The sequence below is a fragment of the Aedoeadaptatus acetigenes genome (assembly GCF_025566985.1).
Classification (GTDB): Bacteria; Bacillota; Clostridia; order Tissierellales; family Peptoniphilaceae; genus Aedoeadaptatus; species Aedoeadaptatus acetigenes.
Genome location: NZ_JAOQJD010000014.1, coordinates 1 through 56,821, shown reverse-complemented (window position 1 = coordinate 56,821; position 56,821 = coordinate 1). Strand labels below are relative to the sequence as shown.

The 56,821-nt window shown below is 50.0% G+C and carries 57 protein-coding genes and 1 pseudogene (1 of these 58 cut by a window edge); 6 read left to right on the top strand and 52 right to left on the bottom strand.

Annotated features, from left to right (window positions below; translation table 11 throughout):
* From rpoD to hrcA, 26 genes are all read right to left on the bottom strand, one after another.
* On the bottom strand, positions 1-269 hold the 5' end (the start) of the coding sequence (gene rpoD / locus OCV31_RS08250) for an RNA polymerase sigma factor RpoD (RefSeq protein ID WP_148474234.1). The gene continues 832 nt to the left of window position 1, outside the view; only the first 269 of its 1,101 coding nucleotides appear in the window; the start codon lies at positions 267-269; its stop codon lies off the left edge, out of view.
* A gap of 8 nt (positions 270-277) precedes the next feature.
* Positions 278-2,050, bottom strand: a complete 1,773-nt coding sequence (gene dnaG, locus OCV31_RS08245) for a DNA primase (protein ID WP_148474217.1) — start codon at positions 2,048-2,050, stop codon at positions 278-280.
* 15 nt (positions 2,051-2,065) lie between these two features.
* A complete protein-coding gene (locus OCV31_RS08240; RefSeq protein ID WP_148474215.1) occupies positions 2,066-3,091 on the bottom strand; it encodes a deoxyguanosinetriphosphate triphosphohydrolase in 1,026 nt (341 codons plus the stop codon).
* Positions 3,092-3,099: 8 nt separating this feature from the next.
* Positions 3,100-3,933: a pyruvate, water dikinase regulatory protein gene (locus OCV31_RS08235; protein ID WP_108831934.1), complete on the bottom strand. Its 834-nt coding sequence runs from the start codon at positions 3,931-3,933 to the stop codon at positions 3,100-3,102.
* Positions 3,923-4,546, bottom strand: coding sequence for a helix-turn-helix transcriptional regulator (locus OCV31_RS08230; RefSeq protein WP_267303902.1), 624 nt, complete (start codon positions 4,544-4,546; stop codon positions 3,923-3,925). The genes OCV31_RS08235 and OCV31_RS08230 overlap by 11 nt, the downstream gene beginning before the upstream one ends.
* A gap of 7 nt (positions 4,547-4,553) precedes the next feature.
* Positions 4,554-6,647: a glycine--tRNA ligase subunit beta gene (glyS, locus tag OCV31_RS08225; protein ID WP_148474213.1), complete on the bottom strand. Its 2,094-nt coding sequence runs from the start codon at positions 6,645-6,647 to the stop codon at positions 4,554-4,556.
* Entirely contained in the window at positions 6,640-7,527 is an 888-nt protein-coding gene (gene glyQ, locus OCV31_RS08220) for a glycine--tRNA ligase subunit alpha (protein WP_148474211.1), read from the bottom strand. The genes glyS and glyQ overlap by 8 nt, the downstream gene beginning before the upstream one ends.
* A gap of 13 nt (positions 7,528-7,540) precedes the next feature.
* Positions 7,541-8,251 (bottom strand): DNA repair protein RecO, encoded by a 711-nt coding sequence (gene recO, locus OCV31_RS08215; RefSeq protein WP_148474209.1) that lies wholly within the window; start codon positions 8,249-8,251, stop codon positions 7,541-7,543.
* Positions 8,232-9,128, bottom strand: coding sequence for a GTPase Era (gene era, locus OCV31_RS08210; RefSeq protein ID WP_267303901.1), 897 nt, complete (start codon positions 9,126-9,128; stop codon positions 8,232-8,234). Before era ends, recO begins: the two co-directional genes overlap by 20 nt.
* Positions 9,121-9,537, bottom strand: coding sequence for a cytidine deaminase (locus OCV31_RS08205; RefSeq protein ID WP_148474204.1), 417 nt, complete (start codon positions 9,535-9,537; stop codon positions 9,121-9,123). The genes era and OCV31_RS08205 overlap by 8 nt, the downstream gene beginning before the upstream one ends.
* A gap of 1 nt (position 9,538) precedes the next feature.
* Complete coding sequence (locus OCV31_RS08200; RefSeq protein WP_148474202.1) at positions 9,539-10,243, bottom strand: diacylglycerol kinase; 705 nt, start codon at positions 10,241-10,243, stop codon at positions 9,539-9,541.
* Complete coding sequence (gene ybeY, locus OCV31_RS08195; RefSeq protein WP_148474200.1) at positions 10,230-10,694, bottom strand: rRNA maturation RNase YbeY; 465 nt, start codon at positions 10,692-10,694, stop codon at positions 10,230-10,232. The genes OCV31_RS08200 and ybeY overlap by 14 nt, the downstream gene beginning before the upstream one ends.
* Positions 10,681-11,718: a PhoH family protein gene (locus OCV31_RS08190; RefSeq protein WP_394800652.1), complete on the bottom strand. Its 1,038-nt coding sequence runs from the start codon at positions 11,716-11,718 to the stop codon at positions 10,681-10,683. Before OCV31_RS08190 ends, ybeY begins: the two co-directional genes overlap by 14 nt.
* An 11-nt stretch (positions 11,719-11,729) precedes the next feature.
* Positions 11,730-12,245, bottom strand: a complete 516-nt coding sequence (locus OCV31_RS08185) for a hypothetical protein (RefSeq protein ID WP_148474198.1) — start codon at positions 12,243-12,245, stop codon at positions 11,730-11,732.
* Positions 12,242-13,234 carry a flotillin-like protein FloA gene (gene floA / locus OCV31_RS08180; RefSeq protein ID WP_148474196.1) on the bottom strand — a complete coding sequence of 331 codons (993 nt, stop codon included), beginning with the start codon at positions 13,232-13,234 and terminating at the stop codon, positions 12,242-12,244. Before floA ends, OCV31_RS08185 begins: the two co-directional genes overlap by 4 nt.
* A gap of 80 nt (positions 13,235-13,314) precedes the next feature.
* Entirely contained in the window at positions 13,315-13,992 is a 678-nt protein-coding gene (locus tag OCV31_RS08175) for an NfeD family protein (RefSeq protein WP_148474194.1), read from the bottom strand.
* Between the two features lie 79 nt (positions 13,993-14,071).
* On the bottom strand, positions 14,072-14,515 hold the full coding sequence (locus tag OCV31_RS08170; RefSeq protein ID WP_148474192.1) for a GatB/YqeY domain-containing protein: 444 nt from the start codon (positions 14,513-14,515) through the stop codon (positions 14,072-14,074).
* A 16-nt stretch (positions 14,516-14,531) separates the two neighbouring features.
* Entirely contained in the window at positions 14,532-14,711 is a 180-nt protein-coding gene (gene rpsU / locus OCV31_RS08165) for a 30S ribosomal protein S21 (RefSeq protein WP_068367335.1), read from the bottom strand.
* 112 nt (positions 14,712-14,823) lie between these two features.
* The gene (locus tag OCV31_RS08160) at positions 14,824-15,162 is read right to left on the bottom strand and encodes a histidine triad nucleotide-binding protein (protein WP_108831946.1); all 339 of its coding nucleotides are present in this window, start codon (positions 15,160-15,162) and stop codon (positions 14,824-14,826) included.
* Positions 15,143-16,465, bottom strand: coding sequence for a tRNA (N(6)-L-threonylcarbamoyladenosine(37)-C(2))-methylthiotransferase MtaB (mtaB, locus tag OCV31_RS08155; RefSeq protein ID WP_148474190.1), 1,323 nt, complete (start codon positions 16,463-16,465; stop codon positions 15,143-15,145). The genes OCV31_RS08160 and mtaB overlap by 20 nt, the downstream gene beginning before the upstream one ends.
* Positions 16,452-17,186 carry an RsmE family RNA methyltransferase gene (locus OCV31_RS08150; protein WP_148474187.1) on the bottom strand — a complete coding sequence of 245 codons (735 nt, stop codon included), beginning with the start codon at positions 17,184-17,186 and terminating at the stop codon, positions 16,452-16,454. Before OCV31_RS08150 ends, mtaB begins: the two co-directional genes overlap by 14 nt.
* Positions 17,183-18,097, bottom strand: coding sequence for a 50S ribosomal protein L11 methyltransferase (prmA, locus tag OCV31_RS08145; RefSeq protein ID WP_148474185.1), 915 nt, complete (start codon positions 18,095-18,097; stop codon positions 17,183-17,185). Before prmA ends, OCV31_RS08150 begins: the two co-directional genes overlap by 4 nt.
* A complete protein-coding gene (gene dnaJ / locus OCV31_RS08140) occupies positions 18,094-19,218 on the bottom strand; it encodes a molecular chaperone DnaJ (RefSeq protein ID WP_148474183.1) in 1,125 nt (374 codons plus the stop codon). The genes prmA and dnaJ overlap by 4 nt, the downstream gene beginning before the upstream one ends.
* A 113-nt stretch (positions 19,219-19,331) precedes the next feature.
* The gene (gene dnaK, locus OCV31_RS08135; RefSeq protein WP_148474181.1) at positions 19,332-21,161 is read right to left on the bottom strand and encodes a molecular chaperone DnaK; all 1,830 of its coding nucleotides are present in this window, start codon (positions 21,159-21,161) and stop codon (positions 19,332-19,334) included.
* Positions 21,162-21,215: 54 nt separating this feature from the next.
* Positions 21,216-21,764, bottom strand: a complete 549-nt coding sequence (gene grpE, locus OCV31_RS08130; RefSeq protein ID WP_148474179.1) for a nucleotide exchange factor GrpE — start codon at positions 21,762-21,764, stop codon at positions 21,216-21,218.
* 3 nt (positions 21,765-21,767) lie between these two features.
* Positions 21,768-22,796 carry a heat-inducible transcriptional repressor HrcA gene (hrcA, locus tag OCV31_RS08125; RefSeq protein WP_267303900.1) on the bottom strand — a complete coding sequence of 343 codons (1,029 nt, stop codon included), beginning with the start codon at positions 22,794-22,796 and terminating at the stop codon, positions 21,768-21,770.
* Between the two features lie 307 nt (positions 22,797-23,103).
* On the opposite strand from hrcA, the gene OCV31_RS08120 reads away from it, so the two are divergent.
* Positions 23,104-23,529 (top strand): hypothetical protein, encoded by a 426-nt coding sequence (locus OCV31_RS08120; protein WP_267303899.1) that lies wholly within the window; start codon positions 23,104-23,106, stop codon positions 23,527-23,529.
* 6 nt (positions 23,530-23,535) lie between these two features.
* Here the strand turns inward: OCV31_RS08120 and OCV31_RS08115 are convergent, their stop codons facing one another.
* The 11 genes from OCV31_RS08115 to lepB all read right to left on the bottom strand — a co-directional run bounded on the left by OCV31_RS08115 (position 23,536) and on the right by lepB (position 35,119).
* On the bottom strand, positions 23,536-24,984 hold the full coding sequence (locus tag OCV31_RS08115; RefSeq protein WP_148474174.1) for an ABC transporter ATP-binding protein: 1,449 nt from the start codon (positions 24,982-24,984) through the stop codon (positions 23,536-23,538).
* Entirely contained in the window at positions 24,972-25,670 is a 699-nt protein-coding gene (locus tag OCV31_RS08110) for an energy-coupling factor transporter transmembrane component T family protein (protein ID WP_148474171.1), read from the bottom strand. The genes OCV31_RS08115 and OCV31_RS08110 overlap by 13 nt, the downstream gene beginning before the upstream one ends.
* A complete protein-coding gene (locus tag OCV31_RS08105; protein WP_019134606.1) occupies positions 25,670-26,251 on the bottom strand; it encodes an MptD family putative ECF transporter S component in 582 nt (193 codons plus the stop codon). The genes OCV31_RS08110 and OCV31_RS08105 overlap by 1 nt, the downstream gene beginning before the upstream one ends.
* 21 nt (positions 26,252-26,272) lie before the next feature.
* Positions 26,273-28,003, bottom strand: coding sequence for an ABC transporter ATP-binding protein (locus OCV31_RS08100; protein ID WP_148474169.1), 1,731 nt, complete (start codon positions 28,001-28,003; stop codon positions 26,273-26,275).
* 1 nt (position 28,004) lies between these two features.
* Positions 28,005-29,750 (bottom strand): ABC transporter ATP-binding protein, encoded by a 1,746-nt coding sequence (locus OCV31_RS08095; RefSeq protein ID WP_148474167.1) that lies wholly within the window; start codon positions 29,748-29,750, stop codon positions 28,005-28,007.
* Positions 29,751-29,824: 74 nt separating this feature from the next.
* Positions 29,825-30,463, bottom strand: a complete 639-nt coding sequence (locus OCV31_RS08090) for a TetR/AcrR family transcriptional regulator (protein WP_148474165.1) — start codon at positions 30,461-30,463, stop codon at positions 29,825-29,827.
* Positions 30,464-30,837: 374 nt separating this feature from the next.
* Positions 30,838-31,200, bottom strand: a complete 363-nt coding sequence (locus tag OCV31_RS08085; protein ID WP_148474163.1) for a hypothetical protein — start codon at positions 31,198-31,200, stop codon at positions 30,838-30,840.
* Complete coding sequence (locus tag OCV31_RS09815; protein ID WP_431833758.1) at positions 31,187-31,390, bottom strand: CD1845 family protein; 204 nt, start codon at positions 31,388-31,390, stop codon at positions 31,187-31,189. The genes OCV31_RS08085 and OCV31_RS09815 overlap by 14 nt, the downstream gene beginning before the upstream one ends.
* A gap of 228 nt (positions 31,391-31,618) precedes the next feature.
* On the bottom strand, positions 31,619-32,746 hold the full coding sequence (hemW, locus tag OCV31_RS08075; protein ID WP_148474161.1) for a radical SAM family heme chaperone HemW: 1,128 nt from the start codon (positions 32,744-32,746) through the stop codon (positions 31,619-31,621).
* A gap of 39 nt (positions 32,747-32,785) precedes the next feature.
* A complete protein-coding gene (gene lepA / locus OCV31_RS08070) occupies positions 32,786-34,594 on the bottom strand; it encodes a translation elongation factor 4 (RefSeq protein WP_148474159.1) in 1,809 nt (602 codons plus the stop codon).
* A gap of 21 nt (positions 34,595-34,615) precedes the next feature.
* The gene (gene lepB, locus OCV31_RS08065; RefSeq protein ID WP_148474227.1) at positions 34,616-35,119 is read right to left on the bottom strand and encodes a signal peptidase I; all 504 of its coding nucleotides are present in this window, start codon (positions 35,117-35,119) and stop codon (positions 34,616-34,618) included.
* Between the two features lie 204 nt (positions 35,120-35,323).
* Here lepB and rpsT point away from each other — a divergent pair, with 204 nt between their 5' ends.
* Positions 35,324-35,587: a 30S ribosomal protein S20 gene (gene rpsT / locus OCV31_RS08060; protein ID WP_108831955.1), complete on the top strand. Its 264-nt coding sequence runs from the start codon at positions 35,324-35,326 to the stop codon at positions 35,585-35,587.
* A gap of 46 nt (positions 35,588-35,633) precedes the next feature.
* On the opposite strand, the gene holA is transcribed toward rpsT, so the two are convergent.
* On the bottom strand, positions 35,634-36,617 hold the full coding sequence (holA, locus tag OCV31_RS08055) for a DNA polymerase III subunit delta (protein WP_148474157.1): 984 nt from the start codon (positions 36,615-36,617) through the stop codon (positions 35,634-35,636).
* Positions 36,536-38,911, bottom strand: coding sequence for a DNA internalization-related competence protein ComEC/Rec2 (locus OCV31_RS08050; protein ID WP_148474155.1), 2,376 nt, complete (start codon positions 38,909-38,911; stop codon positions 36,536-36,538). The genes holA and OCV31_RS08050 overlap by 82 nt, the downstream gene beginning before the upstream one ends.
* Positions 38,912-38,984: 73 nt before the next feature.
* Between OCV31_RS08050 and OCV31_RS08045 the strand changes: the two genes are divergently transcribed.
* Positions 38,985-40,106 (top strand): alanyl-tRNA editing protein, encoded by a 1,122-nt coding sequence (locus tag OCV31_RS08045; protein WP_148474153.1) that lies wholly within the window; start codon positions 38,985-38,987, stop codon positions 40,104-40,106.
* Positions 40,107-40,141: 35 nt separating this feature from the next.
* Here the strand turns inward: OCV31_RS08045 and thrB are convergent, their stop codons facing one another.
* Both thrB and thrC read right to left on the bottom strand, forming a co-directional pair.
* The gene (thrB, locus tag OCV31_RS08040; RefSeq protein WP_148474151.1) at positions 40,142-41,005 is read right to left on the bottom strand and encodes a homoserine kinase; all 864 of its coding nucleotides are present in this window, start codon (positions 41,003-41,005) and stop codon (positions 40,142-40,144) included.
* Complete coding sequence (thrC, locus tag OCV31_RS08035) at positions 40,998-42,434, bottom strand: threonine synthase (RefSeq protein ID WP_148474149.1); 1,437 nt, start codon at positions 42,432-42,434, stop codon at positions 40,998-41,000. Before thrC ends, thrB begins: the two co-directional genes overlap by 8 nt.
* 160 nt (positions 42,435-42,594) lie before the next feature.
* Here thrC and OCV31_RS09720 point away from each other — a divergent pair, with 160 nt between their 5' ends.
* Together OCV31_RS09720 and gltA are read left to right on the top strand one after the other, a co-directional pair.
* Positions 42,595-43,446, top strand: coding sequence for a sulfide/dihydroorotate dehydrogenase-like FAD/NAD-binding protein (locus OCV31_RS09720; RefSeq protein WP_108832224.1), 852 nt, complete (start codon positions 42,595-42,597; stop codon positions 43,444-43,446).
* Positions 43,446-44,825 carry an NADPH-dependent glutamate synthase gene (gene gltA, locus OCV31_RS09715; protein ID WP_148474147.1) on the top strand — a complete coding sequence of 460 codons (1,380 nt, stop codon included), beginning with the start codon at positions 43,446-43,448 and terminating at the stop codon, positions 44,823-44,825. The genes OCV31_RS09720 and gltA overlap by 1 nt, the downstream gene beginning before the upstream one ends.
* 86 nt (positions 44,826-44,911) lie before the next feature.
* Here gltA and OCV31_RS08025 read toward each other — a convergent pair whose 3' ends face one another.
* Positions 44,912-46,036 carry a tetratricopeptide repeat protein gene (locus tag OCV31_RS08025; RefSeq protein ID WP_267303898.1) on the bottom strand — a complete coding sequence of 375 codons (1,125 nt, stop codon included), beginning with the start codon at positions 46,034-46,036 and terminating at the stop codon, positions 44,912-44,914.
* A gap of 44 nt (positions 46,037-46,080) precedes the next feature.
* Between OCV31_RS08025 and OCV31_RS08020 the strand changes: the two genes are divergently transcribed.
* The gene (locus OCV31_RS08020) at positions 46,081-46,866 is read left to right on the top strand and encodes a zinc dependent phospholipase C family protein (protein ID WP_148474145.1); all 786 of its coding nucleotides are present in this window, start codon (positions 46,081-46,083) and stop codon (positions 46,864-46,866) included.
* Positions 46,867-46,895: 29 nt separating this feature from the next.
* On the opposite strand, the gene OCV31_RS08015 is transcribed toward OCV31_RS08020, so the two are convergent.
* From OCV31_RS08015 to OCV31_RS07970, 10 genes and pseudogenes are all read right to left on the bottom strand, one after another.
* The gene (locus OCV31_RS08015) at positions 46,896-47,183 is read right to left on the bottom strand and encodes a hypothetical protein (protein WP_148474143.1); all 288 of its coding nucleotides are present in this window, start codon (positions 47,181-47,183) and stop codon (positions 46,896-46,898) included.
* Entirely contained in the window at positions 47,170-47,343 is a 174-nt protein-coding gene (locus OCV31_RS08010) for a hypothetical protein (protein WP_267303897.1), read from the bottom strand. The genes OCV31_RS08015 and OCV31_RS08010 overlap by 14 nt, the downstream gene beginning before the upstream one ends.
* A 213-nt stretch (positions 47,344-47,556) precedes the next feature.
* Positions 47,557-48,414: an ABC transporter ATP-binding protein gene (locus OCV31_RS08005; RefSeq protein WP_148474141.1), complete on the bottom strand. Its 858-nt coding sequence runs from the start codon at positions 48,412-48,414 to the stop codon at positions 47,557-47,559.
* 18 nt (positions 48,415-48,432) lie between these two features.
* Positions 48,433-49,524: a hypothetical protein gene (locus OCV31_RS08000; RefSeq protein ID WP_148474139.1), complete on the bottom strand. Its 1,092-nt coding sequence runs from the start codon at positions 49,522-49,524 to the stop codon at positions 48,433-48,435.
* A complete protein-coding gene (locus OCV31_RS07995) occupies positions 49,521-50,744 on the bottom strand; it encodes a hypothetical protein (RefSeq protein ID WP_148474138.1) in 1,224 nt (407 codons plus the stop codon). The genes OCV31_RS08000 and OCV31_RS07995 overlap by 4 nt, the downstream gene beginning before the upstream one ends.
* Before the next feature lie 74 nt (positions 50,745-50,818).
* On the bottom strand, positions 50,819-51,460 hold the full coding sequence (locus OCV31_RS07990; protein ID WP_148474135.1) for a hypothetical protein: 642 nt from the start codon (positions 51,458-51,460) through the stop codon (positions 50,819-50,821).
* A gap of 104 nt (positions 51,461-51,564) precedes the next feature.
* Complete coding sequence (locus OCV31_RS07985) at positions 51,565-52,167, bottom strand: response regulator transcription factor (protein ID WP_148474133.1); 603 nt, start codon at positions 52,165-52,167, stop codon at positions 51,565-51,567.
* Entirely contained in the window at positions 52,139-52,879 is a 741-nt protein-coding gene (locus tag OCV31_RS07980) for a sensor histidine kinase (RefSeq protein ID WP_267303896.1), read from the bottom strand. The genes OCV31_RS07985 and OCV31_RS07980 overlap by 29 nt, the downstream gene beginning before the upstream one ends.
* A gap of 1,084 nt (positions 52,880-53,963) precedes the next feature.
* A complete protein-coding gene (gene fusA / locus OCV31_RS07975; protein WP_148474129.1) occupies positions 53,964-56,021 on the bottom strand; it encodes an elongation factor G in 2,058 nt (685 codons plus the stop codon).
* A gap of 285 nt (positions 56,022-56,306) precedes the next feature.
* Positions 56,307-56,821: pseudogene (locus tag OCV31_RS07970) on the bottom strand (transposase); the annotation flags it as partial.

Here is a 56,821-nt window from a genome sequence, read left to right as displayed (position 1 = left end):
CCTTTGACTTCCGTGGGTTCTTTCTTCTTTTTCGTCGCCTTATGCTTTTTTTCCTCGTCGTCTTTTAAAATTTCCACGTCGAGATCTTCAAACTCCGCATAGATGTCGTCCATTTCATCGCTGGATAAATCCACGTCATCGAGCGCATCGATGACTTCTTTTGCCGTTAAACTGCCGTGCTTGACGCCTTTTTTAAATAACTTTTCAATGGCCGGATCTTTTTCCAAAATGTGTTCGTCAAATTGGTGGAGTTGATCCTTGTGATCCATACTGTTCGTCATCTATGATTCGTCCCCTTTTCTACTTCCTGTAAACGTCGGTTTATTTCGTTGAGTTCATATAATTTCTCGGGCAGACTTTGATTCTCGTCCGCCTCATGGGCCTGTTCCATATGTTCTATATCGTGTAGTAATTTCTGACTGCGAAGCCTGAGCCCTTCGGCATAAATGCGGTCGATCAGCTCGCCGACGATGGCTTCACCCTGTATTAGATCCATACCCTTTGTGAGGCGATAAAAACGGTCTTTCATCTCCGGATAGGCATCGAAAAATTGCCCCTTGCGCTCCTTCTGCGGAAGGTCCTCTTTGTAGAGATCCGCCATGGTGGTAAACATGAGGCCCCAGCTTTCTCCTGCCACAAATTTCCACTGATCCTTCGCTTCGATAATGGCGAAAAAATCTTTGTCTTCCAGGCCGTACTGCAAGAGACTGAGCCACAAGCTTTCCATGGGATCCGACTGAGGCGTTGTCGCCGCTTTCTTTGGCCGATTCAGATTGCCCCGGCGGATTTCTCCTTCGAAGGATTCGGGGCGTACGCCATAGGTCTCGGCGAATTTCTTCGCGAAGACGTCCCGCTCCACCGGGCTTTTCACCTTCGACAAAATGGCCGTGACGCCTTTTAAAAATTCCGAGAGGGAAGCGGCGTCTTCAAGTTGAAAATTTTTTTCCAGATTTTGTACCTGAAACTCGATGGAGGAAAGGCCCCGGTTCAGCTTGCCTTCAAAGGCGATTTTTCCGTAGTCCCGAATGTATTCGTCGGGATCTTTTCCCCCTTCCAGCACGACGATGCGCGGGCGAATGTCTTCCGCAGCCAAGATGTCGATGGCCCTGTTCGTGGCCTGAAGCCCGGCATTGTCGCCGTCGTAGCAGATAAAGACCTGTTTGCCGTAGCGCTTAATCACCCGGGCCTGCTCTCGGGTGAGGGAAGTGCCCAAACTCGCCACGGCGTAGCCGATCCCCGCCGCGTGAAGGGAGATCACGTCCATATAGCCTTCCACCAAAAGAATCCGTGAGCGATCCGATACTTTCATGACGCGATTTAATCCGTAGAGCTCCCGGCTCTTTTTGTAGAGCAGGGTGTCCGAGGAGTTTAAGTATTTCGGCAAGCTGTCGTCGAGAACCCGGCCGCCGAAGCCCACGACGCGGGATTTTCTGTCGATAATGGGAAAGATCAGGCGGTTTCTGAAGCGATCGTAGTAATGGTTTTTCTCCTCATTGTAGGAGAGAAGGTTCGCGTCGAAGAGCTCTTTTTCCTCGTAGCCCTTCTCCTTCATGTGGCCCAAGAGTTGATCGCCGCCGGCAGGGGCGAAACCCAGGCCGAAGGCCATGATCATGTCTCTTGCGATGCCGCGGTTTTTTAAATAGTTCAGGCTGTGGGGATTGCGGCTCAAAATTTCCATGTAGTAAAGGGCCGCCTCCCGGTTCATGGCCACCATGCGGGCCCGCTTTTTTTCCGCCTCCGTGTCTCTGAAGGAAGGCTTTAAGTCGATGTGAAGGTCTTCCGCCAATTTCTCCACGGCTTCGATAAAGCCCAGGCCCTCTTTTTCCATGAGAAATTTGATTATATCGCCGCCGGCGCCGCAACCGAAACAGTGGTAGTAGCCCTTATCCGGCTGCACAGAAAAAGAAGGGGTCTTTTCCGTATGAAAAGGACAAAGACCCATGTAATTTCTTCCTTTTTTCTCAAGTTTTGTGTATCGACCGATCCACTCGACAATATCGCTCTCTTCTTTTACCCGCTGAATAATTTCATCGTCGATGATCGAAGCCATATTGCCACCTGCTTTCTACAAACTGTGCCAATCCTTGGGCACGTAAAGTTCCTTCCACACATTAATGGCGAAGCGATCGGTCATGCCGGCGATGTAGTCGGTGACCATATCCGCTCGGCTCATGCCGTGGGCCTTGGAGAAAGCCACATGGGCTTCGGGAATCGCCTCGACCTGTTCCATGAAATAGGCGTAGAGATCCCGAATAAGCCGCTCCACCTTCCCGTCTTCGCTCTTCACCGTGGGATTGAAATACACCCGCTGAAACATAAAGTTGCGCAGATCCGACATGGCTGCGTAAATGGCGGGATCCATGGTGATTTCATCCGTCCCTTCACTTGCCTCGATGACGCTCTTTACCATGCAGGTAATGCGATCGGAATGGCTCGCCCCCAACGTGTCGACGATGTCTTTCGGGATGGCATCCATGGAGAGAACGCCGGCGCGAATGGAATCGTCGATGTCGTGATTTAAATAGGCGATGCGGTCGGCAAATTTAATGATCTGCCCTTCCAAGGTGTGGGCCGGATTCACGGCCTGCTCTTTGGAATGGTGCAAGATCCCGTCCCGCACTTCCCAGGTGAGATTCAGCCCCGGCCGATCCCCTTTCGATTCCAAGAGATCCACCACACGCAAACTGTGGGCGGCGTGATCGAAGCCACCCGGGTGCAATTGCTTCAACACCGCTTCTCCGGAGTGGCCGAAGGGGGTGTGGCCCAAGTCGTGGCCCAAGGCGATGGCCTCCACCAGATCTTCGTTCAGTCGAAGGCCCCGGGCCATGGTGCGGGCGATCTGCGCCACTTCCAAGGTGTGGGTGAGGCGAGTGCGGTAATGGTCTCCCTCCGGTGCGATAAAGACGTGGGTCTTGTGTTTCAGGCGGCGAAAGGCCTTGGAGTGAATGATCCTGTCTCTATCTCGTTGAAAACAGGTGCGCATGTCGCACTCGGGCTCCGGCATTCTGCGGCCCTTGGAACGGGCGGCGTGTGCGGCCCGTTCGTCTAAAATCGCCTCTTCAACTTTTTCCCATCGCTCTCGCTGAAGCATAGGCCCTCCTAAAATCGGGAAATCATGTAATCGTTAATGATTTCCGCCGTCTCTTCAATGGCTTTGTTGGACACGTCGATAATGGTGCAGCCGATGTCTTTCATGATCTGCACGGAGTAATCCACTTCTTCTTTGATGCGGTCCACATTGGCATACTTCGCCGAGGAATTTAATCCAAGCGCCCGGAGCCGCTCTTCCCGGATGGTGTAGAGTTTTTCCGAATTGGCGATGAGGCCGAAGAGCCTGCGCTTGTCTTTTTCGTAGACTTCCTTGGGCACGGGCACTTCCGGCACCAAGGGCACATTGGCCACTTTGTAAAGCTTGTTGGCCAAGTACATGGACAGGGGCGTCTTGGAGGTGCGGCTCACGCCGACGAGGACGATGTCCGCCTTCACCACGCCGCGGGGATCCTTGCCGTCGTCGTATTGCACGGCAAATTCGATGGACTCCACTTTTTTAAAGTAGTTTTCGTCCAAGCGACGGATCAAGCCCGGCTGACGCATGGGCTCATAGCCCAAAAGAGTTTCCAGCTTGTCCATGGGCGGGCCCATCACGTCCACCATGGCCAGGTTTAATTCCTTTTCTTTTCTCTTAATGTAGGCGCGGGTTTCCGTGTCCACATTCGTGTAGACAACCAGTGCCCGCTTTTGGGCCGCAGCTTCTTCGAGCAAGGGCTTTACCTGTTCCACGCTGTTGGTATAGGGGTAGCGCTTAATGGCGAAATCCTTCGTGTCGAATTGTTTTACCGAGGCCTTGGCGATTAACTCGCCGGTTTCACCGATGCTGTCACTAATGACGTAGACCATCAGTTTCGAGTCGTCGCGTACGGAATCAAGATTCATCGTCTCCCCCTAATTCTACAACTAAGCGGTTAATATTCGTCTTCGTCAAGCGGCCCACAACTTTCAGCTGCTCCTCCCCTACCACCACGGGCAGGGCGTCGATCTCCCATTGATCGATGGCTTGGGCGGCTGTGTAAACGGAATCCTTCGGCCCAATGGAAATAATATTGGGCATGCGGGTCATGATCATGGAAAGGGGCGTCTTTTCAAGATCCACTTGGCCGATGGCCGAGCGGAGCAGGTCTTTTCGGGACACGCATCCCACGAGAAAACCCTGGCGGGTAATGAAGATGGTACCGATGTTTTCGAGAAAAACGGCGCAGATGCCGTCGTAGACGCTGGCCTTTTCGTCGAGAACCGCGGGCACGCTCATGATCTCTTCCACGTGAATGCCGTCTAAAATTTTGCGCATTTCAAGATTCGTGGGATCGCCCTTGTAGTAGTAGCCCACCTTGGGCCTGGCGTCCAGATAGCCGAGCATGGTGAGCACGCTTAAATCGTTGCGTATGGTGCCCCTGGCCAGGTCCAAAATTCCCGCGATGTCGTCGCCGGTAATGGGCCCTTCTTCTCGAACGATTTGAATGATTTGCTCTTGCCGTTTACTCAGTTTCACCGGGCACCTACCCTTCGACGATTTGGTTTCCGTTAAACTCCCGTTGTACCAAGGCGTCGATTCGTTGAATCAAAGCCAGGCGATTGTTTCTGAGGCCTTCGTCTTCCGCCATGATCATGACGCGGTCGAAGTACAGGTGAATGGCGTCGGTTAAGGAATCCAACAGCGCCAAATACCTTGCGTCGTCCCGTTTTCTGTATGCTTCGTCGAGTTCCGCTTCCACTGCCAGGACCTTGTCGTAAAGGGCCCGCTCTTCTTCCGTTAAAATGGCTTCGTCGATCGTTTTATCCTTCGGTTCGTTTTTCGAGGCGATGTTTTCCACCCGGGTTACGGCTTCCAGGAAGGATTTCCGGTCGCCGCCTGTGAAGAAGTTTTGCATGGCTTGTGCCTTTTCAAAGACGCGCAGGCTGTCTTCGCCGTCGATGTCATTTAATGCCTGAATAATGTCGTAGCGAATGCCGTCGGCGTCCAACATGGTGTCGATGCGGCCACGGAAGAATTTCAGAATTTGCTTGCGCACTTCTTCTTTGTCGAAGACCAGCCCCATGGAATCCACGAAGGAGAACAGGGAGGCGTCGATGCAGTCGCTCAGGCTTAATTCCCAGTGTTTTTCGTTGATCATGCGCAAGATACCGATGGCCTTTCTGCGAAGGGCAAAGGGGTCTTGGCTTCCGGTGGGCACTTCGCCGATGGCAAAGAGGCCGCAGATCGTGTCGAATTTGTCCGCCAAAGACACGATGGTGCCGGTGGTAGATTCCGGAAGATCCGCGCCGCTGGCTACGGGCATGTATTGTTCGCGAATGGCGTCGGATACGACAGATTCTTCGCCGTCGAGCTTGGCGTAAATGCTTCCGATAATGCCTTCAAGCTCCGTAAATTCCTGAACCATATTGGTCATGAGGTCGGCCTTGGAAAGGTAGCAGGCGCGCTTGGCCGATTCCACGGTCTTGTCGCCGACGGCTAAAATTTCGCCGATTCGGGCCACGAGATCGGAAATGCGTCCTGTCTTGTCCGCCATGGTTCCCAATTTTTCCTGGAAGACGATGCCGCCCAATTGGCTTACATAATCTTCCAAAGGCTTTTCTCTGTCGTTGTCGAAGAAGAAGCGGGCGTCTTCCAATCGAGCTTCCAATACTTTTTCGTTGCCTTCGGCTACGACATCGGCGTATTCTTCGTTGCCGTTACGAATGGTGATGAAGTAGGGAAGCAAATCCCCTTCCGGGCTGTAAACCGGCGTGTAGCGCAGGTGTTCCCGCATGGGTGTCGTAATGACCACGTCGGGAAGGGAGAGGAATTTTTCCTGTACATTGCCCAAAACCGCCGTGGGGTATTCCACGATAAAGGTGAGTTCTTCCAAAAGATCGTCGTCTCTTCGGATTTCGCCGCCGTTGGATTTGGCCATGTGGTTGATTTGATAGAGAATGGATTCTTTTCGCTTGTCCTGATCCAGGATGACGAAATTTTTCTCCAAGGCTTCTTCGTACTCGCGTACGTCCTTGATTTCGATGTGGCTGCTGCCCAAGAAGCGGTGGCCGCGGGTCACATTGGACAGGGTGATGCCTTCTAAATCAAAGGGTACGACGCGGTCGTTCATCATGGAGAGAATCCAGCGAATGGGTCGTGCGAAGCGCAGGTTTTTTCCGCCCCAGCGCATGTTTTTCGGGAAGGGAATGTGGTGAATGGCATTGGGAATAATTTCCGCCAAAATCACTTCCGCCGGCTCGCCGGCTTTGTGAATGTGGGCGTAGATGTATTCGTTGCCCTTCAGTTCGCGGACTTCGAGATCCGCTTCCGTGACGTTTTGGCTGCGCATAAAGCCTTCCAGGGGCTTGTTGACGGAGCCGTCTTCTTTGTAGGCGATTTTCTTTGCCGGGCCCTTGACCCAATCTTCGATATCGCCTTGGGTGTCATCGATGCCGTGAATCATGAGGCTCAAGCGGCGGGGCGTAGCGTAGGCGTCGATGTGATCGAAACCTAAGTTTGCTTCATTCAGCGCCGTTTCCACTAAATCCTTAAAGGCGTTTAAGGCATTTCGAATGTAGGAAGAAGGCAACTCCTCCACGCCTACTTCGATTAAATAGATATTGTCTTGATTACTCATGATCGTCCTCCCCGTTCTTAATAAGTGGGTAGCCCATGGCTTCTCTTTGTTGAATATATTTTTGCGCCGACAGGCGAGCCAAGTTCCGAACCCTGGAAATATACGACGCCCGTTGGGAAACGGAAATGGCGCCTCGAGCATCCAGTAGGTTAAAGGTATGTGAACACTTCAATACGAAGTCGTAGCCCGGCAGGACCAGATCCAGATCCAGGACGCGGCTCGCTTCTTTTTCGTACATATCGAATAATTGCTTGAGCAGGTCGATGTCGGCGATTTCAAAACTGTATTTGGAGTGTTCGTACTCGGCTTTTTTAAAGATGTCGCCGTATTTAATGTGGCCGTTCCAGTCGATGTCGTAGACCGTGTCCACATCTTGCAGATACATGGCGATCCGTTCCAAACCGTAGGTGAGCTCGGCACTTTCCAAATCGCAGTTAATGCCGCCCACTTGTTGGAAGTAGGTAAACTGGGTGATTTCCATGCCGTCGAGCCAAACTTCCCAGCCCAGGCCCCAGGCGCCCAGTGTCGGGGATTCCCAGTTGTCTTCCACGAAGCGAATGTCGTGTTTTAAGGGATCGATGCCCAAAACTTCCAGGCTCTTTAAGTAAAGTTCCTGCACATCTTCCGGCGAGGGTTTTAAAATAACCTGCAGTTGATGGTGTTGGTAGAGGCGGTTCGGGTTGTCGCCGTAACGACCGTCCGCCGGCCGCCTGGAGGGCTCGACGTAAACCGTGCGCCAGGGTTCGGGACCCAAGGTGCGCATAAAGGTATGGGGGCTCATGGTGCCGGCCCCTTTTTCCGTGTCGTAGGCTTCCAGTACCGTGCAGCCTTGATCGTTCCAGTACTCTTGTAGTTTCTGTATCATTCCTTGAAAATGCATTTCTTCCTCCCCTCTACATCCTCAACTGTAGAGATTGTATGTTGTCCAGTTGTAAATTGACCACGGTGTAGACTTTCAGCAATCGATAAATTTTTTCCAAGGTGGTTTTATCCACATCTTCCAAATTTATCTTATCTAAAGAAGTATATAGCAAATGGCGCAAAGTGTAAATATCCCGCCCGTCCAAAGGCTCTCCCCCGGCGGCCCCCTCGGCCTCGACGGCGCCTGCGTTGGAGAGAAAAACGTAGCTTCCTTCGTCGGATTCGGGCAACATGGGCCGGTAGCCCATAAAGCTTAAATACTTGATCAAGAAGCCGAGAAACACCGCAAGAGGCGCCTCCGTTAAGGAAAGTTCGTGAAGGGCTTTTCGTATTAAGGAAAAGATTCGCGCCGTTCCCTCATCTTCCATGCTGCTTTTGTCCACGATCTCCACCAGGGCGGAGGCGTAGATCATGTTGTCGTAATTGTTTCTCAGGCCCATATTGGCCTGGAGGATTTTTCCGCTGTTTAAGTAGTAAAAGCTCTTGCCCGCACTGAGGCGATAGAGACCGAAGGTGAAGGGCTCGCTTAATGCCACGGTGGCGGAGCGGCGGGATTTGGCCCCCTTCACCAAGACGGAAAGCTTCCCCGCCCGCTCCGTGTAGAGGCGAATGATCTTGTCGCTTTCGCCGTAGGCCGTGGCGGCGAGGACCACGCCCTGACACTCAATCCGCTTTGTAGCCAAAAGCCTTGACCTTCTCGTCTTTTTCCCGCCAGTTTTTGCTCACCTTTACCCAGAGGCGCAGGTTCACGTGTTCGCCTAAGAAGGCTTCGATTTCTTTTCGCGCCTCCGTGCCGATGCGCTTCAGCATTTGACCGTTTTTGCCGATAATAATACCCTTGTGGGAATCCCGCTCCACGTAAATGGTGGCCTGAATGTCCATGTGGTCTTTTCCTTCCACTTCTTTCATGGAGTCCACGGACACGGCCAAACCGTGGGGCACTTCGTCTCGTAGATAGAAGAGGCCTTTTTCCCGAATCAATTCGGCGACGATAAATTTCTCCGGCTGATCGGTGATCATGTCTTCGGGGAAATATTGGGGGCCTTCCGGCAAATGCTCGAAGATCACGTCCACCAGATGATCCACGTTTTCGTCGTTTAAGGCGGAGACGGGGACGATGTCTTCGAAGCGGTTCATGGCGGCAAATTTCGCGATAATGGGAAGCACTTCGTCTCTCGGCGCCACATCCACTTTGTTAATGACTAAAATCGCCGGAATGTCCCGCCCTTCTTTTTCCATGGCATCGAGAATCATTTGATCCTTCGGGCCCAGGTAGTCGCTCATGTCCACCACCATGAGAATCACGTCCACCCCTTCCATGGAGGAGACGCTGGTCTTTAACATGTAGTCGCCTAATTTGTTTTTCGGCGATTGAATCCCCGGCGTGTCGAGAAAAATAATTTGGCCCCGATCGTCGGTGTGGATCATGGTGATTTTATTTCTCGTGGTTTGGGCCTTGTTTGAAGTGATGGACAGTTTTTCCTTAAGTATTCTGTTTAACAGCGTGCTTTTTCCCACATTGGGGCGTCCCACGACGCTGACAAATCCTGATTTATGCATCGACATCTCCTTTTACATTTTCCGGCCCGAAGCTGTGGGGCAAGAGCTCGTCCAGTGTGTGAACGTGGTAGTTTTCTTCGTCTTTCGCCACGACGACTGTGGCATTTTTTCCGAATTCTCGGAGCACCTGGCGGCACACGCCGCAGGGATAGCCCATGTCCTCGCCCGCCACCACGGCGATGATTTCCACCTGCTTTGCCCCTTCGCTGATTGCTTTAAAGACGGCCACCCGCTCGGCGCAGACCGTGGGGGTAAAGGAGGCGTTTTCGATATTGCAGCCGGTATAGATCTTGCCGTCATCGGCGAGAAGGGCTGCGCCCACGGCGTAGTTCGAGTAGGGCACGTAGGCGGATTTCTGCGCCGCCTTTGCCGCGGCGATTAGTTTTTGAATTATTTCTTTTCGGTTCATTTTATCCCATCCAAACAAAAATAATAACGGCGACGGCGATGCCTAAGACGGCACCCGCCACGGTTTCCATGGGCTTATGTATTTCCCCTTCGATGCGGCTTTCCGCCACGAGAAAGGCCAGGCCGAAGGCGAGAGCCGCGATAAATCCGTTCATGGAAATAAAGGTAATGGAGGCCGCCATGCAAAAGGCCAGGGCGGAATGGCCGCTGACGGCGCCGCCTTGAAAGTAGCTTCCCCCGTGTTCCCGCTTGTAAAGCTTCGCGCCCACGGTCAAGATCAAGACGATAATAATGGCCACGAAGGTCAGGTGGGGCCCGGAGTTTTTAATTCGAACCAAGACCACATCGGTAAAGGAAATGATCCGGTCGAAAAAGAGCAAGTAGCCCGTCACCGCCGCATTGATCCCTGCGAGCAAGACGGCGCCGGCGCTGATGTCTTTGACGAGTTTCGCCATGGGGTGGTATTCCTGGGTCACCATGTCCACGGTGCGCTCGATGGCCGTGTTGAAAAGCTCCGAGACGATGACGAAGGTGACGGCGAAGAGCAGGGCGATAAATTCGATGCGGGACAGATTAAACAAAAGGCTGAAGGCGATAACCCCCAGCGCCGCCGCGTAATGAAATTTCATGTTTCGCTCCGAATGAATGGAGCTGATGATGCCCTGTACGGCAAAGTTAAATGATTTGATAAAGTTACCGCGCTTCATTTTCTTCCCCTTCGAATGCCGCGAGGAGCGCCTCTTCCCTGGCGCGCATGGCCGCCTTTTCCTCGGCCTCCTCGTGATCGTAGCCTACTAAGTGGAGCAGGCTGTGTACCGTAAGGTAGGTGAGCTCCCGGCGGTAGCCGTGGCCGAATTCCTCGGCCTGCTCCTTCACCTTGGCGGTGTTGATTATTACATCGCCCAGGTTCCTAAAGTCGCCGTAGACCTCGTCCATGGGAAAACTCAACACATCTGTCACCTTGTCCACGCCGCGAAAATCTCGATTTAGGGCGCGGATCTCCTCGTCTTCCACGAAGCTCACGGAGACTTCCACCTGTGCCTCTTCGGCGATTTTCGGAACGACGAAAGAAATAAGGGATTGAATTAAAGCCCTGTCTTCTTCCGACAAGGCGATGGTCTCTTGCCGATCGTCCATATAGAGGCTAAGTTCGGTCATGGCCCTTCCCCTTTTGGTCCTTGTTGTCTTTACCGTCTTTGCTTTTCGATTCTTCAGCCTGTTTTTCCTTTTCCCGATCGAAGCGGTCGTAGGCGTCGATGATCCGTTGCACCAAGGGATGGCGCACGATGTCGTTTCGGCCCAGGCGAATGATCTCGATGCCCTTGACGCCGTCCAAGATTTTAAGCACGCTCTTCAGGCCCGATTGCTTGCCCCGAGGCAAGTCGATTTGGGTCACGTCCCCGGTGATAATGGCCTTGGAGCCGTAGCCCAGCCTGGTCAGAAACATTTTCATCTGCTCGTTGGTGGAGTTTTGCGCCTCGTCTAATATGACGTAGGCATTGTCCAAGGTGCGCCCGCGCATGTAGGCCAAGGGCGCCACTTCGATAAGGCCTTTTTCCAAATACTTTTGAAAGGCGTCTTGGCCCAGAATTTCGAAAAGGGCGTCGTAGAGGGGGCGAAGGTAGGGATCCACTTTCATCTGCAAATCCCCGGGCAAAAAGCCCAAGCTTTCGCCGGCCTCCACGGCGGGGCGCGTGAGGATGATGCGGTTGACTTCTTTTTCCTTAAAGGCCTTCACCGCGTTGGCCATGGCGATGTAGGTCTTTCCCGTGCCGGCGGGACCGATGCCGAAGACCACGTCGTGACTTCTGATGGCATCTAAGTAACGCTTCTGCCCCAAGGTTTTCGGGCGAATGGGCCGGCCCATTTCCGTGTAGACGATGACGTCGTCCAGGAGGGAGGTGAAGCTGTCTTCGATGCCCGCCTGTACCAGGTCGATGCTGTATGCCACGTCTTTTTTGTCCACGCGCTTTTGCTTGTGGATGGCTTCGATTAAATTTTCAAGGACGATGCCCGCCTGTTTCACCGGGCCCTCTTCCCCTTTTACCGTGAGGCCGTCGTCTTCCTGGCGAATGGTCACGGAAAAAGCCTCCTCGATCATTTTCGTATGTTCGTCTAAATGACCGAATAATTCCTTTAACACCTTGGGTTCACTGATGCCGATAGCTAATTGATCTTGCAAAAACGTCTCCTTTACTTACGTTTACACTTGGGTTTGTTGAATACTTCGCTGTAAATAAACGGCCGGTAGGCCTCGTCGAATTTTTCGATGGCGGCAAATGGCGAGGGCTTTGCGGCCTCCGGCTCTGCCGCTTGGGGCGCGACGGGAGCCTCTTCTTTGGCACGATCGGCGGCAAGGGCCGCTTCCGTGGCCTGCTTTAATGCCGCGTCATCCATTTGCCGTTTCTTTTTCAGCCGCTCTTTTTCCCGAGCGCGGGTTTCTTTTTTCGCTGCCTTTGCCTCGGGTTGTTGAAAACTTTTTATGGCCCGCTGCACCTCGATGGGCAGATCCTTGTAATCCGCCTCCCGGCCATTACCTCTTCCCGTTTTTTCCTTTGTTCCCTGAAATTGTTTTATGGCCTGCTGCATCTCATCGGGCAGCCCCACGCCATGGGATTTCTTCTTCGCCTCCGTGCCGCTGCTTTCTTCCATACGGCTTTTAATCAGACCGAAGAGCGCGATGAGGAGAATGGGAAGGAGGCTGTTCATTCACTTGCCTCGTCGATTTTCTTTTTGTCTCCGCCGGCGATGGCTTCCCGCATGGCCGTGTCGCTCTTTAGGTTTTCAAGCTCGTAGTAACCGCCCACGGAAAGATTTCCGGACTTCAATGCTTCCGCTAAAGCCCTGGGCACTTCCGATTGAGCTTCCACGACGCGGGCGCGCATGGCTTCCACTTCGGCGCGCATTTCCTGTTCCCTGGCGATGGCCATGGAGCGGCGTTCCGATGCCTTCGCTTCGGCGATGCGCTTGTCCGCTTCCGCTTGGTCCGTTTGCAGACGGGCACCGATGTTTCGCGCCACGTCCACGTCGGCGATGTCGATGGATAAAATTTCGTAGGCCGTGCCCGAATCCAATCCCTTTTCGAGGACCACGCGAGAAATATTATCCGGGTTTTCCAACACTTCCTTGTAGGTTCTCGACGAGCCCACGGTGGTGACGATGCCTTCGCCGACCCGGGCGATAATGGTTTCTTCACCGGCCCCGCCGACGAGGCGGTCGATATTGGCCCGCACGGTCACTTTGGCGATGACCAAGACTTCGATGCCGTCTTGGGCCACGGCGGAAATCTTCGGCGTCTCGATCACTTTCGGATTGACGCTCACTTGCACCGCTTCCAAAACGTCTCTGCCCGCCAAGTCGATGGCGGCGGCCTCTTCAAAATTCAATTCTATGTCGGCCCGTTGGGCGGCGATGAGCGCATCAACAACGGCGTCCACATTGCCCCCGGCCAGGTAGTGACCTTCGACAGAGCCGATGTTTAAGCCCATGCCGGCTTTCGTGGCCTTGATCATAGGGTTTACGATTCGACGGGGTTTTACGCGGCGCAGGCGCATGCCGATGAGGTCGCTCATCCGCACTTTTACGCCGGAGAAAAAGGCCGTCACCCACAAACCGATGGGCACCATGGTGAGTACGACGAGTAAAAAGACGACGATGACAAAGGCGATGATTGCGCCGAAAATAGTACCGAGTCCCATTGGAATCCCTCCTCTGATAAATCAATTATTTCTGCTGCGTTTTTCTTATAAGTACATTCATCGAAAGAGGCGGAGCGAAATCAGTCCACCTCTCTCACGGAAATGGTGCGCCCGCGAACGGACACAATCTCGATTTTGCGGTGGCCTTCGATTAAGGGGCCGGTGGAGCGCACGGTGACTTCCTCGCCGTTAAATTCCCCGATCCCTTCCGGGCGCAACTGCGTTCTTGAAAGGCCCACGTCCCCCACTTTCCACGGCATGAGCTTTTCCCTTTTAGGTGTATCTTGCCCCATGAGGCGCTTCACCATGGGCAGGCTCTCGCCTTTTTCCCACAGCCCCCGGGCCATTAAGAGCACGACGACGGCGGAAAGGAAAAAAGTGAGCATGGCCTGCACGCCGTTGTCCATGGCCAGAGCGAGGGAGATAAAAAACAAAGCGATGCCGCTGATGCCGGCGATGCCGAATCCCGGCACGATGGCCTCCACGAGGACGAGAACGCCGCTCGCCAAAAACAAAAGCAGGGTGATAACCGACGCCGCGCCGCCGAAGATTCCCGTGATGAAGTAGATCAGCATGGCGGCCGCGCCGAAGATCCAACTTTTTGAAAATTCTTTGGAAAAAAGGGCGTAGGTAAAACTCGCCAGGCCCACGATGACCAAGGCCGATCTGAGCCAGGGCAGAAGGTCGGCGCCGGGGCCCGCCGCGTAAACCGGCGTCGCCGCGAAAAGAGAAACAAGCGACGTTAAAAAAAGTTTCATGCCCACACCTCCCCATATATTTATACCCGAGGAAATTATGCGTAATCGAAAGTAACCCGGAGAGGCTCTCCGGGTTACTTTAATTTAAAATGCGATTGACGATTGCGTTAACCGCCTTGCCGTCGGCGCGACCTTGCACTTTCGGCATAATGTTTTTCATGAGAAGACCCATTTGTTTTTTCTCCGTGATGTTGTTTTCTTCCATCACTTGGCGAATCAACTTCTCGAGCTCTTCTTCCGATAATTGTTCGGGCATGTATTTCATGAGAACGTCGATTTCCGCCTTCGTGCTTTCGACCAAATCGTCGCGGCCGGCTTTTTCGAATTCTTCGATGCTTCCCCGGCGTTCCTTGATTTCCTTGGACAGCACTTTGAGTACGCCTTCGTCGTCCAGTTCGACGCGTTCGTCCACTTCTTTTTGTTTAATCGCGGCGCGCACCATGGTGATCGTATCTTTCGCTCTCTTATCCTTCGTCTTCATTGCAGTTTTTAAATCCTGCATTAAGGTTTCTTTTAAAGACAAAATAACACCTTCTCAATTAGTATTTACGTTTTTTTCTGCGTGCTTCCTCAGATTTTTTCTTACGCTTTACACTGGGTTTTTCGTAGTGTTCGCGTTTGCGAACTTCTTTCAAAACACCACTGGAAGCACATTGTCTTTTAAATCTTTTTAAGGCAGATTCTAAAGACTCGTTTTCTCCAACGCGGATTTCCGACATGATTTCCCCTCCCCTCTTTTTGAAAAGAGTGAATAGCCTTTTCGGCTAAATTCTTAACTATTATACACGTTTCGAAAGGGGAATTCAACAAATCCTAAGGTTTTTCAATGATTTAACCCGGTGGCCATTGCAGGCTTCTTCCGCCTAAAACGTGGAAGTGCATGTGTTTTACCGACTGGCCGCCGTCTTCGCCGATATTGTGTACGACGCGGTAGCCGTTTTCGAGGCCTTCTTCCCTTGCCAAGTCGCGAATCTTTTTAAACACGTAGCCGATGAGTTCGCTGTCTTCGTCTTCCATGGCATCGAGGGAGTCGATGTGTTTTTTCGGAATCACCAAGAAGTGTACCGGCGCCTGAGGTTCAATGTCTTTAAAGACGTAGACCTTGTCATCTTCGTACAAGCATTGGGAAGGAATTTCGCCTTCGATGATCTTACAAAATAGACAATCCATTCGCATGCTCCTTTCTGATTCGGCCGGTGATTTCACCGCCTCTTTCTCCCTCAATTGTAACATATTCAAGAGTGTTTCTCAGATCTTCTTTTCCCTCTACGGACAGGTAAATGTAGTTGGGAGTGTAGCCGTAATTTTTGTCGTCTTTTTTCTCTTCAAAGAGCACGGGATAGGTCTTGCCGATTCTGTCTTTTACGAAATCCGCGGCCAGTTTGTCTCCGAGAGCGATCATGCGGGCGGCCCGCTCTTTTTTCACCGGGCCGGGGATTTGATCTTTCCTGCGGGCGGCCGGCGTGTTTTTCCTGATGCTGTAAGGAAAGACGTGGAGACGGGAAAAGCCCATTTCCTCGACGAAATCCAAGCTCTCCTCGAAATCTTCTTCACTTTCGCCGGGAAAGCCTACAATGACATCGGTGGTGAGCCCGGCATCGGGAAACACGCGCCGTATGCGCCGCACCGTGTCCCGATATTCTTCCGGGGTGTAGTTGCGATTCATCTCCCGCAGAGTTTTTTCTGCGCCGCTTTGCAGAGACAGGTGGAAATGAGGCATAAAGCGCTTCAGCTTGGCCACGCGGTTCAAAAAGTCGTCGGTCATGGTCATGGGCTCGATGGAGGAGAGGCGAATCCGCTCGATCCCTTCCACTTCATCCATGGCCTCGATGAGATCCACAAGGGTCACGTCTTCGGAAAGATCTTTTCCGTAGCTGCCCACGTGGATCCCCGTCAGGACGATTTCTTTAAAGCCGCTTGCGGCCAAGCGCTTCGCTTCTATCAATGCGTCGTCCATGTCCCGAGAGCGGATAAAGCCCCGGGCGTAGGGAATAATGCAGTAGGCGCAGTACTGATTGCAGCCGTCCTGCACTTTCATATAAGCCCGTGTGTGATCTTCGATTTCTTTAATTTCTAAATGCTCGAAGTCCTCCCCTTGCTCGTGGGCCTCGACGTGGACGATTTGATCCGCTCCCTGAAAGAGCGCCTCCACGTAGCCGGGCAGGGCGGCGCGATCTTTCGTGCCCAGCACCAAATCCACGCCGTCGATCTTCGCCACTTCCTCGGCGGAAACCTGGGCGTAGCAGCCGATGACCACCACTTTGCAGTTGGGGTTTTCCCGCTTGTGGCGGCGAATAATCTGGCGGCTCTTTCGGTCGCTTTCGTTGGTCACCGTGCAGGTATTGATGATCGCGAGATCCACGTCCATGGATGCGTCGTGACCGTAGCCCTCTCTTTCCAGCATTTCTTCCACGGCTTCCGTTTCATATTGATTGACTTTGCAGCCCAGTGTATAGGTTTTAAATCGCCGCATGAGGCCCCCTTTCTATTTTCCGCTTGATGACATAAGATGCCACGATTCCCGCCGTTTCCGTGCGCAGGATCCGCTCGCCCATGGTAATAAATTGGGCCTTCGCATTATGCAAGAGGGCCACTTCCCTGTCGGAAAAGCCCCCCTCCGGCCCGATGATGACATAGATTTTTTTCGCCGAGTCGAGAGACGCGTCTTCGATTTCCACGGCCGCCTCGCCTTCGTAGCAGACGAGGAGCAAATTCTCGGGACCGGCCGCGGCGATGAGCCCGTCCACGGTGAGCAAATCGCCGACAAGGGGCACACGGCGTCGATTGGATTGCTTCGCCGCTTCTTCGGCAATTTTTTCGAAGCGGGCCTTCTTCCCATCATACTTCTTCGTGAGATTGGAAACGGAGCGATCCATTTGCAGGGGAATAAAACCGTCGATGCCGCATTCCGTGGCGTGTTTCAACACGGTCTCCGTCTTCTGATTTTTTCCCACGCCCTGAGCCAGGAAAAGCTCCGTAGAAACAGCTTTTTCCTCTACGGCCTCTTCCACGCGCACGAAGGCCTCGCCGCCGATGATCTCGAGGGTTCCCCGAAAGAGGCTTTCGTTCCATGCGATTTGAAGAACGTCCCCTTCCTTGGCTCGCAGGACCCGAAGCAGGTGATCCCTGTCTTCTTCACGCAAAATCGCACGCTCGCCGACGACGGGCTTCTCGTCTACAAAGAAATGCCTCATTTTATTCGCCTCGCCGCGACAGCCGACCAATCGCCCTTCGTTTCGGTCTCGAGAATCCCGAAGCCTTCTTTCACTAAGGCCGCCTTTACGTCCTCGAGCTTTTCTTTTAATATTCCCGAGGCGATGTAAATGCCCTCGGGCTTCACGTGGCGGTACACGTCCTTTGCCATGCCGATGATCACTTCGGCGAAAATATTGCTCACCACCACGTCTGCCTCTTCTTTCACCACCTGAAAGAGGTCGCCGAGACGCACATCGATTTTATCTTCCAATTGATTCTTCGCCGCGTTTTCCTTCGTGGCCTCGATACACTGGGGATCCAGATCCCCGGCGATGACCTTCTCCGCACCGGAGATGGCGGCAACGAGAGATAAGATCCCGCTTCCGCAACCGATGTCGATGACCCTATCCCCTTCCTTCACGTAGCGTCTCAGGTAGCGGGAGCAGAGAAAGCTCGTGGCGTGATTGCCGCTTCCGAAGGCCATGCCCGGATCCAGCCACAGAATTTTTTCGCCGTCACGGGCATGGTAATCTTCCCAAGTCGGCACGATGGAAAGCCCTTCGTCGACGGCGATGGGATGAAAGTAGCGCTTCCAATCGTTGGCCCAGTCCTGATCCGCCACGGCTTCAATTTCCACGGAAAAGCCCTTCGCCTCTGCCGCCGCCGCGATTTTTTCCATGGCAGCCGTTTCTTCGGCATCGAAATAGGCCTTCAGCTCAAATCTGTCCGTCGGAGCCTGAACAAGGTCCTCGTCGATGCAGTCCCAAATAAAGGCGCCGTCTTTTAAATTGTCGATGGCGTCGGCGGAGATCACTTCATAGCTGTCCACGTCCATGGACTGAAGAAACATCTCTCCTTCTTCTTGCCGCGACCGTTCGCCGCTGAGTTTCAGCATGTGGTACATTGTCATTCAAAAAAGTCCTTTAGTTTTTGTAAAAATCCCTTTTCCTGCTCGGTCTTTTTGTTGCCCACCTCGCTGCGCAGTTGTTCCAAAAGCTCCCGCTCTTCGGCGGAAACTTTCGTCGGCACGAGGATTTTCACGGTAAAGATCAGATCCCCGGCGCCTTTTCTGCGCAAAAAGGGCACGCCTTCCCCTTGGATGCGGAAATCTTTGCCACTTTGGGTGCCGGCGGGAATGTCGTAGTCGATGATTTCTTTTAAGGTAGGCACTTTGATGGTGCCGCCTAAGACGGCGTCTTCGTAGCGAATGGGAATGTCTACGTATAAATTATTGCCTCTTCGCGTAAAGATGTCGTCTTCTTCTACGTGAAGGTACACATACACCGTGCCCGCCTGGCCGCCGTTGTCGCCGGCGTGGCCTTCGCCGGCCATGGTCATAATGCTTTGATCGTCGACGCCTGCGGGAATGCGCAGGTGAAGCTTTTTGTTGACCGTCTCTTTGCCGCTGCCCTTGCAGTGCTTGCAGGGTTCTTCGATAACGGTGCCCGTGCCGCCGCAGGTGTCACAGGGCACCACGCGCATAAAGCGGCCGAAAGCCGATGCGGTGGACTGGCGCACTTGGCCGCTGCCGCCGCAGGTTTCGCAGGTGTGAATCTTCGTCTCGTCCTCGGCGCCTGTGCCGTGGCAGTGGGAGCAATTTTCCGTGCGACGGATCTGAATGTCTTTTTCCGTGCCGAATACCGCTTCCTTAAAGGTCAGATTAATATCGTAGCGGATGTGGGCGCCGTCCCGCGGAGCCTTGGCCTGATTTCCGCCGGAAAAATTCGCGCCGAAGCCGCCGCCGAACATGTCGAAGAGGTCGCCGAAAATATCGCCGAAGCCGCCGGAGAAACCGCCGGAGGCGTAGTCGTTTTTAATGCCCTCTTCGCCGTAGACGTCGTAGGTGCTACGCTTGGTTTCGTCGCTTAACACTTCGTAGGCGAGATTGACTTCTTTAAATTTATGCTCCGCCTCTTCGTCTCCCGGGTGCAAATCCGGGTGGTATTGCTTCGCTTTTTTTCTGTATGCTTTTTTAATTTCCGCCGCCGTGGCGGTGCGCTCGATCTCTAAAATCTCGTAAAAATCTCTCATAGACACCATCTCTTTCTCTTCGCTCAAATAGTATTATCATATCCTATCTCCCGCGACTTTAAAAGATTCTAAAACAAAAAAAGAGCACCGAAGTGCCCTTTTTACCCAAGTCATTACTTATCGTCTTCGTCGTCGACAACTTCGTAATCGGCATCGACTACGTCGTCGTCGGCTTTCGCTTCTTCACCTTGTTCATTTGCTTGCGCTTGGGCTTGTTTATAAAGTTCTTCCGATACCGATTGGAAAGCTGTTTGAAGGGCTTCGGTCTTGGCCTTGATGGCGTCGATATCGTCCGTATCTTTGACGCTCTTCAAGTCTTCGATGGCGTCTTCAACTTTTTTCTTGTCTTCATCGGAAATCTTGCCGTCCACATCTTTCAGCGCGTTTTCGGACGCGTAGATGACGGAGTCGGCGTTGTTTTTAATTTCGATGGCTTCTTTCTTCTTCTTGTCTTCTTCGGCGTGGACTTCGGCTTCGCGAACTTTTTCCTTGATTTCATCTTCCGACAAGTTGGTGGAAGAGGTAATGGTAATGTGTTGTTCTTTTCCGGTGCCTAAGTCCTTGGCGCTGACATTGACGATGCCGTTGGCGTCGATGTCGAAGGTGACTTCGATTTGCGGTACGCCTCTACGCGCCGGTGCGATGCCGTCTAATTGGAAGCGACCCAAAGTCACATTGTCTTGTGCCATTTGACGTTCCCCTTGAAGCACGTGAATGTCGACGCTGGTTTGATTGTCGGCAGCCGTGGTGAAGGTTTGGCTCTTCTTCGTGGGGATGGTGGTGTTGCGTTCGATTAAGCGGGTGGTGACATTGCCCATGGTTTCGATCCCTAAGGAAAGGGGCGTGACGTCTAAGAGGAGCAAGTCCTTTACATCGCCGCTCAATACGCCGGCTTGAATGGCGGCGCCTAATGCGACACATTCGTCCGGGTTGATGTCTTTTTGGGGATCCTTGCCGATCAAGGTCTTAACCAAGTTTTGTACGGCGGGGATACGGGTGGAACCGCCGACCAACAAGACTTTGTCGATGTCCGATGCGGAAAGGTTGGCGTCTTTTAAGGCTTCCTTTACCGGGCCTTCGGTTTTCTTGACGAGGTCTGCGGTCAATTCGTCGAATTTCGCGCGGGAAAGGTCCATGTTCAAGTGCAAGGGGCCTTCTGCCGTGGCGGTAATGAAGGGCAGGTTAATGTTGGTGCTCATGGTGGAAGAAAGTTCTTTCTTCGCCTTTTCTGCCGCTTCTTTCAAGCGTTGCAAGCTCATGCGGTCGGCCTTTAAGTCGACGCCGTTTTCTTTCTTGAAGCTGTCGGCGATCCAGTCGATGATCTTTTCGTCGAAGTCGTCGCCGCCTAATTTATTGTTGCCTCGCGTGGATTGTACTTCGAAGACGCCATCGGAAAGTTCCAAAATGGACACGTCGAACGTACCGCCGCCTAAGTCGTAAATCATAACCATGCTGGAGTCCGTGTCCTTATCTTCGCCGTAAGCGAGGGCAGCTGCCGTGGGTTCGTTTACGATACGTTTGACATCGAGTCCGGCGATGCGTCCGGCGTCTTTCGTCGCTTGACGTTGGGCGTCGGTAAAGTAGGCCGGCACGGTGATGACCGCTTCGGTAATGGTTTCACCTAAATAACTTTCGGCGTCGGATTTTAATTTTTGTAAAATCATGGCCGAGATTTCTTGAGGCGAGTAATCTTTGCCGTCGATGGTGACCTTGTGATCGCTGCCCATGTGGCGCTTAATGGATGCCACGGTTCTGTCCGGGTTCGTAATGGCTTGGCGCTTCGCCGTTTCGCCGACGAGGCGTTCGCCGTCTTTGGTGAAAGCCACGATGGACGGGGTGGTCCGGTTGCCTTCGATGTTGGGGATAATCGTCGATTGGCCGCCTTCCATAACTGCGACGGCGGAGTTCGTTGTACCTAAGTCAATACCAATAATTTTTGCCATATTCATTTCCTCCTGAATGTACGTGTTTTCTAAGTGTACCTTTGTTAATCTATATTATTTTGAGACCTTCACCATGGCCGGTCGAATGACGCGGTCTTTCAGTTTGTAGCCCTTTTGCAAAACGTCGATGACCACATCGGCTTCGACGCCTTCTTTTTCTTCGATCATGACGGCGTGATGCAGATTCGGGTCGAAGGGCGCGTTCAGCGCGTCGATTTCCACGATGTCGTTTTTCGCCAGTTCGTCTCGGAACTGATCGGCGATCATCTTCATGCCTTCGTAAAACTTTTCGTCTTTCACATCGTCTGTGGCCAGCGCCCGTTCGAAATTGTCCAGAATGGGCAGAATGTCCAGGGCCAATTTTCCCATGCCCAAGAGATGCATTTGCTGCTTTTCTTCGCCGCTGCGCCGGCGGAAATTGCTGTAATCCGCCTGCAGGCGCAGATAGCGTTCTTCCAGCTCCGCGATGCGCTCGTCTTTTTCCGACGCATCTTCCGCCACTTCATTTTCAGTTGCTTCGGTCGCTTCGGTCTCTTCGGTTTGTTTCATTTCTTCTTCCGTCGGATCCATGTCCTTCGGCATGTCGTTATTATTTACTACCACTTCTCACCTCAACGTTCTTTTCCCAAGTCGCCTCGACAGTGCGTCGGTAAATGCCATGAGGGAATTCGCCGACTTTCTATAGTTCATCCGCACGGGACCGATTAAGGCGATTGCGCCCCAATCCGTGCCGTTCATGGGATAGATACGACTAATTAAACTGTTGTTCTGCATGCTCTTTTCCGTGTTCTCCGAGCCGATGCGAAAGCGAATGGCTTCGTCGCTCGGCAGGGGATGAAAAAGCCGCAATAGATTCGCCTTGTCCCGGACGTAATCCAGCATGGATTTCATGCGCCCCGGATCTTGAAATTCTTCGTAGCGAAACAAATGGCCCACGCCGCTTATGACCACGTCCACCTCTTCCACCGCGTGGATGACGCGGGAGAGGATCTCAGTGATTTGAAGGACGAAGGATTCGTAGCGCACGAGTTCTCCGGAGAGAACGAATTTCACTCCGTCGATGGCATCGAAGGGCGTGCCCACGAAGGCATCGGATAGGACGCCTGCGACGTAGCGCAGCTCTTCTTCGTCGACGCCGAAACCTAAGTCGATCATGCGTTTGACGACGACACCGCGGTCGCCGACGATGAGTAGCATGACCATGTGGTCGTTCACGGGAATTAAGTCCAAATACTTCAGCCTTCGATCGCTTTTTCTCGGCACCATCATCAGCGCCAAGTTTTCCGTGTGATCGGCCAGGGCTTCCACGGCGGTGGAATAAAAATCCTCAGAGCCGTAGAGCTCCATGGGCATGGCCTCCTCGAAATGGGTCACGAGGGATTTCGGAGAATCGATCTCGGGAATCAATTCGTCTACATAAAATCGATAAGCGCCTTCGGACGGAATGCGCCCGGCGGAAGTGTGGGGCTTTTCTAAAAGGCCCAAGGCTTCCAAATCGCTCATTTCGTTCCGTATGGTCGCCGAGGATACGGCGAGGGTCGGGGATTTCGAAATGGTGCGACTGCCTACGGGCACCGGGGAGGCGATGTAGGACTCGATAATTAGGTTTAAAATATCTGTCTTTCTCTTGTCCAACATAACCTCCTTTCCATATTAGCACTTGTGCTTATTGAGTGCCAATCGCTTATGGTTTAAGTATACCACGGTTTTAGCACTTGTCAAGGGCGATTGCTAAAAATAAAAAAGATTCTCCTTTCGAAGGCTCCATTCAGGAATTAGTAAAATAATCTAAAGCTTTGATGTTCGCCGGATCGGGACTTTTTAATTGCCGGCGGCAGGTTTAAGTGATTTCAAAACAAAACGACCACACCAGGGCATTCTTTTACCCTGATGTGGTCATTTTTGTTCTCTCTCATAGGAAGACGCTACGCACCATGCTTCCATGTTTCATGGATGCTTCTTAATCTTTCATGAAATTGTCGGAAGCGTTTATAATACTCATGCTTTGGAATGCAAAAAAACAAAGTTAAAAAGCGAGATGGATATCTGTGCCAAGATAATTGAAGACCTTATCCGCCAAAATGCTGCCATTCCGCAAGACCAGAGAGAGTACCAAGCAAAGTATGAAGATCCGAAACGCTTCTACGATGAAAAACAGGCGGCCTTAGCGAAGGTCGAAGGAAAGCTCAAAAAGATGCACGCGACCAAAGCCGATGTCAAATTTTGCCTGAAACAGCTGCAAAAACAAGATACGCTTCTGCAAGCATTCAATGCACAAAGCTTCTGCGCCCTCGTAAATCACATCACGGCATTCAGCAAAGAAGATATCTGCATAACCTTCAGAAACGGCAGCGAGATTTGCTCTTAGCCGCCGTTATTTCATCATCTGCTCAAAATAAGAAATGAGCTTATGATATTCTGCCGTCTGTAAATCAAATTTCTCATATCCATCTTGTTTGATCAGAAGGACCGTCCGGCAGACTTTCAGTAATAGTTCGATGTCATGTGTAATAATCATTGTCGGGCGACCTTTGGCAAGTTCAAAGATAAGCTCGGCGATTTTATCCATGTGCATGTAATCCAAACCGCTGGTCGGCTCATCCAAAATAAGAATTTGCTTTTCACTCAAAAAAGCATTGGCGAGAGCCAGCCTTTGCTTTTGCCCGCCGGATAAGTTTTGCGGATGCTCGCTGCGTTTATTCCAAAGATCAATATGCTTAATGATCCAAGAGACCTCTGCCAAATAAGCATCGCTTATTTTTTTGCCGTTCGCGAGCGCCTCGTTTTCTACGGTATCAAAAAACAGCTGATAATCTGCATCCTGCATCATGTAGTAGGCATTCTTCAGCCGTTCTCGCTGAGTTTTTCCCCATGAAATATCTTGCTTCTTGCCGGCAAGTCCGCAGAGAACACGACCTAAACTGCTTTTTCCGATACCATTTGTGCCGACAATCCCCATGATTTCATCGGAATGTAAGTCAAAGGATAAATTCGAGATGAGTTCGTTTTTGTCTACAGAGACATGAACATCCTTCGCAGAAAAAACACGCTCACCTGTCTTTGTCGTGTTGTGCGGAACAAGTGCGGAAAAATCGATTGTCCGAAGCCCGAAGTCTTTGCAATCGGAAGTCTTAAGTTCTCCGGCATCAAACTCTTTGATAAAAGTTCCGTCTTTCATGACATAAAGCTTATCGTAGAGTTCTTTCAAAAAATACAGTCGGTGTTCGGCGATGACGATGGTTTTACCTGACGCTTTAAGCAATTTCAGGATGTTTTGCAAATCGCGGATCCCTTCTTGATCAAGTGATGCCGAAGGTTCATCAAAGAAAATAAGCTTTGTGTCATAAACTAAGGTGGAAGCAATAGCTACCCGCTGCTTTTCGCCGCCAGAAAGCTCATTCAAATTTTTATCCATGAGATGAGGAATGTTCATGCATTCAAAAGCTTTTTTTACTCGCTCTTTCAGTTTTTCTCGCGGCATGCCGAGGTTCTCTCCGACAAGAGCGACCTCATCTTCTGCCTTGCGGGTAAAGAATTGATCTGATGGATTTTGAAATACGTTGCCGATGACCTTAGCCAAGGTACCCGTCTTAAAATCATGCAGGTTTTGACCCAATAATGTGACTTTACCATCCAGTGTTCCTTCATACTGTTCTGGTATAAGACCGTTTAGCACTCTGGTGAGCGTGGTCTTTCCACAGCCGGAATTACCGGTGAGCACGATGAGTTCTCCTTCGGTAATCATAAAATGAATATCATGCAAAGATGCCTTCTCTGCACCTTGATAGGTGAATCGCTCAATATTGACTTTCATGATGTCCATAGTGCAACTCCCAAAAGCGCCACGCCGGCAAACAGGCTGATGCCATCTGCGAATTTAAAGCGCATATCATAATAACTGGTTTTTTCTCCTTCATACTCGATACCTTTGGCAATAATTGAAGAGACGAGCGTTTCGCTGACATGCAGACACTTATATACCAAAGGAACAAAGTACAGCTCAAAAGTACGGATAGGGTGCAAAAGTGAAGCATGAAAACCGCGGATTTTCATACCGTTTCGAATCTCAAGCAAGCGCAGGCCAATTTCATCCATAAAACGCAAAGCTGCAATCATGGCTACACTAACGGTGTTGGGCATATGAAGCTTGCGAAAACAGGCTAAGATTTTCGATGGGCTGGTAAGAATCAATACAATGCCAATATTAAAGATCGGTATGAAACGGACAATGAGTGCAAAAAGTCCTATAAAAATGCCTGTGACATATCCCAAATCAGCGAAGGCCAAAAGATACATCATGCCATAGGAAACGGAAAAAACAATAATCTGTCTAAAAAAGAGACCTGTCGAGGCATTTAAAGCAATCAACAACGTCAGAACAAGCACAGCCCAATAGACCGTTTGATTGCCAAAAAAGACCTGGAAGGACACCAGAATCGTAAGCACGAAGAGCGTAAACGGATGCAGCTGTCCTTCCTCCTTTTTCTTTAGAGCTGATTCCTTTATCATCAGCTAAGCCTGCTTTGTTTACTATTCTTTTCGAAAAACTTGTTATTGATGAAAAGCCCGAAGCGGCCGGCGATAAGCTCCAAAACAATGTTTACCAAAACGCAAATCACTATTACATTTCCGGTATAGCTGGCCACCATCATTTGCGCTTGCTCTAAACTCATGCTGCTGACAAAGCGTGCAATGTTTTCGGCACCCAACAACACAACAAATAGAATCGGATGCATGGCGTAAATAAACATTGATGCGCTGAAAGCCATGGCAATACGGTTTTTATTGCTGTAATCACCTACAATCAGTTCAGCTATGATACCGGCAACAACACAAATCGGCGTCGCAATCCAATAGCCCATTGCAATGTATAAGAGACCGATAATCAGCCAAAAGAGAAACGATGCACCTCGCTTTTGCACCTTGCGTGCCATGATGACATAGACCGGTGCGACAAAGAAAGCGCCAAATCCTGCGGATACATAAAGTGAAACCACGCCTAAAAGTCCCGTCAGCATACCGATGCCCATAGCCAGAACAAAGCCAATGACTCCAAGCACTGCAATTTGTACCACATTTTTAAGTTTCATAAAATCCTCCTTAAATGCTTTTTATATCTTCCAAGACTCAGCCGTTTTCCGAGCCTGAAGGAACCTGGAATAAATACCGTCTTTGGCGGAAAGTTCGTTATGTGTGCCACTCGCCACTACTTTGCCTTCATCAATCACTAAAATTTGATCGGCGTTTTCAACTGTTTTCAAGCGATGAGCAATCATAATGATGGTTTTATCTTTCATTAAGCTGTTCATAGCCTGCTGAAGCTTATCTTCGTTTTCCGGATCGACATTGGCTGTTGCTTCATCGAATATGATGATGGGCGCATCTTTGAGGATGGCTCTTGCAATAGAGATACGCTGTTTTTCACCACCGGAAAGAGATGCACCGCCTTCTCCGATTACCGTTTTATAGCCTTCCGGCAGACTCATGATAAAATCATGGCAAGCTGCTTTTTGAGCAGCTTGGACGACTTCTTCATGCGTGGCATTCATGTTTCCAAATTTGATATTGTTTTCAATGGTGTCTTGGAACAAATAGACGCTTTGGAACACCATAGAGATCTGATCCATCAAAGAGGTCAACGTATAGTCCCGAATATCATGTCCTCCAATTTTGATGCTTCCTGCATTGACATCCCAGAAACGGGCAATTAAATTACAAACCGTTGTTTTCCCGGATCCAGAAGGGCCTACGATAGCCGTGGTTGTTTTTGCCGGAACGGTAAAGCTTACATCATGCAAAATTTCTTTGCTTCCATACGAAAAGTCAATATTTTCTACCTTTATGGAGGCTTTTTTCGGACGGATGTCTTCACCATGAATATCCATAACCGGCATCTGTTTTAGGTTTTCTACCTGATCAATAGAACTGGATACCACACGCAAAACAGCCATAGATGAACCGGCGGAATCAATCTGGGCAAAAATCATAAAGGAAATGATAACGGACATCAGAGCATTTTCCGGAAGCATAGTTCCTTGCACGTAAAGGTAAATAGCTACAACGATAATCAAAATGCTAAAGAGCTTTAGCACCAAATCCTGGGCCATATTGTAAGGCGTAAACATTTTTTCAATAGCAAGGTTGGTCTTCTTGTTACGACGAATTGCCGCATGAACCTTTTTATCGCCTTTCCCTGTCAGATTAAAGGATTTAATAATGGACATTCCCTTAATCTGTTCAAGAACGGCTTCCACCAGTTCTGCTTGCGCTTCTTGGCGTTTCGGTGCAAGATGTGCCGTCTTTTTCTCCATCGCCGAGGTAACCCACAAATAAATCAGTGTACCGACAATAACGATGAGACCGATACGCCAATCCCAGATCAAGGTTATTAAAGTAAACACAAAAGCATTGAGAAAGCCTCCCATGATATTGATCAGCACAACAGGAGCTGTGTTTTCTACATCACCGAGAACCGTAGTAAGCGTTCCTACAATATTGCCGGTGTTTGCTTCATCAAAATAGCCCATAGGCACGGTCTTCATTTTGTTTGCGACCGCAAGTCTCTGCCGAGCCACCATGAAGTAGCCGGCATGCGTTTGCTCGAGCTGAGCAAAGTAGTTGGTAAGAGCACGTCCGAAGATGCTAATAAGGAGAAAAAGGAGTGCCAAAAGAGCAGGGTTTATGCCGGTATCTTTTCCCAGCATCCCTAAGATGACAAAGTAAACAGCACCAATTTGAAACATATAGAAAATGGCAAAAAGAAAGGAAACGGCGATGGACTTTCTAATATTGCCCTGTTCCTCTCCGGCAAAATGTCCTATTTTTTTCAGTGCGTTCAACATATTATTTGCCTCCTTTCGCGCCTACATGAGCAAACCACATACTTTGATAGAGCTTTGACTTTTCAAGCAGCTCTTGATGTGTGCCATGATTTTCGATTTTTCCTTCTTCTATGACGAAGATTTGATCGGCTTCCGTGATGGTGGAAAGTCTATGAGCGATTGAGATAACGGTCTTCCCCGCAACAAGTTGTCCCAGTGCTTGCTGCATCAGCACTTCATTCTCGGGATCAATGTATGCTGTTGCTTCGTCGAAAATGACAATCGGGGCATCTTTAAGCATGGCGCGCGCAATAGAAATCCGCTGACGCTCACCTCCGGAAAGATGAGTGCCTCCTTCTCCTACAATCGTGTCATAACCGTTTTCCAGATTCTCAATAAAGTCATGACAGCCTGAGAGCTTCGCAATGTGCTCCACGTCTTCATCCGTAGCACTCAAGCAACCCATGCGAATGTTGTTGCGAATGCTTTCGTTAAAGAGAAAATTATCCTGAGATACAAAGGAAACGCTGTTATAGAGTTGTTCTAAGGGAACCTTTTTCGCATTGATACCACCGATAGCGATGCTTCCTTTTTCCACATCCCAATAGCCGGCTATCAGTTTTGCTAAGGTCGATTTGCCGCCGCCGGATGGACCTACAAATGCATTAAAGCTCCCGTCTTTTATGCTTAAAGAAACATCATGAATAATTTCTTTGGCATCTTCACCGGATTCATAGGAAAAAGAAACATGATCGAGAACAATGTCGTGTTTGTTGAACGATACCGGGTGTTTTTCATGCTGTTGCTCTTCGGCAACTAAGAGCGCATCAATCTGACCGACAACCGTTCCCACCCGAGCCAAACTATCCACAAAATTCATGGCAGCCATCAAAAGACCCGAAAGGGAGAAAGAGAGGATCACCGTCGTCAGAAATGTGCCTCCGTCCAAACTTCCACTTTGATAAAAAAGATATCCTGCCGGCAAAACAGCAAGCAGCGTTGTAGGAAGTATCGATTTAGACAGCGACATTAAGAACTGAACGCTTTTCATCCAGTCATAGTAGTATTGGGCATTTGCGAGAATTTTCTCAGAAAACTTGTGATAGCTGCTCTCTCCTTGATTGAAAGCTTTAATAACTTCAATGCCTCCGGCATATTCCGCTATAGCGGCATTCATCTGAGCGCCAACCTGGACCGAGCCGGCATATTGCTTGCCGTAGCTTTTCATAATGATACTCATAAAAAACATTCCGATCGGGATGGATACCAAAGATAACAGTGCCATGCGCCAGTCCAGTACAATGAGATAAATCAAAATACAGAGCGGCCCCACCATATTTGCCGTCATTTCCGGAATAAGATGAGCAACCGGACGCTCCAAACTTTCCACCTGATCTACAATGAGCTGCTTCCATTCACCGCTGGGTGTCGCTGTTACTTTCCCCAGCGGGAGTTTTGGAAGCTTGTGCAGCATTTTTTCGCGCAGTTCCTGTAAAAGTTCAAAAGTGGCTTTATGGGAAACGGAAAGCGACAGTGAATATAGAACGGATTTCACGGCGTAGCCTAAAAGGCCGACAACACAGGCTTTCATATAAGCACTGAAGTCTGTCACACCATTAAATAAGTTTGTCAGAACCTGCCCCGCAGCCACGTAGGGAACGATACCACCTAAAACTCCAAGTACCGCAAGACTCACAGAGAGTTTTAGTCCGGCGTGCTGACTAGCAGCCAGTTCCCACAGACGCTTTATGGGACTTTGTTTTTTCATGTTTTTACCTCCTCGTGATCACATATAAAGCAAATTAGATAACTAAGTTATCTCTTAGATAAAAAAATATAGAGCTACGGGCTGCGGTACTTTTCCCAACCCGCATTGAAAAAATTAGACATCGTCTTTGTCATACTGAGAAGCTGTTCTTTATCGAGTGCGTGTACAACGAGTTCAGAGATGGCGTTGAAAAATGCATGATTGATGATATGGACACTTTGCTTGGTCATGATGGAATCCGCGTTTTCTTTCCCATGGATCATCTCTAAAATCGACCAGTCATTACGATCCTCAATTTCGATGAGTTTATCTAAGAAATGCTCATACTTTGTGCCATAGGATTTAAAAATAAGAAGCTCAAAGATATCTTTATGCGCATAGAAAAACTCAACACTTTTAAGCGTCCCTTCTTGTTTGAGTTCAAGAACTTTTAAGATTTTTTCTTTGGGAACGGGAAACTCCGTGCCGTAGGTGGAAAAACTTTCTTTTTCGTAGTAGTTATAAATTTCATTGATCTTATCTGCTAAAGGCTCTACCAACTTTGCAAACAAATCTTCCTTATCTGTAAAATGCTTATAGAAAGCTCCTGTTGTCACGCCAGCTGATTTACAAATTCTTCTCATATTTGCTTTTTCATAGCCTTCCTCCAAGAAGGCATCCAGACCACTTTTTAGTATGTTGGCATGAGTTTCTTCAAAATTACCTGTAGTCATAGATCCTCCCATCAAAAATAGTTCTTGTTTAGATAACTAAGTTATCTAAACATTACACCCAGCTGTTGCTATTTGTCAAGAGAAATATTTTTACGTCAATAATTATGACCAGAAGAAGGCCTGGTTTTATATGATCGTGATGCTATTTGTCCTATCGAATTGTTTTCGTACCCCCATACCTATTTTTCGTACCCCTGAGTATGAGTTCCATACCCTAAGCGGCTGTGCCGTTAAAATGTATAAAATATGGCGTTTTGTTCTCATGAAGTAATATCAATGCTTACAGACACTAGATCTTAAATCTATTTAGGTGGATTGTTAGTGCTAAAAACTGGGATTTATTAGGCTGTTCTAACAATCACACGAACGCAAACTTACTGTTGCTTGGCTTTCTTTCTATTTATCAATTCTGCGAAAACAGCAATAATGTTCATTACAAAAATGGTACCTATCCAAATAATCCACAGATTATTTGTTGCTCCACCGCCAGCATCTAATCCACTTATTTGGAACAAACACCCAATAGCAAAGCCGAGTGGATATGAAATCGCAGAGATAAGAGGTACTATTTTAACTTTAGTGAAACAGAGGACTATCAACTCTACAGCGATAAGTAAGCCTAGTACAAGTGGCAATTGTTTCATTCCGTGTATTCCGAATACGGCATACCTAACAACAGTAAATGATAAGATTAGAATAAGTAACGAGACCACACTAATCTTGTTAAATTTTTTCATACTCATTATCTCCACAAATTCTAATTTGTTTTATTCTTTCATTCATTCCCTCAATTGCTCTAATAGCAACTGCTGCTAATAGTTGCAATCCATATGGACTAACCAAGAAACCAATAATTAACGCCCGTATACATGTTGTTGTATCTCTTTGAACAAAACATGCTATTGCACCTATGATACAAAAAAGCATCAAAATATAAAGTATTGTTGTTCCAATGCCGTGTACAAATTTTATAAAGGCTGTTTGTCACTGATAAAAATATAGATACAGGAAAAAGTATAATTTTCAAAACTATTCTCAAGTTTTTCTCCGTTACGCTGATGTAAAGTGCTTGTTGCCTTCCCTTTCGAAGCATCGTTTCATTCACATGAATGGCTCCGTGTTTTTTCTTTCTCTCATCTTCAAGGGAACTCATTTTTATAAGCGGAAGAAATCCACTTCCACCCGATTGGCCAGGTCGCGTCCCTTTCGCGTTAAGGCCACGCGGCCGTTTGTTATGGTGAGGAGGCCGTCGTTCACATTTTTTTCGATGGCTTCCTTATAGAGCGTGTCAAAACGCGCCCCCGAAGGCATGAGGGCATCCATGGCAATGCCCTCATTGAGTCGGAGGCCGAGCATGGTGTACTCGTTGTCCCGATCCACGGGCGAGAGCACTTCTTCCTCTTCAATAGGCGCGCGGCCTTCGCGAAGGGCCTCGTTGTAGGCGGAAAGGTTTTGTACATTTCTGTACCGCCTGCCGTTTAAATGGCCGCTTGCCCCGGGACCAAGGCCGATGTATTCGCCTAAGTGCCAGTAATTTAAATTGTGGGCGCACTTGCAGCCGCCTTTTTCGAAATTGGAGATTTCGTACTGCTTGTAACCCAAAGCGGCGAGGCCTTTTTCGTAGGCGTGAACGTGGATGCGATCCGCCTCGTCTCTTTCCTCCATCATCTCTCCGTAGCGGCGATAAAAGGCCGTGTCCGGCTCCACGATTAAGCTGTAAAGGCTCACGTGTTCCGGATTCAGGGCCTCGATCATGGCGAGGCTCGCCGCCACATCCTCCATGGTCTCCGAAGGAACGGAGGAGATGAAGTCCAGATTAATGTTTTTCGCCCCGCCCTCTCTTAAATGGTAAAAGGCGTCCTCGGCGGTTTTCCTGTCGTGAATGCGGCCCATGATGTTGAGCAGCCTATCCGACGCGCTCTGTACCCCCATGCTGAAGCGATTAAAGCCCGCATCGATTAAGGCGGCCACGTCGAGGCGAAGGACGCTTTCGGGATTTCCCTCCATGGTGATCTCCGCCCCTTCATTTAGAAAAGGGCGCAGCTTCTCCATGATTTTCACGAGGCGCGCCGTGCCGATAAGGGAGGGCGTGCCGCCGCCGAAAAACACCGTGCTTACGCCGACGCCCATGGCATCTTCATAGAGCGCGATCTCTCTCAGGAGATTTTCCGCGTAGTCGTCGAAATCCGCCTCGCCCTTTTTCGGCAGGGAGTAGAAATCGCAGTAGTCGCACTTTTTTTCGCAAAAGGGCACGTGAATGTAAATGCCCGGGGACTTTTTCATAAAACCTCCAAAAAACGGACCCTTCCAGGTCCGCCTTTCTTATTTGTCTTCGTCGTATTTGAGGACGGCGAGGAAGGCTTCTTGAGGCACTTCCACATTGCCGATGGAGCGCATGCGCTTCTTCCCTTCCTTTTGTTTTTCCAAGAGTTTTCGCTTCCGAGAAATGTCGCCGCCGTAGCACTTGGCCAGTACGTCTTTTCTCACGGCGCGAATGGTTTCTCTGGCGATGATCTTGGAGCCGATGGCCGCCTGAATGGGCACGGCAAATTGATGGCGGGGAATGACGCCGGTGAGGCGCTCGCAAATTTTTCTGCCCCGCTCGTAGGCCTTTTCCTTATGGACGATAAGGGAGAAGGCATCCACCAATTCCCCGTTGATGAGAATATCCATTTTCACCAAGTCGCCCTGTTCGTAGCCGATGAGCTCGTAGTCGTAGGAGGCGTAGCCCCTTGTCTTGCTCTTTAAGGCGTCGAAGAAATCGTAAATGACTTCGTTTAAGGGCAACTCGTAGGTGATGACCACGCGGGTCTCTTCCAAATAGTCCATGCTGATGTAGCGGCCTCTGCGCTCTTGGCAGAGCTCCATAATGGTGCCGACGTAGTCCGTGGGCGACATAATTTCCGCCCGCACAAAGGGTTCTTCCATGTATTCGATGGCCGTGGGATCGGGAAGGTTCGACGGATTTTGAATCTCTTCCATCTCCCCGTCCACGGTGTGCACCCGGTAGATAACCGAAGGCGCCGTGGTAATAATATCCAGATTAAATTCCCGCTCCAGCCGCTCTTGAATGATTTCCATGTGAAGAAGGCCCAAAAAGCCGCAGCGGAAGCCGAAGCCCAAGGCCACGGAAGTTTCCGCATCGAATACCAGGGCCGCGTCGTTGACCTGGAGCTTTTCCAGAGCGTCGCGCACGTCGGTGTAGGATTCCCCTTCCGCGGGATAGATGCCGGAGTAGACCATGGGCACGACTTTTTTGTAGCCGGGCAGGGCTTCCTTCGGCGGATTGGCCGGATCGTAGATCGTGTCGCCGACCCGAGCTTCTTTTACGTTTTTAATGCTGGCCGTAATGTAGCCGACATCGCCTGCGGAAAGTTCCTTGAGAGGAATGCTTCCGTTGGCATTGACGCCCACTTCCACCACTTCAAATTCTTTTTCCGTGGCCCACATTTTAATGCGGTCCCCTGCCTTTACTTTGCCGTCGAAAATCCGCACGTAGCAAACCACGCCCCGGTAGCTGTCGTAAATGGAATCGAAGATCAACGCCTTTAGTGGCGCATTCGCATCCCCGGTCGGCGCGGGAATCTCGTCGATAATGGCGTCCAGTACATCGTCGATGCCCACGCCGTTTTTCGCGCTGATTAAAGGCGCATGCTCCGTGTCCAGAGCGACGATGTCCTCGATTTCTTTTTTTACTTCATCCACGCGGGCCGAGGGCAGGTCGATCTTGTTGATGACCGGCACCATTTCCAAATCCTGATCCATTGCTAAGTACACATTGGCCAAGGTCTGTGCCTCCACCCCTTGGGTAGAGTCCACGACCAACAGCGCCCCTTCACAGGCGGCCAAGGAGCGGGACACCTCGTAGTTAAAGTCCACGTGGCCCGGAGTGTCGATGAGATTTAAAATATATTCTTCCCCGTCCCTCTCGTGGACCAGGCGCACGGCCTTGAGCTTAATGGTAATGCCCCGCTCTTTTTCCAGCGCCATGGAGTCCAGCACCTGGGAGTCCATTTCCCGCTCCGTAAGCATGCCGGTCTTTTCGATGAGTCGGTCGGCCAAGGTGCTCTTTCCGTGATCGATATGGGCGATAATGGAGAAATTACGAATGTTTTTTTGACGATCGGTCATAGTACCTCCTTTATGCGTCCGTTAATGGCTAAATACAGTAAATTTCGAAAAGGGATAGTAACGCAGAGCCGCCCGTGACCTTACGTGCTTCTTTTCCACCGGACCGAAGTAGCGGCTGTCGATGGACATGCCCTGTTGGCGATTGTCTCCCATGACGAAAAATTCGCCTTCTTTTATATCCCAGGCCTTGTCCTGATAAATCCCCGTGGATACGCCGGGATGGATGTAGTTTTCCTTTAAGGCCACGCCGTTGACGAAGACCTTGCCCTCTTCGATTTGAATGTGATCCCCGGGCAGGCCGACGACGCGCTTCACGTATTCTTTCCCCGACTCGTCCGGCGCGTCGATAATCACGATGTCGCCCCGCTTGGGATCAGAGAAGTAATTGGGAAAGACCAAGCAGATCATGCGTTCCCTTTCGTGCAGTGTCGGTTCCATGCTTTGGCCGATGACCATGGTCGTGTTAAAGATGAAGTGGCGGATGACTACGGCCAATACCACCGCCATAATTACTATTTTTATCATTTCTACCGCCGTGGAAGACGATTTTCCTTTTCGCTTCAAAATGTTCCCCTTTCTTGAATCTGACTATTCATTTTACCACAAACCCGAGTTTTCTACATCTTTTGTAAACTTCCCCGAAGCCTTTCTTGCAAAAGGCCGAACCATGTGGTAAAATTCTACAAGTTAAGGTATCCAAAGGGATAAAATCACAGTCGGAGGTGAATCATGGCAAATATTAAATCCGCAATTAAGCGTATCGACAGAACGAAGAAAGAAACCTTGCGCAATAAATCCGTTAAAACCGGCATTAAGACGTCCATTCGCAAGTTCGAAGAAGCGCTTGACAAAGGTGATATCGACGAAGCGAGAGATCTCCTCCGCGCTGTCGACAAAAAACTCAAGAGAGCGGCATCCAAGAATGTTATTCATAAAAACGCGGCCGATCGTCGCATGAGCCGTTTGACCAAAAAGTTAAATCGCGCCAACTAAGAGAAAAACTGAAAACAGTTGTTTTCAGTTTTTTTATTGCCCTTATTTAATTGTCCCGCAACATGGAAAGAAGCAGGGTCTGAAGCACGTCCCGATCCGAAGCGGAGGTGCTCTTCATGCGAAGCTCCTCGTCCAGAATGTATCGGTAATGCCGCCCGAGCTGCGCCTTCGTATAAGCGCCGCTTTGGGCGGCTATTTTTTTGCCTTCGTAGGGCTTTACGCCCATAAAGCGAAAAATCTCTCCGTCACTTCTTCCCGTCTCTTTCATGGTTTTGTAGTAGAGGAGATTGCCCGTTTGCCGTGCGATCATGTAGAGAATGCGCCCGGCGGGCTCTTCTTTCACTTCGAATTCGTCCAAAAGATTTAAAATCGCAGCCCCGTCTTTTCTCGCGATGGCGGCGAGAAGATCGAAGATGGTCTCCGCGGAAAAGGGATCCAAAAAGGCGTCCACCGCCTCCATGGTCACTTCCCCTTCCGAAACGCTTGCGATTTGATCCAATGTGTTCACCAGGCCCTCGAGGTCTCCTGTAAATTGCCTGTCGCCGTAGCCGGAGAGGCGGATAAAATGCTCCAGCACCTCCGGGCGAATGCGGCGATTTTGCTTCGCCAAATAGCCGGCGAGAAAGCGCCTGAGCACCTGCCCGGTGAGTCGCTCCATGGCGATGACCCGATGGGCCTTGTCGAAGCGCTTGTAGAGCTTTTGATTCTTCTTTACAGGCGTCTGTGTCTCCATTAAAAGAAGAATCGTGGAGGCCGGGATTTCAAAAACCCCCTCCAGGAAGCGATCGAAGGCCGGATCGCTCGCCAAAAGCCCCGCGTCTTTTACGACGACGATGCGCTTTTCCGACATGAAGGGCAGGGTGTTGGCCTTGGCCAAAATTTCTCCCACATCCCCCGATGCCACGTCGTAATTTAAATCCTTGGTGGCGGGATCCAAATACCGCTTTTCTATTTGTCTGCGCTTCTCTTCCATACCGAATTTTTCCGGCCCGTGGAGAAGATAGGCTCCGCTGTAATCCACTGATTCCATAATCGCTCTCTTTTCTTAAAATACGTTGCGCCCACATCGACCATACCCATTAAGCCTACCACGCAGGCGGCAAAAAAGATACTTTGCCCTACGGAAAATTTCCGCGGTTTATAGACGGACACAAAAACTTTCCCGTCTTTAAAATCCATAGTAATGGCGCCGTTTTTCGTCTCTAAATAAGGAATGTCGTGGTTCTGTAAGCGCTGAAGGACCGCCTTGTGGGGATGGCCGTAGGAATTGTTCTCGCCCGCGGAAATAAGGGCCAAGCGAGGCCGTGTGGCTTCCAAAAACTCGTCGCAGCTTGATGTCTTCGATCCGTGGTGGGCGAGCTTCACAATGCTCTCGCTGTGGCGAAGATCCGAAAGAAGCACTTTCTCCTGCTGCGCGGGCAAATCGCCGAGAAAGAGCATCCTCTGCCCCTTGGAGGAAAGCTCCATCACCATGGACAGGGCGTTGTCTTCCTTTCCGTAAGGGGGAAAGACCCTCAAATCCCAATCCTTCATGGCAAATGTCCCCTCGATGGGCTCGACGGCGCCGGCATTGTCTTGAATTTCCTCGTACATGGCTACATCTTCGTCGCTTCCCGGCGCCGGGGCGAAAATGTGTTTGATTTTGTGGTTTTTCGCCAAGGTGTTCACACCGCCGGCGTGATCCGCGTCGTAGTGGGAAAGGAACACGGCGTCCAGGGCACCCACGCCGCATTTCCGCAAGAAGGGCTCCACGTAGCGGGCCGTGGGATCGGCGCCGAAGCGGCTGCCGCCCGTGTCGATGAGACCGCGAAAATTTTTCGCCTCAACATAGGCACAGTCCCCTTGCCCCACGTAGAGCTGGGTCACGGAAAGATCGGGCCGCGTCCGGTGGCCCCAAGCGAGAACAAGGATGCCGACAATCACGGCCTGAAGAATCAAGAGCCTGCCCGCCCTTAAATTCAGGCGCCTCATGGGAAAGTGCATGGCGAAGTGAAGGATCAGGTAATAAGCGCAGGCCTCGAGGACGGAAAAGCTCGGCAGCACCCAATTGAAAGGCGCGTGGGCCATGTGCTTTGTGAGAAAAAGAAAGGGCAGAAAAATCCATCGGGTCACGACGGCCGCCCCCGCCGCCACCGGCGGAAAGAGAAAAGACAAAAGGGACACGGCCACGGCCCCGTACAAAATCGCCGCGGCAAGTGGCAGAAGCACCACATTGGCGATAAGGCCCATCATCGAAATGCTCCCGGAGGTAAACAGGAGAAGGGGCGCGATGGCGAGGCTCACGGCCACACTCACGCCCAGGGCCTGTGCAACCTTTCCCCTTTCCGATCCGAGGATGGGCAATTTCGGGTAGAAATTTAATATGCCGTAGACGGAGAAAAAGCTGAACAAAAAGCCCAATCGGTAAATGTAAAAGGGATTGACCAAGAGAAATATGGCGGCGCTGAAGCCCAGGGCGTAGTTGGGATCCACCGGCCGCCACAGCCGCTTCCCCGCATCCGTAAACAAGAGGGACAGCCACACCCGCATGCCGCCTACGGGAAAGCCCGTGAGAAAAAGGTACGCGAGCAAAAGCCCGTGGACGGAAATCTTCCGCAGGTCGTAGGGTACGGTGAGCTTCTTTAAAGCCCCGGACATCAGAGCCAGAATAAGCCCGATATGTAAACCCGAAATGGACAAAATATGAATCACATTCAGGGTGCGAAAATCTTCAAGCCCCTCCCAGTCGGCGTCGTTTCCGAAGAGCATGGCGGATAAAAGTTTCGCCTCTTTCGGCGGAAAATAATTTTCGCAAATGGCCGCGCCTTTTTTTCTGAACCGGCCGCGGCAGGCGTAGATCTTTTCGATGGCCCCTCCCCTTTCGGGAAGCATTTCTTCCTTCGTGGGTCGCAGGGTGGCTTTAATTCCGTGGGATAATGCGTAATGGCGTCCGTCGAAGCCGCCGGGATTTCTCGGCACTTCCGGCTTCATCGTAAGCCCCCGCACGGCCATCCGCTCGCCCATGGCGGGATTCGCCTCGGAAAAAACCCGCACCTTTTTAAAGGGGCCGAGCCTTAAATCGTAGTAATTTTCCTTCGACGCCATAACCACGCCCCGCACCGCGGCCCGCACAGGAGGCGCCTCCACGGAATGAAGGCCGGCCGAGGCAAAGACAAACGCGGCGAGAGCTGCCGCGGGATAGAGTGCATTCGCTTTCTTTCCCCACAGTAAAAAACAAAAGGCGGCGAGGATCAAAACAGGCGCAATAAAGAAAAGGGGCGCGCGCTCCGCAAAAAAGCAGCCCCCGGCAAGTGCCAGGCACAAGATAAACCATAACTGTTTCATAACCACCCGCTCTCGAAAAACCGAAAGATATGATAAAATAAGGAAAACGCGAATAAAACAAAAGGAGGCGCCTATGGCCCTGTATCTTAGGGAACCCTACCGTAAATCCATGAAAATCACCGTTCCCGACACCGTAAAAAGTAAAGGCTTTGATTACTTCTTGTTGGAAGACAGCATCGTGGCCCCGCCGGTGGAAGGCTACTACGCCGGCGATAAAATCACCATCGACGGCGAAGCCGTGGACTACACCGCGGAAGGCGGCCGCATTCAATGCAAAATGCCCGCGGCAAAAAGCGGCGAGGAAGCGGAGCTCGCCATCGACTGGCCCCGCCGCCTGCAATCCATGCAAAACAACATCGCCCGCATTCTCTTTGCCGGCGCTTTGGAAAAACTTCTCCACGCCAAGGTCCTTTCCGGCTCCACGGAAGAGGTATGCTATCTCGTCGTCGACGCCGAGGACATCGGCTTTATGTCTCTTGAAAAAATAGAGAACTACGTCAATCATCTTATCGAATCCAATCTTCCGATTCAAGAAGAAAAGGGCGAGGTCACCATCCCCTCCGTAGACAAAGTTTACAGCGTGGGACCTCTCTTGAAAAACACCGGCGAGGTGGCCCTCTTCGCCATTCAAAAAATCGAAAAAGAGGAAGAAGGCCTGAAGCTTACCTTCGTCTGCGGCAAAAGCGCCTTGGACGATTACAGAAACCATCGTTATCTGACGAAAAATCTGTCCATGTACCTGAAGGAAAGCACCACGCAGGGCATTTGGCAGGCGGTGAAAAAACTCCAGGGCAAAATTGACGAACAAAAGAAGAAAATCGACTCCCTGGAAGAAACCATCGGTCTGGAACAGGTGCAAGAATTTATGGCCAAGCGCCGCACCGTGGAAGGCGTGGGCTATATTTACACCACTCTGGAAAACATTAATTTTAAAAGCTTTAAATACCTGTCCAACGCCATTCAGAAAAAATCGAAGACCGTACAGATCTACGGCATTCCCAACGGCAACGAAGCCCAAATTCACGTCCTTCGAAGCGCCGATGTGCCGGTGGATTTAAAAGAAATCATGGATCATTTGAAAGGCGATCATGAAGGCTCGGGCAATATGTACCACGTGCAGGTCAATGTGCCCCGCACGCAAATGAATCCGATCATGGAAAGCTTTTTAATCGCCATCCAAAAGAAAATACTGTAATAGGAAGCCCCCGGAAAATTCCGAGGGCTCATTTTTTACGCATTTTCTAAAATTTCCACGCCGGTGGTGGTAATGTGGAGAATCCGAATGTCCCAGGCGGCGTCAAGGGGCTCGGAAATTTTTTCCCAATCCCTTTTAATCGCCTCGAGGTCTGCGGATTTTTCCGTGACAAACAACAGGGTTGGCCCGGCGCCGCTAATGAGGACGCGGCCCTTGTGATCCTCTTCCAGGGTCTTCATCACGTCGTAGCCGGCGATGAGCTTGCTGCGGTAGGGCTCGTGAATCTTGTCTTCCAAGCCGAAGAACAGGGCTTCCGTGTCCGCCGTTTCCAAGCCGTGAATCAAAAAGCCCATGTGGCCGATGTTCGACACCGTATCGGCATAGGAGAGCGACTTGGGAAGGGCCGCCCGCGCCTTGGCCGTGGACAGGTCGAAGTCCGGGAAGGCCGCGATGGTGGCGAAGTTGTCGATGTTGTTAATTTTTCTGTAAACCACGCCGTCGCCTGCGGGTAAACTGATGACGCAGCCGCCTAAAAGGGCCGGGGCCACATTGTCCGGGTGCCCTTCGAAATCCGATGCCATTTTTAAAATTTCATCTTGGGCGAAGGGCGCGCCGAGCAATTCATTTGCCCCCACCATGCCGCCGACGATGCAGGTGGCGCTGCTGCCCAGGCCCCGGGCGATGGGAATATCCGCATCCACTCGGTAGCTGAATTTCTCCATGGAGGCGCCGGCCTTGTCGAAGACCACTTTCGCCGCCTCATAAATCATGCTCTCTTTGTCGCAGTCGCCGCCGTCCAGGGCAAATGTAAAGGTGTTGTATAAATCCAAAGCCAGGCCGATGACGTCGAAGCCCGGCCCCATATTGGCCGTCGTCGCCGGTACACGCAGTTTAATCATGAAATCCCTCCTTCACCACTTCTTTCATTTCTTCCACCGTAATGCTTTTATTAAAGCGCTCGGGCAGGTCGAAGACCGACCTTAAAGGCCTCGGGCAAGAAACGCCGGTCGCGTCTTCGATTTTTTTCAAAAGATCTACGTCTCCATCCCCTTCGATTCCCAGAGCATCCGCCACCGTGTCGGGGAATTTATAAGGGCTCGCCGTGGCCATGACCAGGACGTGATTGGCGGAGCCGTGTTTCTTCGCCCCGTCGTAAGCCACCGCCGTGTGGGGATCCATGACGTAGCCGAAGCGATCGAAGACTTCCCTGATCCGCGCTTCCCCTTCCGCGTCCGTGGACCAATAGCCCACGAGCTTCGAGCGATTGATCACGTCCATGGGAATCTCGAAGCGGCCCGTGGCATTCAAGGATTCCATTTTCTCCCGCACTTTGTAATCTTTCTTTAAAACCAAATGCAAATAGCGCTCGATATTGCTCGCCACGAGAATATCCATGGAAGGCGAGGTGGTCTTGTAGAAATCCCGATTCTTATCGTAGACGCCGGTGGTAATAAAATCCGTGAGCACGTGGTTTTTATTGGAGGCGCAAATAAACCGCCCCACGGGCATGCCCATTTCCTTGGCGTACATGGCAGCTAAAATATTGCCGAAATTTCCCGTAGGCACGCAAATGTCGATGGCATCGCCCATGGCAATGATGTTTCTGCGCACCAATGCCAAGTAGGAATAGAGATAATACACCACTTGGGGCACGAGCCGGCCGATATTAATGGAGTTGGCCGAAGAAAATTCGATGCCCGAACGTCGCGAGGCCTCTCTCAGATCGTCGTCTCTGAAAATTTCTTTTACCGTGCGCTGAGCGTCGTCGAAATTGCCCTCGATGCCGTAGACGTAAACATTATTTCCCCGCTGGGTGGACATTTGACGCCGCTGCATGGTGCTGACGCCGTGGGCGGGATAAAAGACGAAGATATCCGTGTTTTCTACATCTTGAAAGCCCGCCAAGGCTGCCTTGCCCGTGTCGCCGCTGGTGGCCGTTAAAATCCGCACCTTTCTTCCCTCCGCCGATGCGGCCATGAGGTAGGGAAGCATTTGAAGGGCAAAGTCCTTAAAGGCCGCCGTGGGCCCGTGGAATAATTCCGCCACGGTGATGGTGTCTAAATCGAAATAACCCACCGGTTCCTCGCCGGAAAAAGAGCCGTAGGCCTTCCGGGACCAGTCGAGTAAATCGTTTTTAGAAAAATCCTCAAAAAATAAATGGAGCACTTCCGCCGCCAAAGCTTCGTAGGAATAATCCATGTATTGATTCAAGTCGATTTTGGGAATTCGGTCTGCAACAAAGAGGCCGCCGTCATCGGCCGGACCCCTGAAAATAGCCTCTTTCGCCGTTACGACCCGAGTCTTGTCGCGAGTAGAATAAAATTGCATCGTCGTCTCCTTTGCCTTCTCTATTTCATTAATGTATCACAGTTTACGCTATTTTCGCCCCCCGATCAAGAGGCAAACGCTCGCGGAAAAAAGATTTCACAAGTTGATATTTTTCTAACTATTTATTATAATGGACGTACAACATTATAGGGAGGGTAGTATGTTTAAAATTTTAGAAAAGAGAAATCTCGCGCCCAATGTATTTTTGCTACGCATTCACGCGCCGCGAGTCGCCGTCGCCGCTCAACCGGGCCAATTCGTTATCGTTATCGCCGATGAACGCGCCGAACGCGTGCCGCTAACCATCGCCAACTACGATCGCGAAGAAGGCTGGGTCGACTTAGTTGTCCAAGCATCCGGTCCGTCGACGACGAAATTGTCCCAGAAAGAACAAGGCGACGAATTAAAAGACTTCGTCGGCCCCTTAGGCGTTCCTTCGGATTTCACCGAATTGAGCGACGAAGAATTGAAAAAACAAAAGTACTTATTTGTCGGCGGCGGCATCGGTGCCGCTCCGGTCTATCCGCAAGTCCGTTACCTGTCTGAACGCGGCATCCACTGCGATGTCATCATCGGCTTCAAGAACAAAGAGGCCGTCATTTACGAAGAAGAATTCAAAGATCTGGACTGCACGCTTTACGTCACCACCGACGACGGTTCCTACGGCTTCAACGGCATGGTTACCGCAAAAATCGACGACCTTATCGAAAACGAAGGCAAATCCTACGATACATGTGTCGCCATCGGCCCCATGATCATGATGAAGTTCGTTTGCCTCACCACGAAGAAATACGATCTGCACACCATCGTTTCCTTAAACCCGATTATGGTCGACGGAACCGGCATGTGCGGCGCTTGCCGTGTCAACATCGACGGCGAAACGAAATTCGCCTGCGTCCACGGTCCGGAATTTGACGGCCACAAAGTGGACTTCGACTTGGCTATGAAGCGTCAAAAACAATACATGAACGTGGAAAAGACAAAGGGTCAACAAGTCTGGAGGAATGCCTAATGGATCGCTTTACTAGAGTGCCCGTACGGGAACAAGATCCCAATAAACGGAATAAAAATTTCGAAGAAGTTTGCTACGGCTACAATCATGAAGAAGCTGTCCAAGAAGCAAAACGTTGCTTAAACTGCAAGAGCCCCCAATGTGTGAAGGGCTGCCCGGTTTCCGTCAACATTCCCGCTTTCGTTCACGAAATCGCCGAAGACAATCCCAAGGGCGCTGCCATGGAACTTTCCAAGCACACGGCACTTCCCGCCGTTTGCGGTCGCGTATGCCCCCAAGAAAGCCAATGCGAAAAATACTGTGTCTTGGCCAATAAAGGCGACGCCGTCAGCATCGGTAAATTGGAACGCTACGCAGCGGATTACGCTCGTGAAAACAACATTCAAACCATTCAACCCGAACCGTCCAACGGCCACAAAGTTGCCGTCGTCGGTGCAGGCCCCGCAGGGATTACCGTTGCCGGCGAACTTTTGAAAAAAGGTTACGACGTCACCGTCTTCGAATCTCTGCAACAACCCGGCGGCGTATTGGTTTACGGGATTCCCCAATTCCGTCTCCCCGACACCGTCGTTGCCAGCGAAGTAGACAAATTAAAAGACTTAGGCGTTAAGTTTGAAACCAACACCATCGTCGGCCGCACCATGTCCTTGGAAGCCATTCGCGACGAAGGCTACGAAGCCATATTCTTAGGTACCGGCGCCGGTCTTCCCCGCTTTATGGACATTCCCGGCGAAAACTTCAACGGCGTCTTCAGTGCCAACGAGTTCTTAACCCGTACCAACCTGATGCACGCTTACGAAGCAGGCTACGACACGCCCATTATCGCCGGTCGCAAGACCGCCGTTATCGGTGGCGGGAACGTGGCAATGGACGCCGCCCGCGTCGCCAAGCGTTTAGGCGCCGACGTAACCGTCGTCTACCGTCGTACGGAAGCTGAACTTCCCGCACGTGCCGAAGAAGTTCACCACGCCAAAGAAGAAGGAATTGAATTCCACTTCCTTACCTCTCCCGTTGAAATCCACGCCGATGAAGACGGTTGGGTTACGACCATGACCCTTCGCCCCATGGAACTCGGCGAACCCGATGAATCGGGCCGTCGCCGCCCCGTTCCCAAGGAAGGCGAAGACTTCGACGTCGAAGTGGACACGGTCATTATGGCTTTGGGTACCAACCCGAACCCCTTGATTACCGGCACCAACCCGGACATCGAAACCAACAAGAAGCAAGGCATCATTATTACCGAAGAAGGCCAAAGCTCCGTTGAAGATGTCTTTGCCGGCGGCGACGCCGTTACCGGTGCCGCCACGGTTATCCTGGCCATGGGCGCAGGCAAACACGCTGCCGAAGGGATCGATAAATACATCAAGAGCAAAAATTAATACGATTTCGATTTGAAATCCAATGAAAGAAGCAGTCGAGCGATCGGCTGCTTCTTTGTGCTTCTAATAAATTTGTGTGGATTTCTTTACTCGTGATGGTGGCCGCAGCAATCGTCGTGATCGTGATCGTGGCCGCAGCAATCGTCGTGATCGTGATCGCAGCAGTGATCCTCTTCCCCATCTCTTTCGTAATGAGCGGCCAGTTCGTGAATTTTTTTGTGAATGGCCTCGTCCTTTAAGATGGCGTCGAGATTAATGTAGATTTCCATGGCGAAGTCGATATTGCCTTCTTCCTCCGCTTTTTCGGCCACCCGCTTTAAAGTTTCAACTCGGTCCGGATCCGGTGCGCCCTTGATGTTGCGCGCTTTCAGGTAATTTAAAAAAGCCTCTTTCGATGCGGGCTCCGGATCGCCGAAGCGCTGGCCGATCATAATGAGATTTCCCTCGGCTGCGTCGTTGTCCGGATCGTAATCCTTGGCGATCATGCTCATGGCGAGGGCGAGGGAAGGCTTGTTTTCCTTAAAGAGGAAGTAACCCTCGTTGGAGAAGCATTGGGAAAAATCCGATGCCAGATAGGACGATTCGAAGGCCTGTTGATTGTACGCCTTCGCCCCTTCCATGTCCCCTTCCTGGCGCGCCACTTTCGACAAGGTCAGGTAATTGGCCGTGGACATGGGATTCACCGCCAAGGCTTTTTCCAAATAGTTGCGGGCACCGTCGTAGTCCTTTAATTCCGCCGCCACGCCGCCGCGCAGGGTAAGCCACATATCAATCTCAGGCCCTAAAATGGGCAGACGATCGCCGTCTCGCTCTATACGGCAGATCACTTCTTCCACCATGGACTGGAAGGAGTAAAATTTTTCCCCGCTGTCCAAGGCTTCCAGAGCCGTTCGTAAAAAGTCCACTTCTTCCACCATGCGGTCGATAAATTCCTTGGCCCCTTCCATGTCTTCGTCCAATGTTTTGGCGAAAACCGCGTCCAATAGGGTATAAAACTTATCGATGCCGGCGCCGTCTTGTTTCAGACTACGGTAATCCCCGTCTTCTCCACGGTGCTCGGCCATGAGTTTTTGTCCATAGCTTAAAAGTTTTTCAGCCAGTTCCCCTTCCCCTGCCAGGGAAAGCTTTTGTACTTCGTCGTAGATGGCATTTAAATCCTCTACGTAATCGCCTGTCAGGCTGTTTATAAAATCGTTGTATTGTTGTTCCATTGATACCTCCGCTTATAGTATACCAAAGCTCGAAAGGAGTTGTTATGTCGAGTCTCGTTACCCATTATTTTTTTGCCGAACGCCTCTTACCCGCCTTGCCCGAAAAGGCCCGGGATATTATCGCCGCCTACCCCGAGCATTACTATCTCGGCGCCCAGGGGCCGGACATTTTCTTTTACTACCTGACCTCGAAAAAACATGAGATCGGAGCAAAAATTCATTCTAAGCCCCTGTCGGATTTTATCGAAAAAAACGCCGATTGGACCCGCAAGGGGCCCGTCCTCTCCCCGACTTGGGCCTACTTTTTCGGCTTCTTAACCCATTTTTCACTGGACATGACGGTTCATCCCTACATCGACCGCGTGGAGGAGAAAATTTCCATCGACCACGTCACCTTGGAGCGGGATTTCGACCGGGTGATTTTAGAAGAAGAAGGCTACGATCCCACGGTCTTTCTCTGCCGAGATCTCCTGCCCTCCCCCGCCCATGTGGCAGATGACGCCGCTCGCGCCTACAAGGCCTTCGGCATGGACCGCCACGACGTGCATCGAGCCCTGGCCTCGTTTCGCATGGGCCAGCAATTTTTCCACGTGGATGATTTAAAAAGCTACCGCCGCAAACACAAGCTCCTGAAGGCAATCGGCGTGGACGAGGCCTTCGGCGGCATGCTTTTAAACCCCGAAGGCTATGAGGATTCCATTTACATCACCAATCCTGTCATGAAAGAGCTCATGAATCTGGCCTATCCCGTGGCGCGAAGGGCCGTTTTGGCCTTCACGGAAGGCGGCGAGTATCCGCCCTTTTTTCAATTAAATTTCAACGGACGGTAATGAAAAAGGCCTCATCTTTCGATGAGGTCTTATCTTATTTTTCTTAAAATAAAGATACAAATGAGAACGCCGATAAGCAACTGCCCGGCCACGAGCCCCCATTCCTTCTTCTTTGCGAGATCGACCAGCTCCATAAGCCAGTACACGACATAAAGACCCAGGCTGATAAAAATCGCCGGCATGGAGATGCGGGTGAGCCAAACAAAAAGGGGATCCGGGTAGGCGGTCTTTGTCAGGGCCACAATGAGAAAGCCAGCGAGGCCCGCCAGGGCAAAGGCCAGCGCCGCCTTTTTTATGGTGGATTTAAGCTTGTTCATGGCGAAATACCTCTTTCACATGGTCGATAAAATCATAGGCCGATGCCACCAACAAGATGGAGCAAAGAATCCGAACCCAAAGTTTGTCCGATTCACTTAATACGTTTGAAAAAATAAAAAAGCGGCTCACGTCGTAAAATAAGAGTAAATATCGTTTCATGAAATTATTTTACACTCGCGGAAAACATATGTAAAGGCACCCTTTCTGGGTGACCCCATAAAGTTGGACTTAATCGAGCAAGCATTTCGCTTGCTCGATCTTGTTTTACATAACATTAGTTCTATGCGGATTTCATTGTTTATCTCCCACCCCAGGTTTTTAAGATTATTTTGGGTCAGTTCAACCGCAGGTCCTTTTTCATGGATGCTGTGCCTAAATAACTTCGTTACGATGAAGAATATAGTAGTCTTCAAGATTCGCTTGGACGGGACGGGCGCCTTCCAAGGTGCTGCCTGTGTAGCGAATTTTTAAATACTCCCCTTCATAACGCATCCGAATAATTTGAATCTTTTTTTCATAAGCTGCCAATTCCGAAAATGGAATCGTCACCTCAAACACAAGGCCCTCCATTTTTTCGATTAACTTATCCGACGTGGTTTTGGCCCTGATTTTTCCGTCGTTTAAAATAATAATGTTTTTTGTAATGGCTTCAATGTCGGAAATAATATGGGTTGAAAAAAGAATGATCTTGTCTTTGGACATATTGGACAAAATGTTTGAAAATCGAATGCGTTCGCCGGGATCCAAACCGGCCGTCGGTTCATCTAAAATAAGGATTTTCGGATCGTTGAGTAAGGCTTGAGCGATGCCGACTCGCCGCTTCATTCCACCGGAAAAAGTCGATACTTTTTTGTCCTTCACATCCTGAAGGTTTACAAAATCGAGAACCCGGGGGATTTTTTCCTTCAATTCCCTTTTACTTAATCCCTTTAATGCGCCCATATAGGTTAGAAACTCACCGGCCGTAAAGCCGGGAAAAACCGCGAATTCCTGGGGCATGTAACCTAAAAGACCACGATACTTCCCCTTCAACTGAGAAATATCCTCTCCCTCGTAGAGGATATGGCCCCTCGTCGGCGTATCTACGCCGACCAATAACCGCATCAAGGTAGACTTGCCGGCGCCGTTGTCCCCTAAAAGCCCATAAATTCCGGAATCCAGTTCCATGTTCACATCCGAAAGAGCTTCTTTCTTTCCAAATTTTTTGCTTAAGCTTTCAATTTTTAACATAATCAGCGCTCCTTATGCTTAACCAAACGACTTCCTTTTCCCCAGCCACAACCCGATCCATAAGAGCGCCCCGTAAACCATGGGGATGATCAGTGAAAGCAAATAACAACCTTCAAGCCCCGGAGAAGATACGCGAGCGCAAAGACCTTCAATATTTATTAAAGCCAATGGAGAGAGGAAAAGGAATTTCCCGGTAGCGGGAGACGTCCACAGGGATTGAAGCAAGAAATGAATGGACACATAGGCCAGAACAAGGGAAAAGGAGACCTTGACGTCTTTGATTCGATCGCCTAAAAAAAGAAAAAGAAAGACTAGACAAATGGTCAGTGCGAGGCCGTTTAAAAATTTATAGCTAAAGTACTGAAGATAGGTTACCTGAATAGGAAAGAGGAAAAATTCCCTTGAATTTTGAATGAAAAGGTCTCGGCCGTCGCTTCCGTAAATAAACAAAACCAAAAGAGAAAACAGAGCCACGCCGCCCACATAGGTGAAGACGCCAATTTCCAAACCGTTGATCAGCCGAGCCTGAAAGAGTTTTTTCTTCCCGTAAAGGGTGGCTTCCACCATGTCCTTCGTTTTGAACCGCTCGTCTTCTTTCATTACGGGAACGAGGAGAAAAAGCAAGGCCAAGGCGACGGCGTAAAAAATCTTATCGAAGTTACGGAGGAGAACTTTCCAACCTTCACAATAACCGATAAGTAGCCGATCCATTGGCTTCGCTCCTTGAGCTTGGCCTGCCTTTTTTATCAGATTCATTCGATACTCGAAAAAGCCTTGTGACGGCTGCTTGTCTCCTTGAAGCAGAGCGTCATTTATACTCTCCACCGGCAAAAACTCATTAATGGAAATGTTCTCTTTGACCAAGTTTTCTTGAGGCAAGTCGTACTTTGCGATTAAATTCTCCACTTTTTTATCGTTGTACCAGTTCTCCGCCATCAGGTAGCGGTATTCCGTACCGTCAGAAATTTCCACGTGCAAGCTCTCTTGAAGATACCTCATCTGTTCCGCCTTGATAAGGCAGATCGACGAAAGCAACAAAAACAGACAGAGGGCCGGAAGGTAGGGAAAGGGAAGCATTCTTTTTCTATTGACTTCCAGTAAAAACTTCATTTGCCCTCTCCTCCTTTTAAGTAATAGCGGTTCATTATCGGCATGGCCAAAATTCGGCTACTCGCAACGTAAATCAAAGACAGAAAGCAGGCCATCGCCGTAAAGGGATAGACGTGGTTTTGAAGGACAAGAAGCTTGGACGCGGAGAAATTACCTCGCACAAAGTTTTGCGGCGTAAAGTAGGCCAGAGTATTCGCCCAAGACTGCGGCGAATCCGCCCACTTCTCAAGCCAAACAAAGGCGAGCACCAAGACGAGCAGGGAGACTTTCGACTTGCGAAAGACCAGGGAGAATAAGAGAATGATATTGACCACCACGAGAACGGCGGCAAAACCGGATAAGGCTTCCAGAAAATACCCTTGCCAAGTAGTGAGGTTGAAAATCGCCGGTCCGGCATAAAATTCGATGGAGGCATCGGCTCCGTGAAGGGAATAAATCATTCCGTGGTAGAGAAGCAAAAAAAACAAATAAGCGAGGTACGCGAGTCCTGCAAATAATTCTGCCGACCTTACCTTGGCTAAGTAGAGGGAAAGGCGCCCATTCTTCGCGTGCACATCCATTTCAGTAAATCCCTGCGCTTCGTCGGCCGACGTTAAGGAAGACAGGGCGAGGGCCAAGTAGATTAAAAAAATATAAAAAGTCATGTGCAGGGCGTCGCCCATGTAGCGCCAGCCTTCGTTGTAAGCGTAGTAAAGAGGCGTTTTCACTTCTCCGGCTTGGCGAAGAATGCTTTCAACCTCCGACCGGTCGTAGGACCGATACGAGGTGCGCGCCCATGAACCGATTGCCTTTAAGCGATCTTGGTAAAAATTTTCAATCCCTTGGTCGCTCATATGAATTGAAAAGTCTTGGATTTCAATATCTTTCGGAAAATTCAAACTTTGCGCGAGCCACTGGAAGGGATAAATCAGCTTCAAGCCCAACTCTTTTTCTTCCGTTCGTGCGCCTTCCACATAGTCTTTTTCTTTGCTTTGGTTGTAAAGGGTCTGGACCTTTTTCATTTGCTCTTCGGTTAAAAGGCCGTCGTATTTAATCCCTTCTTCTTTCATCAATTTCCAATAGGAAAGGCCGGAGCCAAATTTTCCTCCCTCTAAGACCATGTCCAGGGATTGGCTATAGGGAAGAATCTTGGCCACACAAATCAACAAAAACAGGCACGCAATCAGGGCATTGTTCTTGGTCGCTATTTTTTTAAATTCCAGTTTTACGACAGCAAACATCGACTTCTCCCCCTTTTTACTAACACCGGCCGTCCTATTTCTGCTCTTCAAAAGAATTTTTTCGTTTTTTGCCCTTATTGAACCGCCTTTTTCAAGTCGTAGTAAGAACCGGTAAAGACCACCTTCCATTCCTTCTCGCCATGAGGCTTGGCTAGGAGAAGTTCGTCATAGGACCCGTCCAGCCGCCTGGCTTCATAGACAAAGAGTTCGTCATTCTTAAGACCTTGAATCGGTCCTTTTCGCGCTTCCGCAGGGATAGTACCAATCATCTCATCAATTCGGTAATCCACCGTCGGCGCAAAGACAAACTCAGCGTCGTGATCATTCTCGTGTCCCTCTTCCCTTGCAGGATAGATGTCCGGTTTTGATTTAATGTAATTTGACACCGCTTGATCCAATTCGATAAATAGATCGAGACTTCTGTCCTCCCCGGTCGGCCCGAGAACGACATCGCCGCCTCTGGTCACCGAACCGGACATACCTTTTTCGATCCAGTCCTTTCTGTTCTTCGCCCGTTGCTTGGCAATCTTTTTGTCCGCAGCAATGTCTTGCGGGCTTCTCTCATCGGGACCGTCCTGTGTTTTGCCTTGGCTATCTTCACTTTTCCTTTGATCCTGCACCATGGAATAAGTGGATTCTTTTTTTAGATACAACGCCGAGGCCAGTACGACTAAAACCACAAAAATTCCTAAAACCACTTTTTTCTTGTTCATCATCTTCCATCTCCTTTTCTATTGATTATAGGCAATTTACACCTCGGTCACAGTTAACTTTTGTCCGAACTTTTCACAAAAAAGAAGAAGGCTTGTGGCGCTTCTTCTTAAAAGGGGTCTATATAGCCGATTTCTCTGGCTTTTTGTACCATTTCTTGATAATTCTTTACGTTCAACTTGCCGTAAATGCGATTTAATAAAACGGCCAGAGAAGAGGTTGACATATAGGCTTCTTTTGCGACTTCTTTTCGTGATTTTCCCAAGGCATAGAGCCGGAGAATTTTTAATTCATTTTCCGTGAGCTTTTCCTGAAGATGGTTCTTAGAAGAAAAATACCTTTTGTTCTCCAAGCAAACCCCTCGTATCTTCGCTAAAAGACTTTGGGTCGACTCTTCTTTCGAAATAAAACCCATACAGCCCATATCCATGGCCTTTTCCCGGTAAAAATCCAGATTATAGCCCGATAAAATCAACACTTTCACACCGAAATCCCGTATCAACGCTTCGCTTAACTTCAGACCGTTTTCTCCCTTCGCCAAGCCGTCCAGATTAATGTCTATAAGCAAAAGATCGTAGGTTACTTCTTGTAATTTGTCTTTTATGTCTTTCATTTTCTCCGGAATATCCACACGGATGTCCCCGCCGGATTCTAAATCCATCTTCAGGCATTGGGCCAGCATTTTATGATCTTCGATTAACATAATCTTCATAGATCCGCTCCTTCTTAATCGGTACATTCACATAAAAGGCCAGGTACTTTTCCTCCCCTTCTCGGCCCTCTTCTACCCGAAATACTCCGTCCAGCCGTTTGGTTTCGAAATCCAACAATTTCAAGCCGGTGCTCCGACCCGCACCTTCCTCCAAGTAATCGCCGTAATTTGTCATAGAAAGATGAATCTCCTTTTGGTTTTCCTCCAAATGAATTTCCACGTAATCGCCCTTTCCGTGTTTAAAAAGATTGCTCACCAACTCGTAAAGGGTTTTATACAGAAAACGGTCGTAGGGACCGGGCACGAAAAAATCCTCGGAGCAAGTGAAGTCAATTAAAATGCCGCAGTTTTGATACCTGTCTTCCAAATCCTTAATAAGTCCATAGTAATTATTATTTAAGCTTACTCTAGGACTTAAGATCGGGTCATAGGCATTCAATTCTTGGCGAATTTTTTTAATGTCGTTGGAGAGAATTTCCAGAACTTGCTCCCTCTCTGAAAAAGGCGGAGCCTTTTGAACCAGCTTCTGCACGAGAATTATGTCCTGCAAAATCATGTCGTGAAGAAAGCGAGTGTTTTTCTCGGAATAGAGGCGCGCATACTTATCCAACAGGAGATTTTCCCTTCCCCTGCTCAAGAGATTACCTATCTCTTCCCGGCTCAAGTCGCGGTAATTGAAGTAATTGGAGACCATGACGAAAAACGCGCTCAAGTAAAGGGAGAGAAAGAAGATTTCGGTAAAATTCCTTGGTAAACCGTTGACGATAAAAAGAATGAGAAAAAGCACAAAGCAAAACTTCGCCCACTCTTTAAAAAACGGGACAAAGGCTTTGATCGATAAACGGCACGCTTTTATTAACAAATAGATTAAGACGGCGGCCAAGACGGCCATTATGTAAAATTCTTCGAAATTCTCAAAATAATTCCATAGAGAAGAAAGATAGAAACTGCCCCATAAATACAAGACCAAAAAGACCGCAGTCGACACCATAATGCGGTAACTGTAAAGGCCCCGCCCCTGAATTTCATTTTTTTTGACGAGGAAAAAGAGAAGGGGAAACAAACAAAAGATAAAATAGATCCCCATGTATAGAAAGTTGACCTTTAGAGAGGAAAAGGTCGATAGAAGAAAGATCGCTAAAAAAGCGAGGAGTGTAATAAGACGAAAAGGTCTGAAACGAAAGTGTCCTTCCAAGACAATGTCCATATAGGAAAAAATCAGCTGAAGAACAAAAAAGTAACGAAGAAGAATGTCATTGACCAGATACGCGACAATGAAATCTTCCGAGATAAAATAAAGGGGAATCAAAAGTAGAGTGGTACAAACCCGATAAACGTAATTTTTTTCTCTCTCCTCCAACAGAATAAAGAAAGAGATAAAATTCGTGAGCGTAAAAAGACCGATTAAGGCGACGATATGAAAGCTGCCGCCACCTTTTTTTACGGCAACTAAATAAAACCAATAAAGGGCCAGCTGGGTTAGGCTATGGCTCCAAAGCAAGATCGGTTTTTTATACGGCAAAAATCGATTCACGGCTTCCTCCTCACGTCCATTCGTCTCTATTTTAATCATACTGAATTGAAAAGGAAATTTCACCTAACTTTTGTCCGAACATCATTGGAGCCGTCTTCCGATGTTTGATGATTGATCTAAAGTTAAAGTGGATTCCTCGCCTTTCGGCAAAGAATTTGCTCTTGCTCAACGCAAAAACACGCCACAAACTAAAGTGACCCCCAAAGATTGGTTTTCTTAGTCCAACTTTTGGGGGTCAGTACATTTCAGATGCCTTTTTGCTTTATTCTTTGTTTGCCTTTTCGATGATTTCTTCCGCCAGTTGTGCGGGCACGTCTTCGTAGCGAACGAATTCCATGGTGAAGGAACCGCGACCTTGGGTCATGGCCCGAAGATCGATGGCGTATTCGTACATTTCCGCTTGCGGTGCTTCGGCCATAATCAATTGACCGCCGCCGGGTTGTTGGTCCATCCCGAGGATTCTTCCACGGCGCTTATTCATGTCGCCCATAACATCGCCCATGTATTCGTCGGGCACGGCCACTTCAACGGCCATAATGGGCTCTAAGAGCACGGGTTTCGCTTCGGCAATCCCCTTCTTAAAGGCGATGGATGCCGCCATCTTAAAGCTGACTTCGTTGGAGTCCACGTCGTGGTAGCTGCCGTCGTAGAGCACGGCCTTGACGCCGGTGACGGGGAAGCCGGCGAGGACGCCTTTTTCCATGGATTCTTCCAAGCCTTTTTCAACGGCGGGGAAGTAGTTTCTCGGCACGCTGCCGCCGAAGACTTCTTCGTCGAAGACGAAATCTTCGTCGGAGGGTTCGAAGCGAATCCATACGTCGCCGTATTGGCCTGCGCCGCCGGATTGTTTCTTGTGTTTCCCTTGAACCGAGGCCGTGCCGCGAATTGTTTCTCTGTAAGGCACGATAAAGGGCACTTTCTTCACTTCGACGCCGAAGGTGTTCTTCAATTTATCTAAGATAACGTCCAGGTGGACATTCCCTTGGCCGCCGATGGTCATTTGCTTCGTTTCGGCGTTGCGATTGATCACGATGCCCGGGTCTTCGTCTTGAAGTTTGCGAAGGGACGTGGTGAGCTTTTCTTCGTCGTTTTTCGATGCCGCTTCAATGGCATAGAAGTAAACCGGTTGCGGCATTTTTACGCGCTTGTAAACCACATTGTGGGCCTTGTCGCAAAGGGTGTCGCCGGTTTTGGTGACGCTCAGTTTCGAAATGGCGCCGATGTCCCCGGCATGGATGACGTCCACGGGGATTTGTTCCTTGCCTCGAATAATAAAGGGACCGGTGTTCTTTTCGTCCGCATCTTGGGAGCTGTTGAAGAGGGCCGTGTCCTTGGTCATGGTGCCGCTCAACACTTTGTAAATGGAAATTTTTCCGACATAGGGGTCGGTAATGGTTTTAAATACGACGGCAGAGAAGGCTTCGTCGTCGGAAATGGTGTGTTCTTCGCCGGATTCGTAGCGGAAGCCGGTGTGGGCCCGTTCGTCGTCGGGTGAGGGCATGTAGTTGACGATGGTATTTAAGAGAATGTCGATGCCGATGCCTTTTTCCGCACTGCCGACCAAGAGGGGCACGGCGTCGCCGTTAATGAGCGCGGCGGTGACACCGCGGAGCAATTCGTCGCGGGTAAATTTTTCGCCGCTGAAGTATTTGTCCATAAGGACTTCGTCGCTTTCGGCGACGACTTCGGCGATTTCTTCGTACATACGCTCCGTGGCTTTCACTTGATCGTGATTTAATTCCACTTCTTCCGGAGCGGCGTTTTTGTATTCAAAGCCTTTTTGGAAAATAACGTCGGTTACGCCGACAAAATCTTCGCCTTCGCCGATGGGGACGGAGAAGGGAATAACTTTCTTACCGAAGAGGCTTTCGATTTGTTCCATTAAGGCGCGGAAATTAACGTTTTCTCCGTCGATCTTGTTCACGAAAATAATTCGCGGCAAGCCGATTTCTTCCGTGTATTTCCACATTCTTTCCGAGCCGACTTGTACGCCGGCGGTGGCGTCGATAATCATCAGCGCCGCTTCGGCCGCTCTTAAGGCGCCCATGGCTTCGCTAATGAAGTCCATGTAACCGGGCGTGTCGATTATATTTAATTTCATCTTTCGCCATTCGATAGGAATAATGCTCGTGCCGATGGATGTTCCCCGTTCTTTTTCTTCTTTAGAGAAGTCCGAAAGGGTATTTTTTTGATCCACGTGGCCGATTTGTTTCGTGGCACCGGATTGGTACAGGAGCGCTTCTGTTAAGTTGGTCTTGCCCGATCCGCTGTGCCCGACCAGGGCCAAGTTACGGACTTCCCTCGTGTTATATTCTTTCATTCAATTATTCCTCCTATCGTGCGATTTCCTTGCGGAAACGTTTTTATGGTTACAATTATATCATAGCCCGAAGACATTTGCATTCATCCTCCCCTCTTCTTGTCAAATTTATCGCCTCCCGCCTTCCGGGCGATTGTTTTGTTCCACGAAAAAAACGAGCCGAAGCTCGTTTCAGACTGCAGACAAACTCCGAATAAATCTCGGGGTTTGTCTCTTTTTTATGTTGTCAATCCATTTTCTCCATAAATCAGTAAAAGAAGGGCCGTCGCCTCCTCCGTCCCGCTCTTTTCGATCCATCATTAGTGCCAGTTTTTTCATGTTCATGCATGCAAAGGTCAGCACCGCTTTCAGGTCCATTTTCTTTCGTCCACGCTGGTTGGTGTAACGTAGGCCATGGTATTCTTTCGCGCTGCCGAATTGCCGTTCGATGGTTTCTTTTCGTTGTTTGTATTCTGCTTTTCCTTGGGTGGTGTAGCGGTAGTCTTCCGCGATGTCCAGGGCGTCTTGCCAGAGGTGGCGAGTGACGATTTTTTGATGGTTTTTACTGGCAGTGCAACGGTGAAGGGTAGGACAGTTTTTGCAGATTTTTGGATTGCTTTTGTATTCGCGGTAGCCTTCACGTGTCGTGGTGCTGTAGGGGAGGATGTTTTCTTCCGGGCAGAGGTAACAGTCGTAGTAGGCGTCGTAGACGAAGTCGCGTTTGTAGTAGGGGTCGTCGAGGGCCGGTTTGTGTTTGGGCCGGGTGTAGGGGAAGACGGGCAGGATGTCTTTTTCAAGGAGGGTTTTGGCGATGGCCGGGG

Bases quoted from the DNA above. Each gene is read 5' to 3' on its own strand.
- dnaG (WP_148474217.1), bottom strand. From the start codon at position 2,050: ATGGCTTCGATCATCGACGATGAAATTATTCAGCGGGTAAAAGAAGAG.
- OCV31_RS08240 (WP_148474215.1), bottom strand. From the start codon at position 3,091: ATGCTTCAGCGAGAGCGATGGGAAAAAGTTGAAGAGGCGATTTTAGAC.
- OCV31_RS08235 (WP_108831934.1), bottom strand. From the start codon at position 3,933: ATGAATCTTGATTCCGTACGCGACGACTCGAAACTGATGGTCTACGTC.
- glyS (WP_148474213.1), bottom strand. From the start codon at position 6,647: ATGAGTAATCAAGACAATATCTATTTAATCGAAGTAGGCGTGGAGGAG.
- glyQ (WP_148474211.1), bottom strand. From the start codon at position 7,527: ATGCATTTTCAAGGAATGATACAGAAACTACAAGAGTACTGGAACGAT.
- era (WP_267303901.1), bottom strand. From the start codon at position 9,128: ATGCATAAATCAGGATTTGTCAGCGTCGTGGGACGCCCCAATGTGGGA.
- OCV31_RS08205 (WP_148474204.1), bottom strand. From the start codon at position 9,537: ATGAACCGAAAAGAAATAATTCAAAAACTAATCGCCGCGGCAAAGGCG.
- OCV31_RS08200 (WP_148474202.1), bottom strand. From the start codon at position 10,243: ATGAAGCGCGGTAACTTTATCAAATCATTTAACTTTGCCGTACAGGGC.
- ybeY (WP_148474200.1), bottom strand. From the start codon at position 10,694: ATGACCGAACTTAGCCTCTATATGGACGATCGGCAAGAGACCATCGCC.
- OCV31_RS08185 (WP_148474198.1), bottom strand. From the start codon at position 12,245: ATGAACAGCCTCCTTCCCATTCTCCTCATCGCGCTCTTCGGTCTGATT.
- floA (WP_148474196.1), bottom strand. From the start codon at position 13,234: ATGGGACTCGGTACTATTTTCGGCGCAATCATCGCCTTTGTCATCGTC.
- OCV31_RS08175 (WP_148474194.1), bottom strand. From the start codon at position 13,992: ATGAAACTTTTTTTAACGTCGCTTGTTTCTCTTTTCGCGGCGACGCCG.
- rpsU (WP_068367335.1), bottom strand. From the start codon at position 14,711: ATGTCGGAAATCCGCGTTGGAGAAAACGAGTCTTTAGAATCTGCCTTA.
- OCV31_RS08160 (WP_108831946.1), bottom strand. From the start codon at position 15,162: ATGGATTGTCTATTTTGTAAGATCATCGAAGGCGAAATTCCTTCCCAA.
- mtaB (WP_148474190.1), bottom strand. From the start codon at position 16,465: ATGCGGCGATTTAAAACCTATACACTGGGCTGCAAAGTCAATCAATAT.
- OCV31_RS08150 (WP_148474187.1), bottom strand. From the start codon at position 17,186: ATGAGGCATTTCTTTGTAGACGAGAAGCCCGTCGTCGGCGAGCGTGCG.
- prmA (WP_148474185.1), bottom strand. From the start codon at position 18,097: ATGACAATGTACCACATGCTGAAACTCAGCGGCGAACGGTCGCGGCAA.
- dnaJ (WP_148474183.1), bottom strand. From the start codon at position 19,218: ATGAGAGATTTTTACGAGATTTTAGAGATCGAGCGCACCGCCACGGCG.
- dnaK (WP_148474181.1), bottom strand. From the start codon at position 21,161: ATGGCAAAAATTATTGGTATTGACTTAGGTACAACGAACTCCGCCGTC.
- OCV31_RS08120 (WP_267303899.1), top strand. From the start codon at position 23,104: ATGTTTCATGGATGCTTCTTAATCTTTCATGAAATTGTCGGAAGCGTT.
- OCV31_RS08115 (WP_148474174.1), bottom strand. From the start codon at position 24,984: ATGGACATCATGAAAGTCAATATTGAGCGATTCACCTATCAAGGTGCA.
- OCV31_RS08110 (WP_148474171.1), bottom strand. From the start codon at position 25,670: ATGATAAAGGAATCAGCTCTAAAGAAAAAGGAGGAAGGACAGCTGCAT.
- OCV31_RS08105 (WP_019134606.1), bottom strand. From the start codon at position 26,251: ATGAAACTTAAAAATGTGGTACAAATTGCAGTGCTTGGAGTCATTGGC.
- OCV31_RS08100 (WP_148474169.1), bottom strand. From the start codon at position 28,003: ATGTTGAACGCACTGAAAAAAATAGGACATTTTGCCGGAGAGGAACAG.
- OCV31_RS08095 (WP_148474167.1), bottom strand. From the start codon at position 29,750: ATGAAAAAACAAAGTCCCATAAAGCGTCTGTGGGAACTGGCTGCTAGT.
- OCV31_RS08090 (WP_148474165.1), bottom strand. From the start codon at position 30,463: ATGACTACAGGTAATTTTGAAGAAACTCATGCCAACATACTAAAAAGT.
- OCV31_RS08085 (WP_148474163.1), bottom strand. From the start codon at position 31,200: ATGAAAAAATTTAACAAGATTAGTGTGGTCTCGTTACTTATTCTAATC.
- OCV31_RS09815 (WP_431833758.1), bottom strand. From the start codon at position 31,390: ATGCTTTTTTGTATCATAGGTGCAATAGCATGTTTTGTTCAAAGAGAT.
- hemW (WP_148474161.1), bottom strand. From the start codon at position 32,746: ATGAAAAAGTCCCCGGGCATTTACATTCACGTGCCCTTTTGCGAAAAA.
- lepA (WP_148474159.1), bottom strand. From the start codon at position 34,594: ATGACCGATCGTCAAAAAAACATTCGTAATTTCTCCATTATCGCCCAT.
- lepB (WP_148474227.1), bottom strand. From the start codon at position 35,119: ATGATAAAAATAGTAATTATGGCGGTGGTATTGGCCGTAGTCATCCGC.
- rpsT (WP_108831955.1), top strand. From the start codon at position 35,324: ATGGCAAATATTAAATCCGCAATTAAGCGTATCGACAGAACGAAGAAA.
- holA (WP_148474157.1), bottom strand. From the start codon at position 36,617: ATGGAATCAGTGGATTACAGCGGAGCCTATCTTCTCCACGGGCCGGAA.
- OCV31_RS08050 (WP_148474155.1), bottom strand. From the start codon at position 38,911: ATGAAACAGTTATGGTTTATCTTGTGCCTGGCACTTGCCGGGGGCTGC.
- OCV31_RS08045 (WP_148474153.1), top strand. From the start codon at position 38,985: ATGGCCCTGTATCTTAGGGAACCCTACCGTAAATCCATGAAAATCACC.
- thrB (WP_148474151.1), bottom strand. From the start codon at position 41,005: ATGATTAAACTGCGTGTACCGGCGACGACGGCCAATATGGGGCCGGGC.
- thrC (WP_148474149.1), bottom strand. From the start codon at position 42,434: ATGCAATTTTATTCTACTCGCGACAAGACTCGGGTCGTAACGGCGAAA.
- OCV31_RS09720 (WP_108832224.1), top strand. From the start codon at position 42,595: ATGTTTAAAATTTTAGAAAAGAGAAATCTCGCGCCCAATGTATTTTTG.
- gltA (WP_148474147.1), top strand. From the start codon at position 43,446: ATGGATCGCTTTACTAGAGTGCCCGTACGGGAACAAGATCCCAATAAA.
- OCV31_RS08025 (WP_267303898.1), bottom strand. From the start codon at position 46,036: ATGGAACAACAATACAACGATTTTATAAACAGCCTGACAGGCGATTAC.
- OCV31_RS08020 (WP_148474145.1), top strand. From the start codon at position 46,081: ATGTCGAGTCTCGTTACCCATTATTTTTTTGCCGAACGCCTCTTACCC.
- OCV31_RS08015 (WP_148474143.1), bottom strand. From the start codon at position 47,183: ATGAACAAGCTTAAATCCACCATAAAAAAGGCGGCGCTGGCCTTTGCC.
- OCV31_RS08010 (WP_267303897.1), bottom strand. From the start codon at position 47,343: ATGAAACGATATTTACTCTTATTTTACGACGTGAGCCGCTTTTTTATT.
- OCV31_RS08005 (WP_148474141.1), bottom strand. From the start codon at position 48,414: ATGTTAAAAATTGAAAGCTTAAGCAAAAAATTTGGAAAGAAAGAAGCT.
- OCV31_RS08000 (WP_148474139.1), bottom strand. From the start codon at position 49,524: ATGAAGTTTTTACTGGAAGTCAATAGAAAAAGAATGCTTCCCTTTCCC.
- OCV31_RS07995 (WP_148474138.1), bottom strand. From the start codon at position 50,744: ATGTTTGCTGTCGTAAAACTGGAATTTAAAAAAATAGCGACCAAGAAC.
- OCV31_RS07990 (WP_148474135.1), bottom strand. From the start codon at position 51,460: ATGATGAACAAGAAAAAAGTGGTTTTAGGAATTTTTGTGGTTTTAGTC.
- OCV31_RS07985 (WP_148474133.1), bottom strand. From the start codon at position 52,167: ATGAAGATTATGTTAATCGAAGATCATAAAATGCTGGCCCAATGCCTG.
- fusA (WP_148474129.1), bottom strand. From the start codon at position 56,021: ATGAAAGAATATAACACGAGGGAAGTCCGTAACTTGGCCCTGGTCGGG.